50 protein-coding genes and 1 other RNA gene (1 of these 51 cut by a window edge) are annotated in these 56,167 nt (G+C 63.6%); 20 read left to right on the top strand and 31 right to left on the bottom strand.

The genetic code is table 11. The features are described 5' to 3' along the window. The 8 genes in view from murD to ACE3PP_RS15940 are tightly spaced (at most 29 nt apart) and all read right to left on the bottom strand, a layout consistent with a single transcriptional unit that may run on beyond the window. On the bottom strand, positions 1-1,292 hold the 5' portion of the coding sequence (gene murD, locus ACE3PP_RS15975; RefSeq protein WP_374384065.1) for a UDP-N-acetylmuramoyl-L-alanine--D-glutamate ligase. The gene continues 106 nt to the left of window position 1, outside the view; only the first 1,292 of its 1,398 coding nucleotides appear in the window; the start codon lies at positions 1,290-1,292; its stop codon lies beyond the left edge, outside the window. A gap of 7 nt (positions 1,293-1,299) precedes the next feature. Continuing rightward, positions 1,300-2,388: a phospho-N-acetylmuramoyl-pentapeptide-transferase gene (mraY, locus tag ACE3PP_RS15970; protein ID WP_374384063.1), complete on the bottom strand. Its 1,089-nt coding sequence runs from the start codon at positions 2,386-2,388 to the stop codon at positions 1,300-1,302. A gap of 29 nt (positions 2,389-2,417) precedes the next feature. After that, positions 2,418-3,851, bottom strand: coding sequence for a UDP-N-acetylmuramoylalanyl-D-glutamyl-2,6-diaminopimelate--D-alanyl-D-alanine ligase (locus tag ACE3PP_RS15965; RefSeq protein ID WP_374384059.1), 1,434 nt, complete (start codon positions 3,849-3,851; stop codon positions 2,418-2,420). Next, complete coding sequence (locus tag ACE3PP_RS15960) at positions 3,848-5,335, bottom strand: UDP-N-acetylmuramoyl-L-alanyl-D-glutamate--2,6-diaminopimelate ligase (protein ID WP_374384057.1); 1,488 nt, start codon at positions 5,333-5,335, stop codon at positions 3,848-3,850. The genes ACE3PP_RS15965 and ACE3PP_RS15960 overlap by 4 nt, the downstream gene beginning before the upstream one ends. Beyond that, on the bottom strand, positions 5,322-7,274 hold the full coding sequence (locus ACE3PP_RS15955; RefSeq protein WP_374384055.1) for a peptidoglycan D,D-transpeptidase FtsI family protein: 1,953 nt from the start codon (positions 7,272-7,274) through the stop codon (positions 5,322-5,324). The genes ACE3PP_RS15960 and ACE3PP_RS15955 overlap by 14 nt, the downstream gene beginning before the upstream one ends. Beyond that, positions 7,271-7,846 carry a hypothetical protein gene (locus ACE3PP_RS15950; protein ID WP_374384053.1) on the bottom strand — a complete coding sequence of 192 codons (576 nt, stop codon included), beginning with the start codon at positions 7,844-7,846 and terminating at the stop codon, positions 7,271-7,273. Before ACE3PP_RS15950 ends, ACE3PP_RS15955 begins: the two co-directional genes overlap by 4 nt. Beyond that, positions 7,843-8,790: a 16S rRNA (cytosine(1402)-N(4))-methyltransferase RsmH gene (gene rsmH / locus ACE3PP_RS15945; protein WP_374384051.1), complete on the bottom strand. Its 948-nt coding sequence runs from the start codon at positions 8,788-8,790 to the stop codon at positions 7,843-7,845. The genes ACE3PP_RS15950 and rsmH overlap by 4 nt, the downstream gene beginning before the upstream one ends. Further along, positions 8,787-9,245 (bottom strand): division/cell wall cluster transcriptional repressor MraZ, encoded by a 459-nt coding sequence (locus tag ACE3PP_RS15940; RefSeq protein ID WP_374384049.1) that lies wholly within the window; start codon positions 9,243-9,245, stop codon positions 8,787-8,789. The genes rsmH and ACE3PP_RS15940 overlap by 4 nt, the downstream gene beginning before the upstream one ends. Positions 9,246-9,831: 586 nt before the next feature. Here ACE3PP_RS15940 and ACE3PP_RS15935 point away from each other — a divergent pair. From ACE3PP_RS15935 to ACE3PP_RS15925, 3 genes are all read left to right on the top strand, one after another. Next, positions 9,832-10,803, top strand: a complete 972-nt coding sequence (locus tag ACE3PP_RS15935; RefSeq protein WP_374384046.1) for a tetratricopeptide repeat protein — start codon at positions 9,832-9,834, stop codon at positions 10,801-10,803. A gap of 444 nt (positions 10,804-11,247) precedes the next feature. After that, on the top strand, positions 11,248-11,619 hold the full coding sequence (locus tag ACE3PP_RS15930; protein ID WP_374384044.1) for a DUF3302 domain-containing protein: 372 nt from the start codon (positions 11,248-11,250) through the stop codon (positions 11,617-11,619). Next, the gene (locus tag ACE3PP_RS15925; protein WP_374384042.1) at positions 11,619-12,920 is read left to right on the top strand and encodes an HlyD family secretion protein; all 1,302 of its coding nucleotides are present in this window, start codon (positions 11,619-11,621) and stop codon (positions 12,918-12,920) included. Before ACE3PP_RS15930 ends, ACE3PP_RS15925 begins: the two co-directional genes overlap by 1 nt. A gap of 36 nt (positions 12,921-12,956) precedes the next feature. On the opposite strand, the gene ACE3PP_RS15920 is transcribed toward ACE3PP_RS15925, so the two are convergent. The 9 genes from ACE3PP_RS15920 to ACE3PP_RS15880 form a co-directional block, all read right to left on the bottom strand. Then, the gene (locus ACE3PP_RS15920; RefSeq protein WP_374384040.1) at positions 12,957-13,766 is read right to left on the bottom strand and encodes a hypothetical protein; all 810 of its coding nucleotides are present in this window, start codon (positions 13,764-13,766) and stop codon (positions 12,957-12,959) included. A 54-nt stretch (positions 13,767-13,820) separates the two neighbouring features. Beyond that, positions 13,821-14,255, bottom strand: an RNA gene (gene rnpB / locus ACE3PP_RS15915) — RNase P RNA component class A. Between the two features lie 34 nt (positions 14,256-14,289). Next, complete coding sequence (locus tag ACE3PP_RS15910; RefSeq protein ID WP_374384038.1) at positions 14,290-15,264, bottom strand: phosphoribosylaminoimidazolesuccinocarboxamide synthase; 975 nt, start codon at positions 15,262-15,264, stop codon at positions 14,290-14,292. A gap of 87 nt (positions 15,265-15,351) precedes the next feature. Next, the gene (locus ACE3PP_RS15905) at positions 15,352-16,218 is read right to left on the bottom strand and encodes a hypothetical protein (protein WP_374384036.1); all 867 of its coding nucleotides are present in this window, start codon (positions 16,216-16,218) and stop codon (positions 15,352-15,354) included. A gap of 90 nt (positions 16,219-16,308) precedes the next feature. After that, positions 16,309-17,418 carry a DSD1 family PLP-dependent enzyme gene (locus tag ACE3PP_RS15900; protein WP_374384034.1) on the bottom strand — a complete coding sequence of 370 codons (1,110 nt, stop codon included), beginning with the start codon at positions 17,416-17,418 and terminating at the stop codon, positions 16,309-16,311. Between the two features lie 4 nt (positions 17,419-17,422). Then, complete coding sequence (locus ACE3PP_RS15895; RefSeq protein WP_374384032.1) at positions 17,423-18,085, bottom strand: N-acetylmuramoyl-L-alanine amidase; 663 nt, start codon at positions 18,083-18,085, stop codon at positions 17,423-17,425. 6 nt (positions 18,086-18,091) lie between these two features. Next, a complete protein-coding gene (locus tag ACE3PP_RS15890) occupies positions 18,092-18,973 on the bottom strand; it encodes a DMT family transporter (RefSeq protein WP_374384030.1) in 882 nt (293 codons plus the stop codon). Between the two features lie 42 nt (positions 18,974-19,015). Continuing rightward, positions 19,016-19,900 (bottom strand): DMT family transporter, encoded by an 885-nt coding sequence (locus tag ACE3PP_RS15885; protein WP_374384028.1) that lies wholly within the window; start codon positions 19,898-19,900, stop codon positions 19,016-19,018. 409 nt (positions 19,901-20,309) lie between these two features. Continuing rightward, the gene (locus ACE3PP_RS15880; protein ID WP_374384096.1) at positions 20,310-21,599 is read right to left on the bottom strand and encodes an ammonium transporter; all 1,290 of its coding nucleotides are present in this window, start codon (positions 21,597-21,599) and stop codon (positions 20,310-20,312) included. Positions 21,600-21,750: 151 nt separating this feature from the next. Here ACE3PP_RS15880 and ACE3PP_RS15875 point away from each other — a divergent pair, with 151 nt between their 5' ends. Then, on the top strand, positions 21,751-22,275 hold the full coding sequence (locus ACE3PP_RS15875; RefSeq protein ID WP_374384026.1) for a hypothetical protein: 525 nt from the start codon (positions 21,751-21,753) through the stop codon (positions 22,273-22,275). Here ACE3PP_RS15875 and ACE3PP_RS15870 read toward each other — a convergent pair. Next, positions 22,267-23,088 carry an alpha/beta fold hydrolase gene (locus ACE3PP_RS15870; RefSeq protein WP_374384024.1) on the bottom strand — a complete coding sequence of 274 codons (822 nt, stop codon included), beginning with the start codon at positions 23,086-23,088 and terminating at the stop codon, positions 22,267-22,269. The two genes, ACE3PP_RS15875 and ACE3PP_RS15870, sit on opposite strands and share 9 nt — an antisense overlap. Before the next feature lie 162 nt (positions 23,089-23,250). On the opposite strand from ACE3PP_RS15870, the gene ACE3PP_RS15865 reads away from it, so the two are divergent. After that, the gene (locus ACE3PP_RS15865; protein WP_374384022.1) at positions 23,251-23,796 is read left to right on the top strand and encodes a GNAT family N-acetyltransferase; all 546 of its coding nucleotides are present in this window, start codon (positions 23,251-23,253) and stop codon (positions 23,794-23,796) included. Here ACE3PP_RS15865 and ACE3PP_RS15860 read toward each other — a convergent pair. From ACE3PP_RS15860 to ACE3PP_RS15830, 7 genes are all read right to left on the bottom strand, one after another. Next, complete coding sequence (locus ACE3PP_RS15860) at positions 23,793-24,191, bottom strand: rhodanese-like domain-containing protein (RefSeq protein ID WP_374384020.1); 399 nt, start codon at positions 24,189-24,191, stop codon at positions 23,793-23,795. The genes ACE3PP_RS15865 and ACE3PP_RS15860 overlap by 4 nt on opposite strands. Before the next feature lie 78 nt (positions 24,192-24,269). After that, a complete protein-coding gene (locus ACE3PP_RS15855; RefSeq protein ID WP_374384018.1) occupies positions 24,270-24,635 on the bottom strand; it encodes a VOC family protein in 366 nt (121 codons plus the stop codon). A 34-nt stretch (positions 24,636-24,669) separates the two neighbouring features. Beyond that, positions 24,670-25,518 (bottom strand): helix-turn-helix domain-containing protein, encoded by an 849-nt coding sequence (locus tag ACE3PP_RS15850; RefSeq protein WP_374384016.1) that lies wholly within the window; start codon positions 25,516-25,518, stop codon positions 24,670-24,672. Between the two features lie 74 nt (positions 25,519-25,592). Then, entirely contained in the window at positions 25,593-26,141 is a 549-nt protein-coding gene (locus ACE3PP_RS15845) for an MOSC domain-containing protein (RefSeq protein WP_374384014.1), read from the bottom strand. Next, a protein-coding gene (prfB, locus tag ACE3PP_RS15840; protein WP_374384011.1) for a peptide chain release factor 2 occupies positions 26,138-27,257 on the bottom strand; the annotation gives its coding sequence in 2 pieces (ribosomal slippage) (positions 26,138-27,187 and positions 27,189-27,257; 1,119 coding nt in all). Before prfB ends, ACE3PP_RS15845 begins: the two co-directional genes overlap by 4 nt. 92 nt (positions 27,258-27,349) lie before the next feature. Further along, positions 27,350-30,226 (bottom strand): PBP1A family penicillin-binding protein, encoded by a 2,877-nt coding sequence (locus tag ACE3PP_RS15835; RefSeq protein WP_374384009.1) that lies wholly within the window; start codon positions 30,224-30,226, stop codon positions 27,350-27,352. A gap of 300 nt (positions 30,227-30,526) precedes the next feature. Next, on the bottom strand, positions 30,527-31,978 hold the full coding sequence (locus ACE3PP_RS15830) for an N-acetylmuramoyl-L-alanine amidase (RefSeq protein WP_374384008.1): 1,452 nt from the start codon (positions 31,976-31,978) through the stop codon (positions 30,527-30,529). Positions 31,979-32,482: 504 nt separating this feature from the next. On the opposite strand from ACE3PP_RS15830, the gene ACE3PP_RS15825 reads away from it, so the two are divergent. After that, entirely contained in the window at positions 32,483-35,638 is a 3,156-nt protein-coding gene (locus tag ACE3PP_RS15825; protein WP_374384005.1) for an Rne/Rng family ribonuclease, read from the top strand. Positions 35,639-35,687: 49 nt separating this feature from the next. Here the strand turns inward: ACE3PP_RS15825 and ACE3PP_RS15820 are convergent, their stop codons facing one another. After that, the gene (locus ACE3PP_RS15820) at positions 35,688-36,953 is read right to left on the bottom strand and encodes a hypothetical protein (RefSeq protein WP_374384003.1); all 1,266 of its coding nucleotides are present in this window, start codon (positions 36,951-36,953) and stop codon (positions 35,688-35,690) included. A 142-nt stretch (positions 36,954-37,095) separates the two neighbouring features. Next, positions 37,096-37,665, bottom strand: coding sequence for a transglutaminase-like cysteine peptidase (locus ACE3PP_RS15815; protein WP_374384001.1), 570 nt, complete (start codon positions 37,663-37,665; stop codon positions 37,096-37,098). Positions 37,666-37,977: 312 nt separating this feature from the next. Between ACE3PP_RS15815 and ACE3PP_RS15810 the strand changes: the two genes are divergently transcribed. Then, positions 37,978-40,095, top strand: coding sequence for an HD domain-containing phosphohydrolase (locus ACE3PP_RS15810; RefSeq protein ID WP_374383999.1), 2,118 nt, complete (start codon positions 37,978-37,980; stop codon positions 40,093-40,095). A 69-nt stretch (positions 40,096-40,164) separates the two neighbouring features. Here ACE3PP_RS15810 and ACE3PP_RS15805 read toward each other — a convergent pair whose 3' ends face one another. After that, positions 40,165-41,658: an alpha/beta hydrolase gene (locus tag ACE3PP_RS15805; RefSeq protein ID WP_374383997.1), complete on the bottom strand. Its 1,494-nt coding sequence runs from the start codon at positions 41,656-41,658 to the stop codon at positions 40,165-40,167. A 1-nt stretch (position 41,659) separates the two neighbouring features. Next, positions 41,660-41,953 carry a hypothetical protein gene (locus ACE3PP_RS15800; RefSeq protein WP_374383996.1) on the bottom strand — a complete coding sequence of 98 codons (294 nt, stop codon included), beginning with the start codon at positions 41,951-41,953 and terminating at the stop codon, positions 41,660-41,662. 47 nt (positions 41,954-42,000) lie between these two features. On the opposite strand from ACE3PP_RS15800, the gene ACE3PP_RS15795 reads away from it, so the two are divergent. From ACE3PP_RS15795 to ACE3PP_RS15755, 9 genes are read left to right on the top strand one after another with little or no spacing between them, the layout of a single operon-like run. Further along, positions 42,001-44,565 (top strand): YdbH domain-containing protein, encoded by a 2,565-nt coding sequence (locus tag ACE3PP_RS15795; protein ID WP_374383994.1) that lies wholly within the window; start codon positions 42,001-42,003, stop codon positions 44,563-44,565. Positions 44,566-44,584: 19 nt separating this feature from the next. After that, positions 44,585-44,812: a YnbE family lipoprotein gene (locus ACE3PP_RS15790; RefSeq protein WP_374383992.1), complete on the top strand. Its 228-nt coding sequence runs from the start codon at positions 44,585-44,587 to the stop codon at positions 44,810-44,812. Between the two features lie 18 nt (positions 44,813-44,830). Next, positions 44,831-45,196: a YdbL family protein gene (locus tag ACE3PP_RS15785; protein WP_374383990.1), complete on the top strand. Its 366-nt coding sequence runs from the start codon at positions 44,831-44,833 to the stop codon at positions 45,194-45,196. Between the two features lie 31 nt (positions 45,197-45,227). Next, positions 45,228-46,172, top strand: a complete 945-nt coding sequence (locus ACE3PP_RS15780; protein WP_374383989.1) for an AAA family ATPase — start codon at positions 45,228-45,230, stop codon at positions 46,170-46,172. A gap of 5 nt (positions 46,173-46,177) precedes the next feature. Next, a complete protein-coding gene (locus ACE3PP_RS15775) occupies positions 46,178-47,386 on the top strand; it encodes a VWA domain-containing protein (RefSeq protein ID WP_374383987.1) in 1,209 nt (402 codons plus the stop codon). Beyond that, a complete protein-coding gene (locus ACE3PP_RS15770; RefSeq protein WP_374383985.1) occupies positions 47,386-47,706 on the top strand; it encodes an XdhC family protein in 321 nt (106 codons plus the stop codon). Before ACE3PP_RS15775 ends, ACE3PP_RS15770 begins: the two co-directional genes overlap by 1 nt. Then, the gene (locus ACE3PP_RS15765) at positions 47,703-48,377 is read left to right on the top strand and encodes an XdhC family protein (RefSeq protein WP_374383983.1); all 675 of its coding nucleotides are present in this window, start codon (positions 47,703-47,705) and stop codon (positions 48,375-48,377) included. Before ACE3PP_RS15770 ends, ACE3PP_RS15765 begins: the two co-directional genes overlap by 4 nt. After that, positions 48,374-49,999 (top strand): NTP transferase domain-containing protein, encoded by a 1,626-nt coding sequence (locus ACE3PP_RS15760; protein ID WP_374383981.1) that lies wholly within the window; start codon positions 48,374-48,376, stop codon positions 49,997-49,999. The genes ACE3PP_RS15765 and ACE3PP_RS15760 overlap by 4 nt, the downstream gene beginning before the upstream one ends. Then, entirely contained in the window at positions 49,996-50,424 is a 429-nt protein-coding gene (locus ACE3PP_RS15755) for an iron-sulfur cluster assembly scaffold protein (protein WP_374383979.1), read from the top strand. The genes ACE3PP_RS15760 and ACE3PP_RS15755 overlap by 4 nt, the downstream gene beginning before the upstream one ends. On the opposite strand, the gene ACE3PP_RS15750 is transcribed toward ACE3PP_RS15755, so the two are convergent. Next, entirely contained in the window at positions 50,421-51,377 is a 957-nt protein-coding gene (locus ACE3PP_RS15750) for a hypothetical protein (protein WP_374383977.1), read from the bottom strand. The two genes, ACE3PP_RS15755 and ACE3PP_RS15750, sit on opposite strands and share 4 nt — an antisense overlap. Positions 51,378-51,714: 337 nt before the next feature. Between ACE3PP_RS15750 and ACE3PP_RS15745 the strand changes: the two genes are divergently transcribed. Then, positions 51,715-52,524, top strand: coding sequence for a class III extradiol ring-cleavage dioxygenase (locus tag ACE3PP_RS15745; RefSeq protein WP_374383975.1), 810 nt, complete (start codon positions 51,715-51,717; stop codon positions 52,522-52,524). A gap of 5 nt (positions 52,525-52,529) precedes the next feature. Here ACE3PP_RS15745 and ACE3PP_RS15740 read toward each other — a convergent pair whose 3' ends face one another. Next, the gene (locus tag ACE3PP_RS15740) at positions 52,530-53,099 is read right to left on the bottom strand and encodes a hypothetical protein (RefSeq protein WP_374383973.1); all 570 of its coding nucleotides are present in this window, start codon (positions 53,097-53,099) and stop codon (positions 52,530-52,532) included. Between the two features lie 272 nt (positions 53,100-53,371). Here ACE3PP_RS15740 and ACE3PP_RS15735 point away from each other — a divergent pair, with 272 nt between their 5' ends. The 3 genes from ACE3PP_RS15735 to ACE3PP_RS15725 form a co-directional block, all read left to right on the top strand. After that, positions 53,372-53,641, top strand: coding sequence for a hypothetical protein (locus ACE3PP_RS15735; RefSeq protein WP_374383971.1), 270 nt, complete (start codon positions 53,372-53,374; stop codon positions 53,639-53,641). A gap of 67 nt (positions 53,642-53,708) precedes the next feature. Then, complete coding sequence (locus tag ACE3PP_RS15730; protein ID WP_374383969.1) at positions 53,709-55,136, top strand: winged helix-turn-helix domain-containing tetratricopeptide repeat protein; 1,428 nt, start codon at positions 53,709-53,711, stop codon at positions 55,134-55,136. Between the two features lie 14 nt (positions 55,137-55,150). Beyond that, positions 55,151-56,167 (top strand): MFS transporter (locus ACE3PP_RS15725; protein WP_374383967.1); only part of this gene is annotated, 1,017 nt, incomplete at its 3' end.

Below are 56,167 nucleotides of genomic sequence, written 5' to 3'. Positions count from 1 at the left end.
AGCAGCACCACCGCCCCCGGCTTCTTCTCGCGCTGTGCCAGCGCGTGGGCGTCGGCGACGGCCTTGTCGAGCGTGCCACTCATCGAGACCGGGAAGGCGCGGTTGATCTGCTTGGCGAAGGCGGCGGCCGCTTCGCCGATCAGGAAACCGTGGCGGATGCGGCCGTAATAGGATTCGAGCCCGGCCAGGCCGCCCTCTTTCGGCTTGCCGCCGATGATCCAATAGATGTTGTCATAGCAGGCAAGCGCCTTTTCGGCGGCATCGGCATTGGTCGCCTTGCTGTCATTCACATAGCGCACGCCACCCAGCGTCGCGACCAGTTCCTGCCGGTGCGCAAGGCCCGGATAGCTCTCGAACCCAGCGACGATCTCGGCCGCCGAAAGGCCCAGTGCCTTTGCCGTCACATAGGCTGCGACCGCATTCTGCCAATTATGTTTGCCCGGCAGGCGCGCAATCGACTTCAGATCGATGATCTTCTCGGGCGCGCCACGGATCGCGTCGAAAAGGATACCGTTCTTGTCGACATAGGCGCCGCCCTGAGCTGCCGTCTCAACCGAAATCGGGATGAGGCGCCGGTCGCCGCCCTTGAGCTTCGCGAAAAGCTGGCGGCAAGGCGCGTCATCGACGCCGACGATGCCGAGGCTCGTCTTGCCCTTGGCGCGCAGGATCAGTTCCTTGGCGGCGATATAGCCCTCCATCCCACCATGACGGTCGAGATGGTCGGGCGTGATGTTGAGGAGCAGCGCCACATCGGCGATCGGCGTCGGCGTGATATCGAGCTGATAAGAGGACAGCTCCAGCACATAGATGCCGTCCGGTCCCACGGGCAACAGCGAGAGCGCCGCCTGCCCCAGATTGCCGCCCACTTCGACGCGCTTCCCTGCCTGCTTCAGCACATGGGCAATGAGGGTCGTCGTCGTGGATTTGCCGTTGGTGCCGGTGATCGCCACATAGCGTGCGCCGGGCTGCGACATGGCAAGAAGCTCGATGTCGCTGATGATGGGCTTGCCCGCCGCCTTCGCCGCAGCAGCCACCGGATGCGGGGTCGGATGGGTCAGTGGAATACCGGGGCTCATCACCAGGGCGGCGATATTGTCCCAATCGGCGTTCTTGAGATCGAACAGGATGTCGGCCGGAACAGCCGCGCGCGCCGTCTCGGAATCGTCCCAGGCAAGAACGCGGGCGCCTGAGCGAATGAGCGTCTCCGCCGTCGCCGCACCGGAACGGCCGAGACCCAGCACCGCGAAGGTGCCGCCGGCAATTCCAGGGATATGGAGGCTGAGCTCGCTCATCTTCCCGTCAGCGCAGTTTCAAGGTGGCAAGACCGATGAGCGCCAGCACGGCGGCCACGATCCAGAAGCGGATAACAATGGTGGGCTCGGCAAGGCCCTTCTTTTCGTAATGGTGATGGAGCGGCGCCATGCGGAAGACGCGCTTGCCGGTCAGCTTGAAGCTCATCACCTGCACGATGACCGAGACGGTCTCCAGCACGAACAAGCCACCGATGATGGCCAGCACCAGCTCATGCTTGGTGATGACGCTGATGGCGCCAAGCGCACCACCCATCGAGAGCGAGCCGGTGTCGCCCATGAACACCATGGCGGGCGGCGCGTTGAACCACAGGAACCCAAGCCCCGCTCCGCACAAAGCCCCGCAGAAGACGGCCAGTTCGCCGGCACCGGGGACGAAATGCACCTGCAGATATTCGGCAAAGATCTGGTTGCCGACCAGATAGGCGATGAAGGCGAAGCAGGCGGCGGCGATCATCACCGGCACCGTCGCCAACCCGTCGAGTCCGTCGGTCAAATTGACCGCGTTCGAGGCACCCATCATGACGAGCGCGCCGAAGACGATGAAGCCGAAGCCGAGCGGCACCAGCACGTCCTTGAAGAAGGGGAGTGCGACGCTGCTCGAGAGGGCCGCCGGCTGATGCGCCATCACCACCACCGTGGCGATGCCGCCGATGAGCGCCTGGCCGACCAGCTTGAAACGGCCATTGAGACCCTTCGTGTTGCGCTTGGTGAGCTTCAGGAAATCGTCGGCGAAACCGATCGAGCCATAGCCGATGGTGACGAACAGGACGACCCAGACATAGATGTTGGAAAGATCCGCCCACAGCAGCGTGGTGATGCTGGCCGACAGCAGGAACATCAGGCCGCCCATGGTGGGCGTGCCCTTTTTGGTGAGGAGATGGCTTTCCGGCCCGTCGCTGCGGATCGGCTGGCCGTCGCGCTGCAATTTCTTCAGCCAGCGGATCATGCCCGGGCCGATGACGAGGGTCAGGAAGAAGGCGAACAGGATCGCGCCGCCGCTCCGGAACGTCAGATACCGGAACAGGTTGAAGACGCTGAGGTCCTCGGCCAACGGTGCGAGCAGATTGTAAAGCATGCCTCCCCTTCACTCCCCCTTGCGATATGTCAGTGCCCGTTCGCGGCTTTCGGGCGCGCGGCGGTGTTCAAATCGAGATCGCGGATCGCCTCGACGATCGGCGCCATGCGCGTTCCCAGCGATCCTTTGACCAGTACGATGTCGCCTGCCCGGATGGCGCGTGGCGCCACGGCGGCCATGGCGGCCGAATCCAGTGTGTGCGCGCCGCGGATCTTCTCCGGCAGCAAGGCGAAAAGCTCACCCATCAGCGGTCCGACCAGATAGGCCACGTCGATTCCGGCGGCGACGAGATCGTCACGCAGGCCCTCGTGGAGCGCCGGTCCTTCGCGACCCAGTTCGCGCATGTCGCCGAGAATGGCGATGCGGCGGCCACCCTTCTCGATCGGCAGACCCGCCATCACCGAGAAGGCGGCGCGCATAGCGGCCGGGCTCGCATTGTAGGATTCGTCGATCAGCGTGAAGCTGCCGCCGGCAATCCGGATTTCCTCGCGATAGCCGCGTCCTTTGAGCGCCTTCGCCTCACCCAGGGCCGCGGCTGCCTTCGCGACATTGCAGCCCAGCGCCTGCACGGCGGCGAGGACCGAGAGCGCGTTGATCGCCTGGTGGCGGCCGGCCAGCCCGGTATGGAAGCTGATGCGGGCGCCGAAAAGATCGGCCTCGACCGCATTGCCGGCCGGCGAGGTCGCGCAGGTGATGAGGCGCACGTCGCTCTCGGGAGCGGCGCCAAAGCCCACGACATGTTTGACGCCAAGCGCCACCGCGCGCGCCGCCATGCGGGCGAAATACTCGTTGTCGCGCGGCAGGATCGCGGTCCCGCCGGGCTCGAGCCCTTCCAGGATCTCGGCCTTCGCGTCGGCAATGCCGGCGACGGATTCGAAGAATTCGATATGCACCGCCTCGACCGTGGTGATGATGGCGGCGTGCGGGCGCACCATCTTCGCCAAGGGCCGGATCTCGTCGGCGTGGTTCATGCCGAGCTCGAAGATGCCGATCTCGGTGTCGCGCGGCATGCGGGCGAGCGACAGCGGCGCACCCCAATGATTGTTGAGATTGCCTTCCGAGGCGAAGACCTTGCCTTGCGCGCCGAGCGCCACTTTGAGCGCTTCCTTGGTCGAGGTCTTGCCGACCGAGCCTGTCACCGCGACGAACTTCGCACCCGACCGGTTGCGCGCGGCGCGACCCAGATCTTGCAGGCCCGTGAGCGTGTCGGCGACAAGCACGATCGGCGCGTTTGCCGCCATGCCATCGGGCAGGCGATGCGCCAGCACGCCCGCGGCACCCGCCGCCAAGGCCGCCGCGATATAATCATGGCCGTCGAAATTGGGCCCCTGCAGCGCCACGAAGAGATCGCCCTTGGCGATCTTGCGCGTGTCGATGGAAACGCCGGTCGCGCTGAAGGCACCCAGCGCCTTGCCGTTGACGGCCGCCGCCACTTCCTGCGCTGTCCAGAGCACGGCGCTCATGCCACACCCCGCGCCAGTTCGGCGGCGCATTGCCGCGCCACTTCGCTGTCGTCGAAATCGAACTTCTTGTCGCCGACGATCTGGTAGGTCTCATGCCCCTTGCCGGCAATCACCAGCACGTCGCCGCTTTTCAATTCCTGCATGGCTGCGCGGATCGCGGCGGCGCGATCACCGATCTCGATCGCACCGGGTGCCGCCGCCAGGATCTCGGCGCGGATCTGCGCCGGGTCTTCCGAGCGCGGATTGTCGTCGGTCACATAGGTCCGGTCGGCAAGCCGCACGGCGAGCGCACCCATTTCAGGGCGCTTGCCCTTGTCGCGGTCGCCGCCGCAGCCGAACACGGTAACGAGGCGGCCTGTGGTGTGCGGGCGCAAGGTGCCGAGCACGGCTTCGAGACCCGCCGGCTTGTGGGCGTAATCGACATAGACGGCGGCACCCGATGGCGTCGTCGCCACGCGCTCGATGCGGCCATGAACGCCGGTCAGCCGGTCGATCATGCGCAGCGCCATGCGCGGCTCCTCGCCCTCGCCGATGACGAGGCCCAGGGCCGCCAGCAGATTCTCCGCCTGGAAGATGCCGGCCACGGAGAAGGTCACGTCATAGCGCTCGCCGAAGACGGAGAGCGACAATTGCTGGCCCGTGGCGAGCGGCTGCTGCTTCAGGATGCGGAGGTCGCCCGACTGGCGGCCGAAGGTGATGATGCGCTGATGCCGCGCCTTGGCGACGGCGAGGATCTTGGCGCTCTCGGGGATATCGGCATTGATGATGGCGGCACCACCCGCCGGCAGCAATTCGCCGAAGAGGCGCAGCTTCGCCGCGAGATAGGCTTCCATCGTCAGATGATAATCGAGATGGTCGCGCGTCAGGTTGGTGAAGGCCGCCGCCGTCACCTCGACACCGTCCAGCCGGAACTGGTCGAGCCCGTGGCTGGAGGCTTCCATGGCGAGATGGTCGATATTCTTGTCGGCCAAATCCGCCAGCAGCTGATGAAGGTGCAGCGGATCCGGCGTCGTCAGCGATTCATCGATATGGATATCGGGCCCGATGAGGCCGATGGTCCCGAGGCTCGCCGCGCGATGCCCCAGCAGCGACCAGAGCTGGCGCGCAAAGACCGTGGTCGAGGTCTTGCCGCTGGTGCCGGTGACGGCGGCGATGATCTTGGGCTGGCGGGCATAGAAGCGCGCCGCGATCTTGGCGAGCGCCAGGCGCGGCTGGTCGGCTTCGACGATGGCGACATGGGCGGGGACATTGGGCTTCTGCCCGGTCTCCACCAGCACGGCGACCGCACCAGCGGCGACAGCGGCGGGGACGAAGCTCGCCCCGTCGACCTTGGCACCGGCAAGGGCCGCAAAAAGAGAACCCGGCTTCACGGCGCGCGAATCCAGCGCCAATCCGCTGATGCGGAGACCCGCGTCGCTTCCACTGGCGTCGCTTCCAGCCGAAACCAGGCGGGCAAAGCCGCCGATGAGATCATTCAACAGCAAGGGGCATTCCTCCGGACTGCAGCGGCGCCTCCGGCGCTGCGGGAGTCGTCGCATCGTTGCTCTTGGCCGAAACGGGGGTGGCGCCGAAGGGCTTTGCCTGGAAGACCAGGGGCGCATCGTCATCATCCGATTCGGGCGACGGCGCTTTCGCGGCCGGCGCGGCAGCTTGAATGACCTTTGAATTCGCCTTTTTTGAGGCGGCGGAATCATAATCGGCGACCATCGCCACCAGCGGATTCTGGGCCAGCGGTGAATCGTCCGGAATAGGCGGAATGCCCATCAAAGGCGCCATGCGTTGCACCAGAGCGCCGACGACCGGCGCCGCCACCCAGCCAGCTGTCGCATAGCCATAGGAATGGGCGTTGGGCTTCGGCTCGTCGATCATCACCACCACCGCATAGCGCGGCGCGCTCATGGGAAAAGCGGCGACGAAGGCGGCCATGCGGGCATTCTCGTTATAGCCCTTGCCTTCCTGCTTGTCGGCGGTCCCGGTCTTGCCGCCCACCAGATAGCCCGGTGCGTTGGCCTTCTTGCCGGTGCCGACCTGAACGACCAGACGCATCAGCTGGCGCATCTGGGCCGAGGTCTGCTCGGAAAGGACGCGCTTGCCGGTATCCACTTCGCCCGAAGCGCGCTTGAGCAAGGTGGGCGCGCGCAGGATGCCGCCATTGGCGACGGCGGCCACGGCGGGCAGGACCTGGATCGGCGCCACCGACACGCCGTGACCATAGGAAATGGTCATGGTGTTGATGCGCTTCCAGTTCTTCGGATATTGCGGTTCGCCCACTTCGGCGAGCTCGATCGGCGATTTCGCAAGAAGGCCCAGGCGCTGCAGATAGGTCTTCTGCACCTCGGCGCCGAACGCGTCGGCAAGCTTCGCCGAACCGATGTTGGAGGAATAGGTGAAGATCTCGGGGATGCTCAGCCAGCGATGCTTGCCGTGATAGTCGTCGATCGAGAAACGGCCGATCTTGATCGCATGCGTCGCATCGAAGCCGCCGGCCAAGGTCGTGGTGCCGGAATCGAGCCCGATCGCCGTGTTGAACAGCTTGAAGGTCGAGCCCATCTCGTAGGTACCGAGTGTGGCACGGTTGAAGCGCGCATCGGCGGTGGCCTCGCCGGGACGGGCCGGGTCGAAATCGGGCAGCGACACCAGCGCCAGCACCTCGCCGGTCTGGATATCCATCACCATGCCGGCACCGCCGATGGCGGTGAAGTCGGCCATGGCGCGGTTGATCTCTTCATGCAGGATGTGCTGGATGCGCACATCGATCGAAAGCTGCAGCGGTCGCTGACCACCGGCCAGCACGTCGTCGAACGAACGCTCGACGCCGGCAAGACCGCGAGAATCGACATCCGAGAACCCGACCACATGGGCGGTGAGATTGCCCTGCGGATAGACGCGCTTGGTCTCGTACTGGAAATAGAGGCCGGGAATGCCCAGGCGGTTGACCGCCTGCTGCTGCTTCGGCGTCAGATTCCGCTTCAGCCAGATGAAGCTCTTGTCGGAGGCAAGCTTCGCCGCCGTCGAGGCCAGCGGCATGTCCGGCAGAATATCGACCAGCTGCGCCGCGATCCCGTCGGCATCGCGGATCTGATGGGGATTGGCATAGAGCGAGGCGGTGGTGAGCGAGGTCGCGAGCACCACACCGTTGCGGTCGAGGATGTCGGCACGGTCGGCACTCTGGGCCACGGCGACGCGCATCGTGTCATGCTCGCCCGGCATCAAGGTTACCATGGCGAGGCGCGCCGCGATGACGACGAAGGCGACGGTGAAAAGACCGAGGCCCAGCATCAGCCGGTTGTGGCTGACTTCCAGCGCCCGGCGCTGCACGCCATCGGGCTCCGGCTGCAAGGCGATCGGGTTGATCACCGGCTGCGCGCGCTGCGCCTTGAAGCTCGGCTGCGATGGGTTGCTGTTGCGCAGGCGCCGGATCATTCGGCACCCGTTTCGTTGGCGGGCTCGGTCTTGCCGGTGCCCGGCTGCACGTCGGCGCCGCCTTGCGAGGATTGCATGTCCTGCAAAATGGCGCGGATCTCGGCATCGTCTTCTTCGGCCGCCGCGGGCTTGGCAGCCGGCGCGGACGAGGTGGTGAAGACGGGATCGTTGGCCGGCGCCGCCGGCTTCTTGGCCGTTTCGATCTTGGCCGCCACGTGCGTCGCGACGATCGCCTCTTCACCCTGCGGTGCCGACGCCAGCGGCGGCAAAGCCGGCACGGCATCCGGCTCAGCGGCCGGGCGCGGCGGCAGGGCGTCGAAAGTGGCGATCTGGCTCGCCATGACCGGCGTCAGGTCGGTGTGGCGGCGCGTGAGGTCGGCCAGACGCACCGGATCGTTGAGGTAGGACCATTCCGCTTCAAGGACGCGCATCGCCTCGCGGTCGGCCGCGATCTGGCGGTTGACCTTCTTGAGTTCGCGCTCTTTGGCCTGCACGGCATATTTGACCTGGAACAGGCCGACGCCGAGCAAAGCCAGAACGACAAACCAGACGATGGTGCCGATGCGGATCATGCGGCCACCTTTTCGGCAACACGCAGCCGCGCCGAACGCGCGCGCGGATTGACGGTGGTCTCAGCGTCGCTCGGCGCAATGCCCTGCGGCGAGACGAGATGCAAGGTCGCCTGCGTCTCGGCAATGTCAGGGAGATGGCGCGAGCCCTTCGGGTTACGCCCGGCGCGCTCGCGCATGAAATGCTTCACGCGGCGATCTTCCAGCGAATGGAACGAGACGATCGCCATGCGCCCGCCCGGCGCCAGCATGGCTTCGGCGGCAGCGAGGCCACGGTCGATCTCACCCATTTCGTCATTGACGGCGATGCGCAGCGCCTGAAAGGTCCGCGTCGCCGGATCGATCCGGTCGGGGCCGCTCGGCCCCACGGCACGGCGCACGATTTCGGCGAGCTGCGCCGTCGTGGTGATGGGCGCCAGCGCCCGCGCGGTGACGATGGCCTTGGCCACCCGGCGCGCCTTCTTCTCTTCGCCGAAGGTGAAGATGAGATCGGCGAGCGGCCGCTCAGCCATCGAATTGACGATGTCGGCGGCACTTTCGCCCGCCTGCTCCATGCGCATGTCCAAGGGACCGTCGAAGCGGAACGAGAATCCGCGCTCGGCCTCGTCGAGCTGCATCGAGGAAACGCCGAGATCGAGCGTCACGCCATTGACCGCCGTGATACCGCGCGCCTTGAGGAGCTCGACCATATCGCCGAAGCGGCCCTGGATCACATGGAGGCGCCCGGCGAATTCCTTGACCAGCTCGGCCGACCCGGCAATCGCATTGGGATCGCGGTCGATCGCAAAGACGGTGCAATTGGCGGCCTCAAGGATTGCGCGCGAATAACCGCCGGCGCCGAACGTGCCATCGACATAGATGGCGCCGTCCTGCGGACCCAAATTGTCAGCACCAAGCGCTGCGACCACTTCGGCCAGCAGCACCGGCTTGTGGCGCGGGCCCGTCATTGCGCACCGCCGCCATTCTTCAGTGTCATGCCCTTCTCGAGCGCGCGGCGCCTAGCCTCGGCCCGATGCGCTTCGAGCGCCGCCGGCTGCCAGATCTCGAAAATCTCGCCACGGCCGACAAAGGCCGCTTCCTCGGTCAGCTTGGCATGGACTATGAGGCTTTCGGGCAGCACGATGCGCCCCTCGCCGTCAAAGCCCAATTGCTTGGCTTCCGAGAACAGGGTGATGGAAAGATCGTCATGGGCGTCGGAGAAAAGATCGACGCTGCCCATCTTCTCCACGAGCTTCTGCATCCAGTCGATGCCCGCGCATTGCAGCGCGTCGTAGCGGAAGCCCGGCAAGGCAACGATGCCGTTGAAATTCTGGCCAGTGAGGGCAGCACGGAACGTCGCCGGGACGGATACCCGCCCCTTCTTGTCGATCCGGTTGACGAATGTGTCGATGAACAACGCCATCGGACGCCCTGAACCCCTTTAGGCCAATTTCGCGCGTGCGGCCGGCCAACCGCCCGACCCACTGCCGCCCGAGCCACTGCCGCCCGATCCCCCACCCGACGCACGGCTTTGCCGCACGGAGATGGGAAATCTCCTAGTGCTAATGGGATATCATGGGATGGTATGGGCGTCAATGGGAACGAGCTGTAAAGCTATGGAAAATATTGGATTTTTCCGATTTTCCCCAGTTTCTTAAAATCCTGATCTGAATATTAACAATGACTTGGCGGACACCCCTGATAAGCAAAGTTAACGAGTCTTATCAGGGACTTCACCTCGAAACTCTTTTTGTTTGTTAAATGTTCCCATTTGTTCTGTAATGTTGGGGAGGCGACAGGGTGATAAGTGCGTGAAAAGATTCAGGCAAGCGCCATCGCACCGGGATCCAGGTTCACCGCCCCCACGCGTCGGATTTTTGGCTGAATTGCTCGTAATAGTAATATTGACTGCCATATGATATACGCAAAGAATGCAGCGCCGCATGATCGACCGGGTCGATCAAAATCGCGAAGCTCCGGCAGGAAAATCGATCGAAAGGATGCCCTAAATGGACCGCTGGCGCGATGGGTTGAAGCGGCAGGACGCCACGCGGCGCGCTGAGGCCCGCAAGAACGCATTGGTCGCCACCTGGGGCAAGTTGGCCCTCGCCCTCCTCATCCTCGTTGGCATCTGGTTCGTGTGGGTGGACCGGCCGCAGGATCTCGCGGGCGAAGAGGCGGAACCGGCGCCGTTGCCCACTGCCGGCGCATCTCCCGATAGCGACGAGGCCCTGCGCCTCTACGATGCGGGCAAATTCGCCGACGCCTTGCCGCTGCTCCTCTCCCGCGCTGACCAGGGCGACACCGAGGCGCAATGCAAGGCGGGCAAGATCCTGGCCGAGGGACGCGGCGGCGTTGCCCCCGACCTTATCGAAGGATCGAAATGGCTCGACCTCTGCGGCCGCGATCCCCGGCAGGACCCCAACCTCCGGGACGATGAGGCCGCCGACATTCTCGACCGGCTCATCCATGAGGTTGGCTGGGATGTGGTCGGCGAAGGCAAGTATCGCGGCTTTCAATGGCAGCAGGCCTATCTCAACACGCAGAATGGCGAGCCCGGCAGTGCGGCCGAGCAGGTCTTGCGCGACCTGCCCAATCTCTCACCGACCGAGGCCTTCGAACTCGGCGCCGATCTCAATGCAGGCCGCTCCTACCCCGTCGACTTTGCCAAGGCGCTCGAGGCTTTCCGCCACGCGGCCGATGGCGGCCTGACTGAGGCGATCTTCAATGTCGGCCTCTCTTATTATGCCGGCAAGGGCGTGAAGCCAGATCCGGTCGAAGCAAGGCGCTGGCTCAACCGAGCCGCGGATGCCGGTTACGCAGAAGCTGCCTTCATGCTGGGTGTCATGGCCGTGCGCGGTCATGGAATGGAAGCGAATGTCGACGCGGCACTCGCCTATCTCGACCGCGCCGACTCCCTCGGCCACCCGCAGGCCCGTCTCCTGCGCGAAGCTGTCTCCGCCGGTGTTGTGCCGAAATGAATCCGGCTGAAACTATCGCAGTGCGAAGCAGCTGCGCTCGGATGCCTTCGCCCGCCTCGCGTCCATGCAGCGATGTTCTTCAGGCCAAACGCACAAGGAATATTGTCACCAGCGCTCGAACTGATCGCGGCTTCACTGTTTCCGAAAATCGCGTTCGACAAGCCCAAACGCCCTGATACACTTGCCATGCGCAAGGGCAGCTTTCAGGGGATGGCTGGCAGTGGCGTATCAAAGCAATTGGCCGCAAGCCAATCCACTGCCATCAGCCGATGGCAGCGGCCGAGCATTCTCTGCAGCTCGTAACAACCTCATCGCATCCTTGCCGAAACCGGTTGCGCGCGGACCCGGCGATGTTTCTCTGCGTGCTGCCGCCACGACGCAGCTGAGAGTATTGGCACCGGCGCTCCGCTGCAGCCGGTGGCATCAGACGAAGGAATTTCGTGCATGACATTGGAATATGTGGCCCTGGCCATCGGCCTTATTGGCCTGACGCTGATCTTCTACACCTTCATCTATATCCACGACATTCCCTACCAGATCGCCAAGAAGCGCCATCATCCGCAGACGGATGCCATTCATGTGGCGTGCTGGCTCAGCGTCTTCACTGTCCACGCCCTGTGGCCGCTGGTCTTTCTGTGGGCCGTGATGAAGCCGAAGCCCGTGGCGGTCAGCATCGGCATCGATGAGGAACGGGAACAGAAGCTGCAGGAGCAGATCGACGTTCTGCAGGCCGAGCTTGCCGCCGCCCGCTTGATGATGGCGGAACTGGCCGCGCTCGCCGCGCTGGGCGCCGACGCGAAGACGGAGCTTGAATAATGATCGAGCTCATCGTCGGCACCTATGGCTTCCTCTGCTGGCTGGTGTTCAAGAAATTCCGCCTCATTCCGGTGAACAGCTACACGGTCTCCACCGCGATCATGATCGGCGTGGCCTTCCTGGCGTTCCTGGGATTGATGATGTTCAAATATCACCCGGCGAGTGCCGATGGTCGGCTCTACACCGTGACGACACCCATTGTCCCGTCGGTGGCCGGGCGTGTCATCGACGTGCCGGTGCGCCCCAACGTTCTCTTGCGTGAAGGCGACGTTCTCTTCCAAATCGATCCCGAACCCTATCAATATGAAGTGGCACGCCTGGAAGCAAAGCTCGCTGCCGCCAATGCCGATCTCGGCCAGTTGGAACAGCGGCTGGCGGCGGCCGAAGCGGCCAGCGCTCAAGCCCGGTCCGAGATTCTCGCATCCGAATCCGAATTCGACCGGCAGGCCCGGCGGCAATTGGAACAGGCGCAAGCGGCGGCGGGACAGGTGGCGGCGCAATTGTCGTTCGCGCGCAAGGATTTCGATCGCTACAAGGAACTGGTCGCCAAGGGAACGGTGCCGCGGCAAAAATTCGATCAGGCGACGGAGCAGGTCGAACGTCTTGAGGCGGAGCAGCGCCAGGCCGCTGCCGCCATCGCCCAGGCGGAAGAAGCGATCAAGGGCGGCGGCGACAAGCTGCAATCCGCCCGTGAAAAGCTGCGCCAGGCCGAAGCGCAGGAAAAGGAAATCCGCATCGCCTTGCAGGCGGAAAGCAATGGCAGCAATCCGGATATCCAGCAGGTGGTGGCGGAACTCAACCTCAAGCGTTGGGAACTGAGTGAGACGACGGCCCGGGCGCCGGGCGATGGCTATGTGACGCAACTCACCTTGCGCCCCGGCCAGATGGCCTCGACCCTGCCCATCGCACCGGTGATGGTCTTCATTCACGATGCCAAGCCGCAACTCGTGGCGAGCTTTCCGCAGAATGTCATCGCTGAGTTCAAACCGGGGCTGGAGGCGGAGCTGGCTTTCAAGGCCTATCCCGGCAAGATCTTCAAGGCCACGGTGCGCAACGTGCTGCCCGTGATCGCCGATGGGCAAGCATCGGCGAGCGGTGCGCTGCGCACCACCACGCCGGCCGCGGCACCGGGCCGGATTCCCGTGCTGTTCGATTATGGACCCGATGTCGAAGCCCTTGGCTTGCCCGGCGGTGCCCAGGCCCTGGTTGCCGTCTATACCGACAACCTTCATGCCGTCGGCTTTGCACGCAAGATCATCCTGCGCATCAAGAGCTGGGAGAACTACATCTTCCTGCCATAAGCCCGGCCCCCATCGATTGATGGGGACCGGCCCTCTTCACAGGGATTGCTGGCTGCGGACGATCTCGATCAGCGTCTGAGCCGTCGCGTCATCGAGGCCGCGCGGTACATAGGTGACCTTGCCGACATCCTGATGCGACAGGAAGGCATAGACCGTCAGTGCTGCGAGATAGCTGCCGGCAAGACTTGGATGATTGCCGTCCTTGTAAAGCTGCAGCTGCGGATCGCGGCGCAGCGCCGCCTCCCAGGCCAAGCAGGTGTTGACGAGCTTGGCGCCCGTGGATTCCGACAGGCGCCGGTGATCCAGCTGGACACTGGTCAGATAGAGCCCGCGCAACTGAGATGGATCGTAACTGGTTCCACCGAGGCCGGCGAAGAAATCCGTGCTGTAGGCCCAGTTGACGATCAGGGCGGCCGGCGAATGCTGCGCATTGGCCGCCGCCAACAGTTTGGCGCCGCCGACCTGGAATTGGTGCCGCGACGTGTCATCAAGATGGGCGCGACTTTCGCCCTGCAAGAAGACATGGTCCCAATGCCGCGTCAGCGCTTGCTGTACATCGGCGTTCGCGGCCAGGGCATCGAGCGACGCGCCGCCCCAGGCCGCGATGCTCATCTCGTAGCGGACGGGGGCGCCGGCGGAATCCGCCATCTTGCGCACCAGATAGGGCAAGTCGTTGGAGTAGGTCCGGCTATTGCCCAGGAAGAACACCGTCTCGACCGGCCGGCCGTCGAAGAGATCGAGCAGCCGATCCGTGTTCTTGCTGAAAAGATGATTGGTCTGAGGGATGAAATAGAGGGCAACGGCCAGAACGGCGGCGCCGATGAGCGCCCGAGAAAACACCCACATCAAAAATATACCTGGTTGCAGCGACTGCTACCGATGATAGCAGAAGCTGGAAATAGCGCCAGACGGCCTGTAAGCCGGGTTCTGTCCGGGGCCCGCAGCCGCGCACGATATGGTGTTGCCACCATCACTCACGCGCGTTCGGCCCCCTGGATGGCCATTCATCTGGGACGCCCGTCACCGGACGCCTCACGCGACCTACCCGAGGATCGGTGCGGAAAAGCACCTGCCCGAGTTGCCTCGGACGCGTCCTCCTATCTGGTCTTGCTCCCGGTGGGGTTTGCCGTGCCGCTTCCGTTGCCGGTCGCGCGGTGCGCTCTTACCGCACCGTTTCACCCTTGCCGCCCGCAATGCGGATGGCGGTTTGCTTTCTGTGGCACTGTCCCTAGGCTTGACACCCGCCGGACGTTATCCGGCACCGTTTTTCCGTGGAGCCCGGACTTTCCTCCCCCATTCCATTGCTGGAACAAGAGCGGCCATCCGGCCATCTGGCTGGGGCTGGACGTAGGCCTTTAACGCCCTCGCGTCAAGCCTTGCCGAAGTAGGGCTGCAGATTCCGCCGCACGCGGTCGAGCACATTCTCATGCGCCTTCGGCCGTTCGAACGTGCGCCCGGTGATCATCTCATAGGCGCGGATATAGACAGCCGACGTTTCCAGGATGAGTTCCGCCGGGATTTCCGGGATGTCATCCTTATAGGGATCGCAGCGCGCCGCGACCCAGTTGCGCACGAAATCCTTGTCGAAGCTCTCCGGCTTCTCGCCCTTCTCGAAGCGCGCGGGATAGCTCGCCGCCACCCAATAGCGGCTGCTGTCGGGCGTGTGGATTTCGTCGGCGAGGATGATCTTGCCCGCGCCGTCGACACCGAATTCGTATTTCGTATCGACCAGGATGAGGCCGTTCTTCGCCGCCATCTCCTGCCCCCGCGCGAAGAGGGCGAGGGCGTATTTCGAAAGCGTCGCCCATTGTTCGGCCGAGAGCAGCTTCTTCGCGACGATCTCGTCCGGTGTCAGCGGCTCGTCATGGGCGCCGATTTCGGCCTTCGACGTCGGCGTGATGATGGGGTGGGGCAGCTTCTCATTATCCCGCATGCCATCGGGGAAAGTGACGCCGTACATGGTGCGGACACCCTTCTTGTACTGCGTCAGAATCGATGTCCCCGTGGTCCCGGCGAGATAGCCGCGCACCACGATCTCGACCGGCAGAATGGTCACGCGCCGGCCGATCACCACATTGGGGTCCGGGTATTCCAGCACATGATTGGGGCAGATATCGCTTGTCGCTTCGAACCAATAGCGCGCGGTCTGCGTCAGCACCTGCCCCTTCATCGGAATGCTGGCGAGGATGCGGTCGAAGGCCGAGAGGCGGTCGCTGGCGATGATGATGCGGCGCCCGTCGGGCAAATCGTAATTGTCCCGGACCTTGCCGCGATAATGGTTGGGGAGTTCGGGAATGGTCGCGTCGGCGAGGATCTGCGCCGGGTCGATTGGCAATGCTGTCATCTTGTCCGCGGGGGTCCGGTGGGGCTTGTTCAACCCACTTGTGCAGGCCCCCGCGGCAAAATGCAATGATGCTGTTTGCGACGTTTTTTATTCAGAAAACGACACCGAAATGCTACCGGAATCGCCCTGAATCGGCCCCGTTTTGCCCCCTAAAATGCCCTTCAAGGGCCCCAGCTCCTGGGGCAGCGCCGTACTGGCGAGGAGACCGATCTTGCGGCTGCCCGGACCGTCCTTCGAACTCACGGTGGCGAAGGTCGCCGAGACCGGTGCCGCGATCCGGTAGCTGGTGGTCCCGCCGACCGAGTCCGTCTGCGCCGACAGGTGGAGAAGCTGCGGGTCGATCGGCTGCTCGCCCTGCGCCGTCGTCGTGTCCTGATAGGCGCCATAGCCGCCCTCGCCGCCCGGATCGCTGGTGAAGTAGCTGTCATTGACGGCAAGCGATCCGCTGCAGCTCTGCGAGGTCCACATCTGATAGCGCGCGGGCCCGAGGTTGGGGGTGAGGCCGGCCGCATCGGCCTTGGCCTGCTGCTGCTTGGCGGCCATCGCCTGAATTTCGGGCGTCTGCGACAGCTTCATGGCGGCAGCCGTCATGCAGGCCTCGTCATCGCCGCACTGATCCATGATCGCCTGCATGTTGGCCATCATCTGGTCGGAGGGCGCGTAATTCTGCTGGAAGGCCTGGGCATTGGCCTGGGCCTGGGCGGTGGACGCCTCCTGCTCGGCGGTCATGCCGCTCCAGCTCACCTGCACGGCGGGTCCAGCCACCATCTGGCATTGCGCCTTGAGCACGCGCGCGATGGCGGTGCTCGCCCATTGCGACTTGGTCTGCTCCTTCACCGTGATGGTGAAATTGAGCGCCTTCACAGTTCCTTCGGGCACCGGATCGGCATGAGCGAGGCCGGCACCGAACGGCAGGCTGATCGCCGCCAAGGTCGTGGCAAGGAAATGACGCATGGATGTCCCCTGTGCGTATGAAGATGAGAGTCGAATGAGCACACTGTGCCAAAGCACGGAAAAAGGTTCAGTGACAACAGTCACAAAACGTCACGTCAGCGCCCCGCGCGCATCGATGGCCCAGACATCGGCAACCTTGTCCCCGCGCACGGCGACGATCCAGTCATAGAGATTGACCGTGGGATCGCAATGACCGGGGATGAGACGCAAGGTCTCGCCCAATTGCGGCAGCGCGGCGCCCTTGATGATGCCATGCTCGTCCGAGGGTTCGGAGAAAGTGAGGTCCGGCCGGTCGGCCACGATGGGAAAACCGGAATCGATCGAATGCGCCTTCAAGCCCGCGTCGATGACGGCGAATGCGTCCCGCCGGCTCATGACCGAGGTCAGCACGAAGAGGCTGTGGTGAAAACGGGGGGCCGCCGGATCGGCCACATTGTCGGCATAGTCGCGGTCCATGAAGACATAGGAGCCGGGCTGGATCTCGTTATAGACGCCGCTCGAGGCTTCGTTGGTGAAGGTGCCCGTGCCGGCACCGGTCACCACCGGCACCTCGATCCCGTCGCGCGCCAGCCCGGCCGCGAATTCCGCCGCACGTGCCGCCGCTTCGTCGATCGCCGCCTTGCGCTCGTCCGCCGTGCGCAGATGCTGGGCCGAACCGCGATAGGCGTGGATGCCGCCGAAGCGCAAACGGTTGCTGTCGGCGATGCGCCGCGCGAGTGCGAGCCCGTCGGCGATATCGGTGACGCCGCAACGATGGCCGCCCACTTCCAATTCGACATAGACATCAACGGGGGCCACCGCCTCGGCCGCCGCCGCGATGAGCCGGTCGAGGCCGAGGTCGCTGTCGACGCAGATGCCGATCCGCGCGCGGCCGGTGAGTGACATGAGGCACGCAAGCTTGCCCGGATGAATGACTTCGTTGCTGACCAGCACGTCGGTGACACCGCCAGCGACCAACGCCGCCGCCTCGCCCACCTTCTGGCAGCAGACACCAACGGCACCGAGCGCCATCTGGCGCTTGGCGATCTCGGCACATTTATGCGTCTTGGCATGCGGCCTGAGGCGCATGCCGGCCTTTGCTGCATAGTCCGCCATCGTCCTGAGATTGGCCTCGAACGCGTCGAGATCGACGATGAGGGCCGGCGTCTCGATCCGTGATACCGGATCGCCGGGATTGAGATCGGGACGCGGCACCGGCATGGATCTAGACCCTTTCCAGCAAACCGTTCAGCAGCGCCGCCATCTCGGCATCCGGCGCATCGGCGAGCGATGCCTGCCGGAAATGACGGCAGAAGGCGCGGGCCGCGGCGGCGCGGTCGGCAATGTCATAGCCATAGCGGGCGAGTGCGGCGAAGAAGGTCTCACTGTCCCAATCGACGGGCTTTGCCACTGGCCACACGCCGATGCCGGCGGCGGCCAAGCCCTGCCAGTCGAAGAATTCGCCGGGATCTTCCTTGCGCTTCGGCGCCACGTCGCTGTGGCCGATGACGCGCGCCGGGTGAATGGCGTGGCGGGCGATGATCCCCAGCGAGAGGTCGCGGACCGCCTGCATCTGCGCTGCCGGAAAGGGGCGATAGCCGAATTCGTGGCCGGGATTGACGATCTCGATCCCGATCGAGCGCTGGTTGATGTTGGTCTCACTTTTCCAGGACGAGACACCCGCATGCCAGGCGCGCCGATCCTCCGGCACCAGACGAAAGACGCGCCCGTCTTCCTCGACCACATAATGCGCGCTGACCTTGGCGTCCGTGTCGCGCAGGCGCGCGATGGCGGCCTCGCCCGTCTGCATCCCGGTATAGTGCATGAGCAGGATATCGACGGGCTGGCCGTCGCGGCTGTCATGGTTGGGGGATGGTGCGTCGATCATGGAGCGTCAGATACCCGTCTTGGTCGATGGCGCCACCACGGCCGGGCGGCGGATGACGACGATAGCGACGCCGGCCAAAGTGGCAAGCCCGCCCAGCAGCATCTGCCAGGTGATCGGTTCATCAAGGAAGACATGGCCCGAGAGCACGCCGATCATGGGCAGGAGCAGCGTGAAGGGCATCACCTGATTGACCGGATAGCGCCGCATCATGTTGTACCAGATGAGGTAGGAGAAGATGGCGACGATGACCGACTGAAACAGAAGGGCGGCCCAACCGCGCCAATCGACCGCCAAAACCTGCGGCCATTGATTGCCATCGATCAGATAGGAGACGAGCAGCAACTGCGGTGCCGCGAGGATGGCGATATAGCCGTTGAGCTGCAGCGCGTCGAACTCGTCGCCGAGCGCCTTCACCTGCACATTGGCGGTAGCCCAGACCAGGGCCGCGCCGATGACCGACATGAGCGGCCAGATATTGTCGGTAAAGCGCGGCTCGCCCGCGATGAGCACGACGCCGGCAAAGGCCACGATCATGCCGACGAGGCGCCGCCAACCCACCGTCTCCTTGAAGAAGATCGCGGCCAGGATCGCCGCGAACGGCACCTGCAGCTGAACGGCGATGGATGTGGTGGCTGCATCGAGATAGCGCATACCGGTGAAGATGAGGCTGAAATGCATGACGCCCATCGTCATCGACAGGGGGATGAGATGCAGGAGTTTCCGCCTCGGCAAGCCGACGAAGGGCAGCAGCAGGATGGCCACGAGGCTGAAACGCAGCGCCACGAAGAAGAGCGGCTGGAAATGCATGAGGCCGATCTTGGCAGCGACGAAATTGACGCCCCAGATCAACTGGCACAGCAGCATGAGGGCGAGGTGTTGCGGTTTCATACCCTTGCTTTCTTCATGTGCTCATTCCTTAGGCCCCACTCCTCAAGCGCCGGGCCCGACCGGTTGCATCACCACCTGCGGCCGGCGCACGATGATGATGGCCAGGCCCGACATGGTAAGGGCGGCGCCCAGGACCAGGCGCCAATCCCAGCTTTCGCCCAGCAGCAGGACCGCCGTCGCCGTGCCGAAGATCGGTTCCAGCAAGGTGAAAGGCATGACGAGGCTGACCGGGTAACGGCTCATCATCGCATACCAGATGCCATAGCACAGCGCCGTGACGATGAGGATCTGATAGGCCATCGCCCCCCAGCCGGGGAGCCCGGCATGGGCGATCGCCGCGACCTGCCCGGTTTCGGTCAAGGCGGATAGGACCAGCATCATCGGCCCCGCCATCAGCGCCACCCAGGCGTTGATGCGCCAGCCATCCATGTTTTCCGCCAGCCGCTTGATGAGGATGTTGGAGGCGACCCAGGAAATGGAGGCCATCAGCATGAAGCCGGTGCCGAGCCAACCGCCGTTGAAGGCGGGGCGGCCTACCAGCACCAGGATGCCGATGAAGGCCAGGGCCATGCCGCACCAGCGCCGCCAGCCGATCTTGTCACCGAAGAGAAAGGCGGCGGTGAGGGCCGAGAGCGGCACCTGCAGCTGGATGAGGATCGAACTGGTCGCCGCATCGACCCGGGCGATGCCGTGGAAGATCGAGGCGAAATGGATGACGCCGAGGACGAAGCCAAGGGCGAGGAGCGGCTTCAAATCCTGCTTCTTCGGCAGGCCGACGAAGGGGCAGATGAGGGCGGCAACGCCGATCATGCGCAAGGCGGCGAAGAAAAGCGGCGGCCAATCGGCCAAGCCCCATTTCACGACGGCGAAATTGGCGCCCCAGAGGATCTGGGAAAAAGCGAGGAGCGCGATATGGCGGGCGAGCATGGGGACCGGGTGCGGCGTTGCGGGGCGAAGGCACCTTCTCTAACCGATGCCGCCTGCCCTGAATACCCGCGCGGGGCGCATAGGGGGCATGGGATAGGCTGCGAAGGCCATCGCTAGACCCGTCGCTTCCGGCCTACTCGGCTTGCGCCGACACCCCCACCCCAGTCGGCGCAGGCCGACTTTCGTCGGCGGGCCCTCCCCCTGAAGGGAGAGGGGATTTCACCGAGTTCGCGTCGACGTCACAGCTAGCTGGGTCGGATTCCCTCTCCCTTCAGGGGGAGGGTTAGGGTGGGGGTGCGCGCCAGCGAGTGGGTGGGGGTGCGCGAAGCGAACCACCGCCCCAGAAAAAATTCGCCGCCGGGACGTCCCCACCCCGGCGGCGTAGGCTTTCGTTCTGGGAAAACGAAACTTACTGGACGGCCTCGCCGTGGAGGGCAAGGTCGAGACCGTCACGCTCGGCATCTTCCGCGACACGGCAGCCGATGATGAGGTCGACGATCTTGTAGATGATGGCCGAACCGATGCCCGCGACCAGGAAGGTCACGACAACGGCCTGGATCTGGATCCAGAGCTGGCCGACATTGCCGTCGATGACGCCGACCGGGGCCTCGCCGCCCTTGATGGCGACGGTGGCGAAGACGCCGGTCAGGATCGCACCCAGGGTACCGCCGACACCGTGGATGCCGAAGGCATCGAGCGCGTCGTCATAGCCGAGCTTGTTCTTGATCGTGGTCGAGGCGAAGAAGCAGACCACGCCCGCGGCAAGGCCGATGACAAGGGCGCCCGCCGGCGTCACGAAGCCCGCCGCCGGGGTGATGCCGACGAGGCCCGCGACGATGCCCGAGATGATGCCGAGCACCGACGCCTTCTTGTGCATCAGCCACTCAACCGCGACCCACGAGCAGCCCGCAGCGGCCGCCGCGATCTGGGTGGTGACCGCCGTCATGCCGGCCATCGAACCGGCCGAGAGGGCCGAACCGGCGTTGAAGCCGAACCAGCCGCCCCAGAGGAGACCGGCACCGATCACCGAGTAGACGAGGTTGTGCGGGGTGAACGGCACCTTGCCGTGGCCGCGGCGCTTGCCGATCATGAGGGCGACGACGAGGCCCGAAGCGCCCGAGGCGATGTGGACCACGGTGCCGCCGGCGAAGTCGAGGGCGCCGAGGTTGAAGAAATAGCCGGTCCCCGCCCAGACCATGTGGCAGATCGGCGCGTACACGACGAGCGACCACAGGATGTAGAAGAGGATCAGCGCCGAGAATTTCATGCGGTCGGCGAAGGCGCCGGTGATGAGGGCCGGCGTGATGATGGCGAAGGTCATCTGGAAGAAGAAGAAGACCGTCTCGGGGATGGTGCCCGACAGAGCCTCGGGCCCGACGCCCGAGAGAAGGGCCTTGGAAAGGTCGCCGATGAAGGCATTGCCTTCGCCGAAGGCGAGGCTGTAGCCGGCGACGAACCAGACCAGGGTGATGACGCAGCAGGCCGCGAGGGACTGCGCCAGCACGGTCAGCACGTTGTTCTTGCGCACCAGGCCGCCATAGAAGAGGGCGAGACCCGGCACCGTCATCATGAGGACGAGGACCGAGGAGGTCAGCATCCAGGCCGTGTCGCCCTTGTCGGCGACGGGCGCTGCATCCTGGGCGAAGGCAAGTGCCGGCGTCAGCAACGCGGCCAAGGTGGCGGCCCCGAACTTCAACATGCGGGCGGCGCCGAACGCCCCACCCACGTTATGAGCCTGCAAATCCCCGTTTGCTTCGGCCCCGATTGCCCCATTCCTGCGCATGCGCCCTCTCCTGATTGAACCAATATTTTGCTGCAAAGCAGCACCAGGAGAGCAACCCGCGTGCCAATTGTCTGATTTATTGATTCAAAACAAGAATCTAGTCGCGTCCGGCGAGGTGATGCCTAAATTGCCATCACTGACCGGCGGAATGCCTATTTTTTGGGCGAATCGAGCGTTGCGGGTATATTTCTCTCGTGAACTTGGGTTCGAAGGCTTGAACGCTGCCGCAGCCTACCCAATTGACCAAAACAATTTTCGGAGCTTCCGCATGTGGCACTTTTTGATGTCGGTCCTTGATTGGGCGACAACCGGGGTAGTTGCTTGGCTCCTCGAAAAGTGCCGTCGTGTTGCTTGGTTCATTGTCAGAACGGCTTACTTTTTCTATCGCGCTTCGCAGCGGCAGAGACTTTATGTCTCTATGCAATGCTATGCAGCCATACAGGATACCGTCCTGCATCTCATCGAAGCAGGAGTGCTGCGCGGAAAGATTTTACGATGGGTACAACGCCAAGACCTAAGAGCCACACGGAAAATTCACGGGTGGGCAGATAGAGTGATCGACCGCCATAGTCGAATTATCGATTCAGCTTGAAACCACCCGCTCAATCAGCGCGTTGATCTCATCATGCTTGTGGCCGTACCAGGAGCCGTGGCCCATGCCAGGGAGAAGATGGAGCTTGGCGCCGGGGATCAACGCGGCCAGTTCTTCACCGTCCTGGGGCGGGGCTTCGACATCTTCTTCGAAGGCGAAGACATGGGCGGGGACGCGGACGGTCTTGAGTGCCTCGCGCTGGTCGAAGCGTAGGCTCGCGTCCCATTGCGGGACGAGGGAGGTTTCGTTGCTGTCATCCTCCATCCATTCCAGCATGAGCGCCTTGAGCTTGGGCCAGAGTTCGCGGTCGCCGAGGGCCCGCGCCGGATAGAGCATCGCCGCGTAATGGGTGACGCTCATCAGACCGTCGAGGCGGCCGCCGCCTTTGCGGAAGTCGATCTCGGCCTCCTGATAGTCCCAGCCCCAGCCTGTCGACCAGGCGCCTGAGCCCATCAGCACGGCGACGCGGACAAGATCGGGGAAGTCGATCATCACCTGCTGGATGATGGCGGAACCGAGCGACGAGCCGACCAGGGCCACCTTGCGGCCGCCGCAGGCGTGGCCGATGAGGGCCGCCACGTCGCGCGCGAAATCCTCGATTGTCCAGGGCATGGGGGCGGAAGACGTAGTGGCGCCGATGCCGCGATTGTCGAACACGGTCGAGCGGAAGCGGGGATCGAAATGCGGCGTCTGGAAACGGTGCCAGTCGCGCCCCTTGGTGCCGCCGCCGCCCACCCAGACGATGTCCGGCGCCCCTTCGGGTCCCGTCTGTTCGTAATAAAGGCGCGCCTCGGGCGTTTCCAGGAACGGCATGGTCTTATCTCCCCCTTCAATTCCAAAGCTGTATACAGCTTATGTCCACTTATCTAGGATGGATCATTGTGCGCCGTCAATCGCCGGGGCTGGAGCGGGGCTGGCCTTCCGCGCTAAGGATGGCGGGCCCCATCAGCCCCCGAGTCGACCGGAGCCCCCAAAATGTCTGCCGCCATTCCCATTATCGAGACGCCGCGCCTGATCCTGCGCGGGCATGAGCTCAGCGATTTCGACATGGCAGCCGATATGTGGGGCGACCCGCGCATCACGCGCTATATCGCGCGGCCCTTCACGCGGGAGGAATGCTGGGCGCGGCTCATGCGTTACGTGGGTCACTGGGCGCTGCTCGGCTATGGCTTCTGGGCCATCACCGAGAAAGCGAGCGGCGCCTTCATCGGCGAGGGCGGCTTTGCCGATTTCAAGCGCGACATGGAATGGCCGGCGGGTGTCACCGCCGCGGAGAGCGCCCATGAGACCGGCTGGGTGCTGGCCGGCCCCTATCATGGGCACGGCTATGCCAGCGAGGCGATGCTGGCGGCGACAAACTGGGCCGATGCGCATTTCGATTGCCGCACGCTCTGCATCATCGATCCCGAAAATGCGCCGTCGCTGAGTGTCGCAAAACGCTGCGGCTTCGCCCCCATCGGCACGGCGCATTACAAGGACAGTGAGATCACGGTCTTTGCGCGGCCGCGCGGCGGCGCTTAAGAGTCCTCCCGCGTCTCGACCGGGCCCGACATCGCCTTCCAGGCGCTGAAGCCGCCCTTGAGATGCGCAACGGGGGCCAGCCCCATCTCCTGCACCGTCTTGGCGGAAAGCGCCGAGCGCCAGCCGCTGGCGCAATAGAAGAGGAAGCTCTTCGCCTCGCCGAAGATGGGCTTGAAATAGGGGCTTTCCGGATCGACCCAGAATTCGAGCATGCCGCGCGGGCAATGGAAGGCGCCGGGGATCTTGCCGTCGCGCGCCAGCTCGCGCGGGTCGCGCAGATCGACGAAGACGGTCCCCGCATCGCCGAGGCGCTTGATGGCGTCGGCGGGATCGACCGCCGTCACGACATCGTTCGCTTCCTCGAGCAGCTGCTTGATACCCTTGGTGATCGGCATGGAAAAAAACTCCGGCAGGTGGGACTGCTGGTCATCCTGCCGGAGTGCGGTTTCCCGTCAATGCCTTTGGTGCGGAATTCAACCGCCCATATAGACGGCCTCGACATTGTTGCCGTCGGGATCGATGAGGAAAGCCGCGAAGTAGGTCGGGCTGTAATCGGCGCGCAAGCCCGCCCCGCCATTGTCCTTGCCGCCGGCCTTCAAGCCCGCGGCGTGGAACTTTTCCACCGCCTTGCGGTCGGGGGCGGTGAAGGCGATGTGGCAACCCGGCCCTTTGGCCCCTTTGTGCGCATAGAGCCACAGGATCGCATTGCCGTCGGGGCCGAGCCCGGCGCCGTTTTCATCCTGCGAGCAGACCTTGGCCCCCAAGGGCGCCAGCACCGCCTTGTAGAAGGCGACGCTCGCAGCGACGTCTTTCACGTGGATACCGAGATGATCGAACATGGTGTGCCTCCGGTTGAACATGAGGAGGCAAGATTTAGGCGGCGCGGGCGATCCGATCTTGGAGGATCTTGCGCGTCTCGGCGTCGGCGCGGGCGGCGCGGCGGAAATCGCGAGGGGATAGGCCCGCCGCCCGGCCGAACGTGCGCACGAAATTGGAGAGATCGCCGAAACCGATATCGAAGGCGATATCGGTGATGGGCTGCTCTGTTTCGGCCAGGAGCCGTGCCGCACGGGCAAGGCGTGCGCGGATGAGATATTGGTGCGGCGTTACGCCGATCACCTTGGCGAAGAGACGCAGGAAATGGAAGGTGCTGAAGCCGCTCTGCCGGCTCGCCTGGGCAAGATCGATGGGTTCCTGCGCGTGCTCGGCGATCCAATGCGCCGCCGCGACGATGCGCCGACGTTCACGGGCGCTGATTTTCGTCGTGTCGTGCCGGCCGCTGCCGGCGCGTTTTTCGAGCTTCCCGGCAATCGCCACACCCACCTCGTCGAGGGCCACGGTCCCGGCACCGGAAACGGCCGCATCGGCAAGCGCCCCCAGCACCATGAATTCGGCCATCGGCGCCACCGCACCCAGCGCCAGCGCTTCCGTGCCGATCTCGTCAACCAGCTGCGGCGCCAGGCGGAAGCAAAGACATTCGTCGCCCTGCTCGTGATGATCATGGGTGCAGGTGAAATCGTCGCCTGGCCGGCCGATCAGCAGCGACCCCGGCACCAGGTCGAAGCGGCGGCCGCGATTGATGTAGCCGAAGCTGCCCGCGCGCACGAAGGCGATGCTCCAGGAATCATGCTGTTCGTCGAACGGCCGGTCCCCCGGCCCCGCCTGACAGCGGTAGAGGGTCGCGGAAATGTCCTTGGTTTCAGTGAGCTTGGTCGCCTGCATGATCCTTCGAGCCTAGCGGGACCCGGGACAATGAGGCAAATCACGATCGCCGACTTGGCAAAAATTGCGCTTTCTCAGACCGGCTTCAGAGGCTGATGGCGGCCGGCCGGCAGTTCGACGGCAATGGCGTCATCGGTCCGTACGTCGCCGCCGGCGATCACCACCGCCATGATTCCGGCCTTACGGATGAGGTTGCCGTCCGTGTCGCGGTCGAGCACGGCCTGCATGAGACCGGGCTGGAAACGGTCGATCTGGACGCACGGGTTGCGGAGGCCCGTGATCTCGACGATCGCCTCGGCCCCGATCCGGAGGCGCGTCGCTTCAGGGAGATGCAGGAGATCGACGCCCCGCGTTGTGATATTCTCGCCCATGTCGCCGGGCCGCACCGTGAACCCGCGCGCCGCAAGTTCGTCGAAGAGTTCGGCCTGGATGAGATGGACCTGGCGCAGGTTTGGCTGGGTCGGGTCCTTGGCGACGCGGGAACGGTGCTGAACCGTTTCGCCCATATGCGCATCGCCCGCCACGCCGAGGCCGGCAAGGAGGCGGATTTCGAACGCCGCCGTCTTCGAGAAATGATGCCCGCGCGCCAGCGATACGCCGACGACGCGCGGGGTGTCGCTCACGCCTTTTCCCCTTCCCCGCCATGAACCTTGGCGGCCAATGACGCGGAGAGGAAAATGTCGATATCGCCGTCGAGGACGCCCTGGCTGTCGCTGGTCTCGGCCCCGGTACGGAGGTCCTTGATCATCTGGTAGGGCTGCAGGACGTAGGAGCGGATCTGGTGCCCCCAGCCGATATCGGTCTTCGAGGCTTCGATCGCCTGCGCCTTTTCCTCGCGGATGCGCAGTTCGCGCTCATAGAGGCGGGCCTTCAGCATGTCCATCGCCATCGCGCGGTTGCGATGCTGCGACCGGTCGGCCTGGCACGAGACGACGATGCCCGTGGGCTCGTGCGTGATGCGGATGGCGCTGTCGGTCTTGTTGATATGCTGGCCGCCGGCGCCCGAGGCGCGGAACGTGTCGACGCGCAGATCCTTGTCGAGGATCTCGATCTCGATATTGTCGTCGATCACCGGATAGACCCAGATCGAGCTGAACGAGGTGTGGCGCCGGGCATTGGAATCGAAGGGCGAGATGCGCACCAAACGGTGCACGCCGCTTTCCGATTTCAGCCAGCCATAAGCGTTGGGGCCCTTGATCTCGATGGTGGCGGACTTCAATCCCGCTTCTTCACCGGGGCTTTCTTCCAGCCACTCGACCTTGTAGCCATGCTGTTCGGCCCAGCGCGTATACATGCGCAGAAGGATCTGCGCCCAATCCTGCGCCTCGGTTCCGCCGGCACCGGCATGGACTTCGAGATAGCAATCGTTCTGGTCGGCTTCGCCCGAGAGCAGGCTTTCAAGTTCGCGCTGCGCGGCCTTGGCCTTCAAATCCTTGATCTGCTTTTCGGCTTCGTCGACGCTGGCATTGTCGCCTTCCATCTCGCCGAGTTCGGCCAATGTCAGCGCATCGTCGAGTTCGCGCTCGAGGGCCTTGAAACCGTCGATCGAGCCTTGCAGGTGCGTGCGCTCGCGCATCACCTTCTGTGCCTTTTCAGGCTTGTCCCAGAGGGTCGGGTCTTCCGAGAGGGCGTTCAGTTCGTCGAGACGACGCAGGGCGTTGTCCCAGTCAAAGATGCCTCCTCAGCAGGGCCAAGGAAGATCGGATCTCCCCCGCCGCCGCCTCGATTTCAGCGCGCATGCCATTACCTCTAGATCGCTCGAATACCAGATCGGGGGCGGAACATGCCGATTGCGGCCCGATCCGTCAATCCTGCCCATCCATAACGGCCATCAATAAAGCCCGGAATCCCCGCCCCCCGTGGCCGGCGGCGGAATGAGAACCGGTGCCTGCTGCTGGGCTGGATATTGCGGCTGCGGCACCCCCTGCTGGATGGGCTGCGTCCCCGGCGGCGGAATGAGGACCGGCGCCTGCTGCTGGGCTGGGTATTGTTGCTGGGCGGGATATTGTTGTTGGGCTGGGTACTGCTGCTGGACTGGGTATTGGCCTTGCGGGATCTGCTGGGCTGGATACTGGCCCTGCGGATAGACAGGCTGCTGGCCATAGACCTGGGGCTGCTGCCCATAGGCAGGCTGCTGCGGCTGCCCGCCCTGGTAGACACCGGTCGAATCGATGATGGTCGTGCCGCTGTCGTTATAGGCACCCGAGCCGCCATAGGGATTGCCGAACGGACCCGTCGGGATGACGGAGCCATAGCCGGCATCCTGGCCGTAATTGGCATAGCCTTCGATGATCTGCTGCTGACCGGTCGGCTCGGTGCCGGGCTTGAACGCCTCCCAGATGGCGAGCCCTTCGTCGCCAGCCACCCAGCGCTCGCCGGTCTTTTCATTGACCTTCACCAAGCGGACACCCGGCGGAACGCGGAAGGGTGTCGCGGGTTCGTCCTTGAGGGCGTCGATCATGAAGTCGCGGAAGATCGGCGCCGACAGGCGGCCGCCGGTCGCCTTGGCACCGAGCGATCGCGGTTGGTCAAAACCGAGATAGACGCCAGCCACGAGGTCGGGCGAGAAGCCGACGAACCAGACATCGCGTCCGTCATTGGTGGTGCCGGTCTTGCCGGCGAGCGGCTTGCCGACGGCCTTCACCGCGCTGGCCGTGCCACGCTGCACGACACCTTCCAGCATCGAGACCATCTGATAGGCATTGGCCGGATCGAGCACCTGCGAGCGTTCGTCAGGCAGTTCCGGCGGCGGCGAACCGTCATAGCTCGCGATCTGGCAACGTTCGCACTTGCGCTCGTCGTGGCGATAGATCGTCCAGCCCTGCGCGTCCTGCACGCGGTCGATGAAGGTGGGCGTTACTTTCTTGCCGCCGTTGACGATCTCGGCATAGGCGCCAACCATGCGCAAGGCCGTCGTCTCCTGGGCGCCCAGCGACATGGCGAGCGTCTGCTGCAGCTTGTCGACGACACCGAGACGCTCGGCAACCTCGGCGACCTTGGCCATGCCGATGGTCTGGGCCATGCGGATCGTCATCAGGTTGCGCGAATGCTGCAGGCCCTGGCGCATGGTGGCCGGCCCGAGGAAGTTCTTTTCGAAATTCTCCGGCTGCCACAGCGGCAGGCCCGGTCCCTGATCGATGGCGATCGGCGCGTCGAGAATGATGGTGGAGGGCGTATAGCCCGCCTCGAGGGCCGCCAGATAAACGACCGGCTTGAAGGAGGAGCCGGGCTGGCGCATCGCCTGGGTGGCGCGGTTGAATTCGCTTTGCTTATAGGACCAGCCGCCGGTCATGGCGAGGACGCGGCCGGTATGCGGGTCCATGGCGATGAGGGCGCCGGAAATTTCCGGCACCTGGCGCAACAGGTAGACCGGCAGACCGTCTTCCTTCTGCTGCCTGCCCTTGTCGGTCGAGGTATCGAGATCCTCGACATCGTCAGCCTTGTCCTTGTCCGAGACCTTGGCTTCGACAGCGATGACATCGCCGGGCTTGAAGACATCGGCCGTGCTCTTCACAGCCGGACCGACCTTGCCCTCGGCCGAACGGCGGCGCGCCCAAGCAAGATCGGAGAGCTCGATGAGGCCCTGGCTACCGTCCATGAAGCCGACCTTGGCTTCACCCTTGGTGACCTCGAGCACGATGGCCGCCTGCCAGTCATAGAGCCAGGGAATGTTGCCGAGCTTGGCAAGCGTCTGTTGCCATCCTTCCAGACTGTCGGAATGGGCGAGCGGCCCCCGGTAGCCTTGAGTGCGGTCGTAGGAGACGAGATGCTTGCGCAAGGTGCGGTCGGCAATCTCCTGCAGGCGGGGATCGACGGTCGCCTTGACGGTGAGGCCCTTCTTGTAGAGCCCATCTTCACCGAAGCGCGTCACCAGTTCGCGCCGGACTTCTTCGGCGAAATAGTCGGCTTCGAAACGCTCTGCGGTGCTGCGGGCACGCGATTGCAGCGGCGTCGCCGTGGCTTCCTGTGCCTCGACGTCGGTGATATGGCCGTCTTCCAGCATGCGCGAAATGACCCAGTCACGACGCGCCTTGGCGGCATCCGGAAACTTGGTCATCGAGTAATTGTTCGGTGCCTTGGGCAAGGCGGCGAGATAGGCCGCTTCGGCCACGCTGAGCTCGTCGAGCGACTTGTTGAAATAGTTGAGGGCCGCGGCGGCGACGCCGTAATTGCCTTGGCCCAGATAGATCTGGTTGAGATAGAGCTCGAGAATACGATCCTTCGAGAAGGCCTTCTCGATACGCAGCGCCAGGATCGCTTCCTTGATCTTGCGGTCGATCGAACGCTCATTGGTGAGGAGGAAGTTCTTCGTCACCTGTTGGGTGATGGTCGAAGCACCGACCGGGCGCTTGTCCGAACCATAATTCTTGAGGTTGACGATGATGGCGTTGATAAGGCCGGGAATGTCGATACCGGCATGGCTGTAGAACGACTTGTCCTCGGCCGCGAGGAAGGCGTTGATGACGCGCTTCGGGATCACCTTGATCGGGACGAAGACGCGGTTCTCGACCGCATATTCGGCGAGCAAGCGACCGTCGCCGGCATAGACGCGGGTGGTGACCGGCGGATCGTAGGCCGCGAGCTGGTAATAGTCCGGCAGGCCTTGCGAGTAATGTTCGTAGACCAACCAGGCACCGATGGCACCCACAGTCGCCAGCACCATGAAGATGCCAACCAGGAAAGAGAGGATACGCGTCAAACGGGTCATCGAGACAGTCTATCTGGTTATGCGGCGATCTGGCTTTGCCTGCGGAGTACGGGCGGCTGAACAAGATCCTGCCGGCCGTGCGTCCTGCAACCGACGACAGCACGGTTGCCGCCGCTTCGGGTAAGGCACGCATGACCCAAGATCAAGGCAATTTTGCGGCCCTCGGCAAGGAGATAGGCCGACCTTGGTGGATTTTGGCAGAAAATGTGCCTCGCCTTGGCAAAATGACGCCATTTCAGGGAATTAGGGAGCCTGGACGAGAGGCGGCCGCGGACCTGGAGATCGGCGTTGCGGCGCCGATCAGATCCGCTTGATGCTGTTCTGCCAGTCGAAGAAATTCTGGATCGACGTCGCGATCGCCTTGGCGAGGCTCTTCTGATGGGATTTGTTGGTCAGAAGCCGCTGATCCTCGTCCGACGAGATATAGCCCATTTCCAGCAGGACGGAGGGCACGTCGGGGGCCTTCAGCACGGCAAAACCGGCAAAGCGGTGGCTTTGCTCCAGCATCAAGGTCTCGCGCTTCAGCGACTTCACCAGCATCTTGGCAAAACGCGCCGACAGATTGGTCGTCTCGCGCTGGGCGAGATCGATCAGGATGCCGGTCACCACCTTGCTTTCGTTGGTGAGATCGACGCCGGCGATGACGTCGGACTTGTTCTCCTTGGCGGCCAGAGCTTCCGCCTCGGAATCGGAGGCCGTTTCGGACAGCGTATAAACCGAGGCGCCGCGCGTCTTGGAATTGGCATGACTGTCGGCATGGAGCGAAATAAAGAGGTCGGCCGCATCGTCCCGCGCCACCTTGAAGCGGTCGCGCAAGGGGATATAGACGTCCTTGTCCCGCGTCAGTTCGACGCGGAACCGGCCGGTTGCCAGCAATTCCTTCTTCAGCGCCTTGGCCACCGCCAGGGTAATGGTCTTTTCCATCGTGCCATTGCCGATGGCACCCGGATCAATGCCACCATGCCCCGGATCGATGACGATCAGCGGCTTGCGCTTGACGTTCTTCTTCAATCCCTGTTCGCCGGGCTTCAGCGTGGGCACCAGGATCGCCGCATCGGCAATCTCAGCCTCGGGTACGTTGAGATCGCCCTTGCTCTTGGCGGCCACGGTCTGGGCCAGGGGGTCGGGGTCTGAACTGGGGGTTCCGGCATCGCCGACCGGGCCTTCCTGGGCCAGGGCCGGTTCCTTGGGCGCCGAAGCCGCCGCCGCGGTCTGGGTCGCCGGCGACGGATTGGTGGCCGAACCATCGCCGGCAAAAAGGGTGCGTTTCACCTGGGCGTTGAATGCCGCCTCGTCGACCGGCGTCAAATCGATCAGCAGGCGACGCGGGTCGCTGCCGCTCTTGTCGAGGAGGGTTACCTGGGTCACGGCGGCCGGCGCCGCGAGGTCGAGCACGATTCGGGAGGTGCCGACCTTGAACAGGCCATAGCGCATGGCGGCAACCAGGCCGCGGCCCTGGAGCTTGCGGCCGGCCGGGATCTGCCAGTCGACTTCATCAAGATCGATGACGACGCGCTGCGGATCGGCCAGGGCAAACACCTTGAAGCCGGTCGCCGCCGTCAGGTCGAGTACGACTCGGGTCCGGTCCGGCTCGACCCCGAGCTTGGCGTCCGTGACGGCCGGTTTTGCATAGGCAACCCCAATAGAAAGGCCGCCCCCGATCGCCAGCCCGGTCAGGGCCGCGAGGAGCACCAGGAACTGGCGCAGCCCTGCGAATCGAAGGGGCGCAAGAAAATTGAGGCTCTTCCGCATGTTGCCGGATCGTTACGTGAATCTCTTGTAATATAGTCTCGTAACTAACTGAAAAGCAACACGATATCGCGTTCCCACCCAATCCCTCTCATCACCGGGGGAATTGACGATTTTAACCACTCCATCAGCCTGCCCCTGACCACCCACCGGCCAATTGCAGTTGTGTTGCCGGATCATGGCCAGTATGGTGACGGTCCGCGACCGCCTGTGCCGGTCCCCGACCGAGCGCTCAAGCCGGCTGGGACGGAGCCGGTGGTCGGTCGCGAACCTGGGAAGTCTTGGTATCGAGCTCCGAAGTGAAATTCGACGGAGCGTGCCGGCAACCAGGGAAAAGCTTGCGCGGAACAAGGTCGCTCCCGACCTGAGACGGACCGGAGCCGAGGCTTGTTTCGCAGCCCAAACAACAGGTTGACATGACGCCACCCTGCCATTCACCAACCCTTTTCGCGCCGCCGATTGCTGTGCAAGCGATCGATGCTGGGCGCGTCACGGAGCTTTGCATCTATGACCAAAATTATGCTGATCGACGCCACCCACCCGGAAGAAACCCGCGTTGCGGTGGTGGACGGACGCCGGCTTGAAGAATTCGACGTCGAAGTCGCCAGCAAGCACCCGCTCAAAGGCAATATCTATCTCGCCAAGGTAACGAGGGTCGAACCCTCGCTGCAGGCTGCCTTTGTGGAATATGGCGGCAACCGCCACGGCTTCCTGGCTTTCAGCGAAATCCACCCCGATTACTACCGTATCCCGGTCGCCGACCGCGAAGCGCTGATGCGCGAGGATATCGAGGAAGAGGTCGAGGAAGAGCAGCGCCAGCGGCGCGGCCGCGGCCGCCGGCGTGGTCGCCGCCCGGAGAACGCCGAGGGCGCCGCCGGGGCGGAGGCTACGGAATCCGGAGATATTGGGGCCGAAGGGCTTGATGCCGGAATCGAGGCCGGCCAGGACCAGCATGATGATCATGACCACGATCATCATGATGACCATGACCATGACGATCATGATCATCACGAAATTGATCATGCCGAAGACGAGCTGGCGCATGACGCCCCGGAACATGATGACCGGGACCATGACGACCGGGAACATGACGACCACGGTGACATCGCCGAAACCATCGAGCCAGTGGCCGCGACGCAGATCATGCCGCTCTCGGCAGGTCATGACAGCCTGCGCAGCGAGCCGGTCGATGCGCCTGCGGAAAATGCGCCTGTGGAAGATGCGCCTGTGGAAGATGCCACGGCCTCGCCGGTCGAGATAGTCGATTTCCCCGGCACCACCCATGCCGCTTACGACATGATCGGCGACCCGATCGATGCCGAGGTTCCAGCCGCAACGCATGGCGACATCGTCGAGGTGACGCAGCCCCCGGAAGTCATCGATACCGTCGGCGGCGAGGAAGCAAGCCAAGCCGACGATGCGGACGAGGAGGAAGAGGAAGACGATTCCGACCGCCGCCGCCGGCAGCGCCACCTGCGCCGCTACAAGATCCAAGAAGTAATCAAGCGCCGCCAGATCCTCCTCGTCCAGGTGACGAAGGAAGAGCGCGGCAACAAGGGTGCAGCCCTTACCACCTATCTGTCGCTGGCCGGCCGCTATTGCGTGCTGATGCCCAACACCGATCGCGGTGGCGGCATCTCGCGCCGCATCACGTCGGTTTCGGACCGCAAGCGCCTGAAGTCGATCGTCGACGAGCTGGATCCGCCGGAAGGCATGGCCGTGATCGTGCGCACCGCCGGCATGGAACGCCAGCGCAGCGAGATCAAGCGCGACTTCGAATATCTGCTGCGCCTGTGGGACGAAATCCGCGAGAACACGCTGCGTTCGTCGGCGCCGGCCCTCATTTACGAGGAAGCGAGCCTCATCAAGCGCTCGATCCGCGATCTCTATACCCGCGACATCGGCGACATCGTCGTTGCCGGGGGCGAGGCCTTCAAATCGGCCCGCACCTTCATGCGCATGCTGGCCCCCGGCCATGCCAAGCGCGTGCAATTCTACCGCGATCCGTCGCTGCCGCTGTTCCAGCGTTACCAGATCGAAAGCCAGATCGCGGCGATCCACCACCCGGTCGTCAATCTGCGCTCGGGCGGCTATATCGTCATCAACCAGACCGAGGCGCTGGTCGCGGTCGACGTCAATTCCGGCCGCTCGACCCGCGAGCGCAACATCGAAGAGACGGCGCTGCGCACCAACCTGGAGGCCGCCGAAGAAGTGGCGCGCCAGTTGCGTCTGCGCGATCTTGCCGGCCTCATCGTCATCGACTTCATCGACATGGATGAAGGGCGCAACAATGCGGCAGTCGAACGCCGCATGAAGGATGCGCTCCGCAACGACCGCGCCCGTATCCAGATCGGCCGTATTTCGTCCTTCGGCCTCCTGGAAATGTCGCGCCAGCGCCTGCATGCGAGCTTGCAGGAAGCCTCGACCGAACTCTGCCCGCATTGCCACGGCACCGGGCGCATGCGGTCGGTTGATTCCACCGCCTTGCACGTGCTGCGCATGGTCGAGGAAGAGATCACCCGCAACGCGGCGGCCGGCGTCACGGTCTTCGTGCCGTCCGCGGTCGCCCTTTATATCCTCAACCAGAAGCGCCATGCCCTGGCGCAGTTGGAGTTGCGGCGCGGCGTGCGCATCTACCTCAGCGCCGATGACGAACTGACGCCGCCGGACTATCGTCTGGAACGGATCAAGATGCTGGCCCCGGGCGAGGAATTGCCGCCGGCACCCGAGCCGCAGCTCATCGAAATCGATTTCGACGAAAGCGAAGACGAGAATTACGTCGAGGAAACCGACGAGGCCGAGACCGCCGAAAGCGATGCCGAGGCGACCGATGCCGCCGGCGAGGAAAATGCCGCGGCGGGCGACGAGAATGGCGAGCGCCAGGGCCGCCGCCGGCGCCGCCGGCGCCGGGGCCGGGGTGGCCGCTTCCAGGCCGACGAGTTCACCGAACAGTCCGAAGGGGCCCCCAGCGAAGGCGAATCTGCTGTCGGCGACGAGGCCGATGCAGCGCGTACCCTGCCCGCGGATGATGCCGCGGGCGATGACGGGGACGATAGCGAGGAAAACGACGAGGGTGCCGACGGCGATGACGGTGCCGAGGCCGATGGCGGCCAGGGTGGCGACGATCAGCGCCGCCGCCGCCGCCGTGGCCGCCGGGGCGGTCGCCGCCGCTCGCGCCGCAATCAGGACGGCTCAAATCAGGACGGCCCAAATCAGGATGGTCAAGCTCAAGAAGGCCAGTTCCTGGCCGATGACGGAACTGCGGCTGCTGAAGCTGACTTCGTTCCGGGTCTTGGCGAACAACCGGATGTGCCGAGCGAGGCAGCGGCCCTGCCGCCGGCTTGGCGCAGCGAAAATCCCAGCACCGAAGCACCTGCGGCCGGTGAGGTCGAGGAGGAGCGCGCCGAACGGCCCCGCCGTCAGCGTCGTCCGCGCCGCGATCGCGACGTCGAAACCGGGACGAACGCCCATTCGGAAATGGAACAGACCGCGGCTGTTGCCGTTAGCGCACCGGCGGCACCGGCAGCACCCGCGACCGAAGTCGCGGCGATAGAACGGCCGGTCACGGTCATCGAGGTCAAGGACAGCGGCGAGGCCGTGGCGAGCGTTGAAAGCGAGGACCAGCCCAAGAAGCGTGGCTGGTGGCGCCGCCTGATCGAATAGCGGCCGCTGTGGAACGTAGCTGAATGCGCAAGGCCTGATCCCTTCCGGATCAGGCCTTGTTCGCTTCTGCAAGCTGAGTCGATGCCGGCGATTTACCCTGTGCCATCGCATCCAGCAGGCGCCCCTGGAACAGCGAGATGCCCAGCTTGCCGCCGATCTCAAGCCCCTGCTCGGAATCCACGCGGCATAGAATGATGCGTTCGCGGCCAAAGCGATCGATGGCGCTCTGCAAGCGCTCCTCGTGCAATGTCGCGCAATCGTCATAGAGCGCCGGCGACCAGACGATCTTGATGAGATCGACATTGAGCTGGTCACGGTCGAGCAATGGCAGCAACTGATGCTTCACCTGGTCGAGGATGATCTTGTAGCCGCGCTCCTTCAGGAAATCGCGGGCGAAGGCGAAATCCTCCGGCTCGCTGAAGAAGTCGATCGCCGGCAGTTCAACCGCGAGAGGTCCGCGATCCTTGTTGTTGGTGGCGCGATCGAAATCGAGAAACTCCTGCGTCAGCAGGGTGGCGAGCGACAGATTGAGGCTCGCATTCTTCAGCATCGGCTGATAGTCCTGGCGCGGCATCAGTGCCAGCATGCGCGCGTCCAGCACCCGCGCCAGATGCTGGAACAGCCATTTGTCGGCTGTCATGTTGTAGCCCGGCGCCACAGTCTGGGCGAGATAGGGCATCGAGAAGAAAAGCTCGGTCAGGATCGGCGCCGGCTTGGCGCCCGGAATGATCGCAAAGACCTGCTGGCGCCGCAGCACATTGGCAAGATCGGCATTGATGATGGCCTTTTCGAGTTTCTCAAGAATGGCCGGGCTGATCAGCTGGCCCCTGCCCTCCTCAAGCGGGGCGGCCTTCGCCGCAGCGACGGCCTGCGCGCTGGCCTTGCGCCGTTCTTCGAGGAGCCCGCGCGCGACGGTGACGAACTGCTCCCACTCAACTTCGATGTCGAACCAGGTGGCAAAGGCAGGCGGCCGCCGCGACGGGCTCGGCGGCAGCGCAAACAGCGGGTCATCCTTGAACATCTGCTTAACATGACGGACGAAGAAGTCGATTTCCTCCTCGCTCGCTCCCTTGGTCAGGGCGATGACATCATTGTTCCACAGCTGATAAATGCCGGCATCGAAGCGCTTGACCAGCGGCTCCAGCACCTGCTTGACGATGCGGATGTGGTGCTGCCGCTGATGATAGGTTCGCAATTGCGACAGATGAATCTGCACAGCGCGACGCCCGGCACGATGCCGCTCCAGCCGCTCGGCAAAATCGACGAGCAGTTCCTCGTCCGTGGTGGTGCGTCCGTCTTTGGCGCGTTCGTTCATACCCCAGCCCCCAAGTCCCTCTACAAGCCCTTACCGGGCACACAGAGGGTAATCATCCCCACTGCTACGCCGGACCATTTCCCCCTGTGAGGAGCGATCCGTTCCTTATCCACCCTTATACGCCAGAATTAGGTGGCGCGCCCTACCTCCTGTGCAACCACCAGCCGTTTTCGTTGATCGAGTAGACGGGCTGGTAGTGCTTGATGGTGTTAGCTGGGACAACAGTCTTGATCTGATTGTCGAGCAGCAGCGCATCCGATCCATTATAAACGATGAGCACCGCATGGCCGATGCCGAGGTTGAGATCCTGCAGCGCCACGACGCGCATATCCTCGATCGGTATCCCCAATGCCTTCAGCGCCATCATCTTGGCAATCGCATAGTCTTCGCAATCGCCATTCTTCTTCAAGAACTGGAACGGCGTCGCCCAGTAATCCTCAGCGCCCCAGTTGCGGATATCGAGGATATATTTCTTGGAATTGAGGAGCTTGTTGACTTCCTTGATCTGGGTCAGACGGTCCTTGCCCTTGAGGTCTTCAACCAAACCCTTCCAGCCTTTTGTCGTACAGGTATCGGATTCGCAGGGCGCCCCGCCCTTCCAGCGGCCCAGCATATCGAGCCATTTCGGGAATTTTTTGAGATTCTTCGACGGCAGTTCGATGGAGCCGAAGATCTTCGGATAAGTTCTGGCCGCAGCCGGCTCAGCCGTCATAAACAAAAGGAGGCTAGCGCAAAGCATGCCGATCCCAACGGCACGGCGGCTTGCGCACCGTACCCTGGGTCCTTTCCGCCCGGGCTTGCCCCCAGGTATCATGCCAGCTCCCACCCCTCGTTCCGGCTCCAAACTAGCCTGTAGCGTGTGACGGATCGAACGCCGCCCACCACCCCGCGCCCCCGGCCCTGTTGCGATACTTTGGCCATCCCCAAAGGCTCGATTGGCGGCGCAAAATTACCGTGCTAATGTAGCAAATTGAATCTTTCTGCCAACCCATTGATTCAGCGACCATGAACGGGGAGATCTGACGTGGCCGAGCCAGTTCCGGGGACGACCCCGACCACGACCTTTCACGAGGAATCCACCAGCAAATTCGACCTCAAGGTGATCTTTCCCGCGATCATCCTGGCGCTGATCGCAATCATCGGCGTGGTGGCCGTGAGCTATTTCGTCGACCAGGAGCGTGAACGCGAAGAGACGCAGTGGCAGCTGCGCATGGGCATTGTCGCGGACAGCCGCTTCACCGACATCGACCGTTGGCTCAATCGCCAGCTGGATGAATTGACGGGTTTGGCCAAGAACGAGTCCCTGCAGATCTATACCGACCAGATCGCCGAAATGGCAGGTGATGCCACACAGAGCGACCAAGTCGAGGCCCTGCGGGATTACCTGCGCAACCTTCTGACCGTCACCGCCGACCGAACCGGCTTTTCGATGCCGGCCGCTGGCAGCAGCGACGTCCCGGCCAATGTGGCCGAGGCCGGCTATGCCGGCCTGATGATCGTCGACGACAAGGGCAAGGTCGTCGCGGCTTCGCCCGGTGCTCCACCCTTTAGCGGCGATTTGCAGACTTTCGTCTCGTCGCAGGCGCAAGGGCAACGCGCCATCAGCGATATGTCGCTCAACGGCCGGGGCAATCCCAGCATGGCCTTCGTCGTCCCGATCCTTGCTGCCCAAAGCGAGGGCGCCCAGGCGAGCCAGATCGGCATCGTCCTTGGCGTTAAGGAAGTCGGCGCCGAAATCTTCCCGCTGCTGCGCCAGCCGGGCGAAACCAGCAGCACGGCCCGGTCGACGCTGGTCCGACTCAAGGACGGCAAGATCACCTATTTGTCGCCGGATGTGGGTGGCAAGCCGCTCAAGGTTGAACTCGATGCCGGTACGCCTGACCTCGATACCGCCTTTGCCGCCCAGAAGCCCGGCGCCTTCGCGACCGACAAGCGCAACGCTTCGGGCGACCGAGTCCTGGTCACGGGCCGCAGCTTCACCCAGGTGCCCTGGACCCTCTCCTATGCCATCGGATACGACGAGGCGCTGGGAGCTGCCGAGGCGCGCTTCCGCAACCTGACCATCTACCTGTTGCTGGCGGTGGCCCTGGTTGGTGTCATCATCATCGCCGTCTGGCGGCATGGTTCGTCGCGCCGCGCCAGCCTTGCCGCCCAGCAGGCACAGCAGATGGCGACCAAATTCGAAAGCCAAAAAAACCTGCTGCAATTGGTGACCGACAGCCAGCCGACGCAAATCTTCATCCTGGATGAAAAGGACCAGTACCAGTTCGCCAACAGCCAGGCATCGAAGGCGGCCGGCATTCCGACCACCGAGATGATCGGTAAGCCTATCGCCAACGTGCTGGGGCCGGCGGCGGCCAAGCGCTATATCACCCTCAGCCACGAGGCAGTCGAACTGCGGCATGAGGTTTCCAACGTCACCCGCTTGGAAGAGAGCGGCAAGGTGAAGGTCGTCCAGTCCGAGCATATCCCCCTTAAAGATGCCGGAGGGACGCCGCGATCGGTCCTCACCGTCGAGCGCGATATCACCGATGTCGTGACCGAACGCGAGCGGCGTGCCCGCACGCTCAATCAGCTGGTGAAGACACTGGTCGACGTGGTCGACAAGCGCGACCCGTTTGCCGCCCAGCATTCGTCGCGCGTTGCCCAGGTGGCGCGCGCTGTAGCGAAAGAGATGGGACTGACCGAGGTCGAAGTCGAAACCGCCGATATCGCCGGCAACTTGCTCAACCTCGGCAAGATCCTGATCCCGCAGGAGGTCCTGTCCAAGACCGGCCAGCTGACCGATGCCGAGCGCGACATGATCAAGAATTCGATCCAGACCAGCGCCGATCTGCTGCAGGGGATCGAGTTCGACGGTCCGGTCGTCCTCACGCTGCGCCAAGCCCAGGCGCATTGGGATGGGTCCGGCCAGCCAACGGGCCTTGCCGGCGACAATATCGTCGTCACAGCCCGCGTCATCGCCGTCGCCAATGCTCTTATCGGCATGATCAGCAACCGCGCCTTCCGCTCGGCCCTTTCGGTCGATGACGCGATCGAGAATCTAATGAAGGGTGCCGGCAAGGCCTTCGACCGCCGCGTCGTCGCCGCCCTCGTCAATTATCTCGACAATCATGGTGGCCGCAGCGAGCTGGAAAAATAGCCGTTGCCAGCGTGACTGAAACGAAACCCCGCCCCCGTTTGGGCGGGGTTTCTCATTTGGTGAGGTTTCTCATTTGACAGGCAGGGCGAAATCCGGCGGGGCCGATTGACCGAGGCAGGTATCGCGCGGCGGTGTCGCCGGATCGTCGAGAAAGAGATCGGCGATCCGATTGGCGCATGCGTCATTGCCGAGAAGGTCGTGGCCGAGCCCATCAAATTCCAGATAGAAGCCATTGACCAGATGCGAGGCGGCCATCCGCCCATAGACCGGTGGCGTGACCGGATCAAAGAGACCGCTCAGAACCAGGGTGGGCAGATCGCTGACCACCGGCTGAGTATCGCTGGCGCGTAGGGGCTGAGCCGGCAAGGCGGCACGCCAACTGTCACATGTGGCAGCGAAACTCCCCGCCTCGCCACCGACGGCGAGGCCGGCCAGAAGCGGATAGCGGCGATAGGCTGCCATAGCTGCCGCCATATCGTTGAAGGGGACTTCTTCCTGGCAATGCACGGCCATGAACATGGCATCGCCAAAATCCTCGCGTCCGACATAATCGGCGATATAAGTGTCGAGATCGTGTCCGACTTCCGGTTCCAGCCAGCGATCGTAGATATCGATCAGCTGCGGCACGATCTCGATGTCGGCCCGGTTATAGAGAAGATTGAAAAGGCGGCTGATGAGCATGTTGCCGTCGATCATCACCTCGATCACACCATCACCTTCGGGAGAGGGTCGCGATACCTTGCGCGGCGACATGTTGAGCTTCTGCACCAGCTTAGTGAGGCGGCTTTCAAGATCGCCATAAGCATCATGGCACTTCGCTTGCCGCTCGCAGGCTCTGAACACCATGCGGAAGGCACGTTCGGTGGTTGCCGCATCGTCTTCCATGAACTGCGCCTCGGGTGGCAGGACGGAATCGAGCATGACGCTGCGGATGTCCTGCTGATAGTTGCGCATATATTCGAGCGCAAGCCGCGTCCCGTAGGAAAGGCCGTAGACGTTCCAAGCCGGGACTTTCAGGGCAGCAAAGAGGTCATGAAGGTCGGCCGCGCCATCGCGGCTGGTATAGGCGCCGGGATTGAACCCTTCGCCCACCAAGCGCTTCGCGCAGGCCGTCGCCGCTTTCTGCTGTATTTGCGTTGCCGCCACCTCGTCCGTCGTCGCCAGAAGGTCGAGCGCGATGTGTTCGACTTCGGGGCAATCGATGCGCGGTTCGACCAGCCCGGAACCACGCTGATCGAAGAGAATGAGGTCCCGCTTGTGCGCCCAATCCGTGGCAGCCACGAAATCCCACCACCAGCCGATGCGGTCGCGGTCAAGCCAGGCACCGTCGCCGGGCCCACCCGCAAGATAGATGACAGGGTCCGGGTGCCGCACTTCCTTGCCGGTATCCGAGCGGATGATGACGACCGGCAGACTGAGCACTTTGCCCGGACCGACGGCGCGGTCAAAGGACCGGGTTTCGGCCACGTCCAGACGATAGCAATCGACGGTCAGGTCCTTGGGCGCATCGAACCAGCAGGTCGTTTCCTGCAACCTGGGCGGCGCGGCCTCGGCCGTGGCCATTTCAATGAGTCCAGCACTGCCGATCACCAGCAAGCCAATGAACCGACAGGGGAACCAGCGATTGGGCGGCATTGTTACCTTCAGAAGAACCGAACGACACCGACCATGCCGGGCGGCCCGCAACATTGGCGGATTTGCCGGCATTGCCGCAAGCCTGATCCACCACGATTTGCACCCGGTCCGGTAGCAAAGCCGCGCATCGGAAGCTAGACTGGCCGAAAGGCACGAACCAGTCGTCAACGACCGGCCGAAATCGGCAGGTCCTTGGCGGGAAAAGTTGCAGGGATGGCGCCATCGGATTCACCTAACGAACTGCCCCCCGCGGCAGCCCGGCCAGCAGCGATGCGTCCGAAGCGGCGGCGCATCGTCCCAGCGATCCTGCGCCTTGTCCTCGTCCTGCTGGTTGCGGTGGGATTGGCGGTCTTTTTCCGCCTGGAACTCGTCAATCGCGCCGGCCCCTGGTTGCTGACCCGCGAGTTGGGAGTGCCCGTCGATCTCGGCGTCGCGCAAGTGGATTGGCGCGCGTCGCATATCGACCGGCTCATTCTGGGTGCGCAGCGGGATCTGGTGGTCGAAGACATCGGCCTTGCTTACGATCCCCTTAGCGGCCGGCTGGAATCGGTCGAGATCGGCCGCATCGCCCTCCTCGCCCGCTACGATCGGAGCCGCGAAACTGGCATCAGCCTTGGCGAACTTGACCCGCTTGTCGATCGCTTGCGGGCATTTGCGAGCGCCCCCGGCGATGCGGATGGCGAAGCCGCGCCCCTTCCCAACATCCTGATCAAGTCGATCGAGATCGGCCTTTCCTCACCGGCCGGCTTCATCACCGGCAGCGGCCAGGCGAACCTCAATGCACAAGCCGTCATTGCCCAGTTCACCTTGCGCGAACAGCAGGACTTCGCACAGCTCGACATCAGCCTCGCCGCGCCGCTGACACCAGGCGGCAAACCGCCGATCGGTGACCTGACGCTCAATCTGGACGCGCGTTCGGCGCTCTGGTCGTTGCTCGGTCAGGCGCAGCCGACTGCGGGCAATGTTAAAATCGAGGCGCATCTGCGCATGCCGGAAAAGCCGGCAGCGGGCGAAGCGGTGCCGCTGGCGCTGGCCGACTGGTCGCTGACGGCACAAGGCTTCGCCCATCCCGGTTTGGCCGCACCGCTCGATGGTGAACTCAGCGGCATGGCAAGTTATGGCGACGGTTGGCTGACGCTCGACAAAATCGCCGGCGATGTGAGAGGTGGTCTCGGCACCGAATTGGCAGCGAAGCTCAGCGGCGATCTGCGCCTCGCCCCTCTTTCCGGCGACCAAAGCGCTCAAGGTGACCTGGACCTGATGATCGAGGGCGGCAATATCGAATTGCCGGCGGTCAAATTAACGCGCGCCAAGGCCAGCCTGCCGCTTGTCATTGCCGCGCAGCGGGAAGCTGCGCGAACGGTGATCGACATCACGATCGGCAAAAACGCCTCCCTTGTGGCCGATCGGGTCGATCTTACCGCGGCAGCGATGTCCCTGACCAAGCCCGTTTTTTCGGTGCAAGGTGACGATGCCACAAAGCTGCATGCCGAACTCGACCAGGATGGATTCGCCACGGATTTCACGCTTGCGATGGGCAAATCGACATTCGGCGTCGAACCGATGGCCAGTGGTGAACGACTGCTCATCGCCATGCCAGAAGCCAAACTCAACGGGCACTATGCCACCGGATCATCGCTGACCTATGCGCTTGACGTCAAAGGCGCGCAGGTTGCGGCCCCCTTGCGCGGCCTGACGCTGGGCCAAGTGGCACTTGCCTTGACGCAGGACGACAAAGGCATTCTGGCCGCCAAGATGAAGACCGGTGCGCTTGCCGGCCTCGGCGCCTTCACGCCCGTTGCGGCCGAAGCAGATGCGACGCTGCAAGGCGACATGGCCAGCTTCAAGGCACATTTCAAGGGCGACGGCCAGCCGCTCGATCTGTCGGCCAACGGAAAGGTCGATCTGACCAAATTCTCGGGAACGGTCGACCTGAAACTGGCACCGATCGACTTCGTCGACGGCGGTTTGCAGCCTTACAACCTGTTCCCGGCAGCACGCGACTATCTCGACAATGTCAGCGGTCGTGTCGAGCTGGAAGGACCGGTTGCGTTCAACGGCGCCGCCCTCACCTCCGACCTCAAATTTGCCCTGAAGAATTTTTCCGGCAAGGTCGGCCCAGTCCAGCTCACCAATGTCAATTCGGTGCTGGAGATCGACCGCCCCTGGCCGCTTTCGACCAAGCCCGATCAAGCGGTTGCGGTCGAGCTGGCCGATATCGGACTACCGCTCACCAATGCCCTGTTCCGCTTCAAGGTCAGCGACGGCAAGCGTCTCGATCTTGCCGAATCGCGGCTCGACATGGCGGGCGGCAAGGTGACGCTGGACCCGGCAACCCTCAGTTTCGACGCGCCGGCGCAAAATCTCCTTCTCAAGGTCGACGGCATCTCCGTGGGCGAGCTTTTCGACACGCTGGGCATTGCCGGCCTCACCGGCGAAGGGGCTATTTCCGGTGCGGTCCCCGTCACCATCTTCCCAGGCGGCATTGCCATTCCGGACGCCAAGCTGGCCGCTACAGCTCCCGGCGTCCTGCGCTATGACCGTGCCCAGGCGCCGCTTGCCCTGCAGAGCGCCGGCGAATCCGTCGCCATGGCGCTGGAGGCTCTATCCGACTTCCATTACGAAAAATTGATCCTGGATCTGACCCGGAACCTGACGGGGGATGTCGTGCTGGGCTTGCACATCGCCGGGCGCAATCCCAGTTTCTATGACGGCTATCCTGTCGAATTCAACCTGTCGGTCGAAGGTCGGCTCGATCAGGCCCTGAAGGAGGGCTTGGCCGGATATAAGGTGCCGGATATGATCCAGCAGCAATTAGAGAAGATCTCGCCTTGAGGGGTTGAAGAAGGATCCAATGTCGACAGATCGTCCCATGCTTCCGGCAGCGCGCATCGCAGCGCCCCTGCTGGCCGTTTCGCTCCTCGGCGCCCCGCTTCTTGCCGGCTGCAATCCGACCGTGAAGGTCGAGGCGCCGGACAAGCCGATCGTCATCAACCTCAACGTCAAGATCGAGCAGGAGGTTCGCATCAAGGTCGACAAGGATGTCGACAACCTTGTTTCGTCGAACCCCAATCTGTTCTGAGACGATCGGAAGAACATCATGATGAGCTCGTTCATGCGCAAATCCCTTGGCCAATTCCTCGCCACCCTCATGGTGATAGCGGCTCTGGCCGTCACAAGCATGCCGGCCCGTGCCGACGCCCTTGACGATGCACGCGCTGCCGGCCTCGTCGGCGAACGTGCCGATGGCTATGTTGCCTTGGTCGATTCCAACGCCCCGGCCAACGTCAAAAATCTGGTCAAGGACATCAACGACAAGCGCCGCGTCGCCTATCAGAAGATCGCGGCCGAAAAGGGCGTCCCGGTCGAGCAGATCGGCGCCATCACCGCTGAAAAGATCATCCGCGAAATCCTGCAGCCCGGCATGTACTACATGGACGCCACCGGCGCCTGGAAGACCAAGTAACCCGCATCGGCTTGGAGGGGGACGCCCGGCCATGACAGAGCGCCCGCTACCGCGCGATATTGACGAAACCTTGGCTCTCCTCGGCGAGGGCCGCTATATCGCTGACCGCGCCCTGGCGACGGCCGTCTTCCTGGCATTGAAGCTGAAGCGCCCGCTGTTCCTGGAAGGCGAGGCCGGGGTCGGCAAGACCGAGATCGCCAAGGTGCTGAGTGAGACGCTGGGCCGCGATCTGGTGCGCCTGCAATGCTATGAAGGGCTCGACGTCGCCGCTGCCGTCTATGAATGGAACTATGCCCGGCAGATGCTGGAGATCCGCCTGGCCGAGGCGGCGCATGAAGACGACAAAGGCAAGATTGCGGCCGATATCTTCTCAGAGCGCTTCCTCATCAAACGGCCCCTTCTCCAAGCCCTGGAGCCAAACCCCAAAGGCCCGCCGGTCCTCCTCATCGACGAACTCGACCGGACCGATGAGCCGTTCGAGGCCTTCCTGCTGGAAATCCTGTCGGACTTCCAGGTGACCATTCCGGAAACCGGTGTGGTGAAGGCCGCCGAGCCGCCCCTGGTCGTCATCACGTCGAACCGTACGCGCGAGATTCATGACGCGATCAAGCGTCGCTGCTTTTACTACTGGGTCGACTATCCGACGGCCGCGCGGGAGCTTGAAATCCTGCGCACCAAGGTGCCGGCGGCCGAGCGCGATCTGGCCGAGGAAGTCGTCGCCTTCGTACAGAAGCTGCGCGGACGGGAACTGTTCAAGCTGCCGGGCGTTGCCGAGACGATCGACTGGGCCGATGCGCTGATCCAGCTCGACCAGACCTCGCTGGCGGCTGAGGTGATCGACAACAGCCTCGGCGCCTTGCTCAAGTATCAGGACGATATCATCAAGATCCGTGGCACCGAGGCCGCCAAGATCCTCGACGAGATCCGCCAGGAGATCAGCCAGGCGCGCATCCAGGCATCCGCCCACCGGCTGTGAGCGGCATGAGCACCGGCGCAGCATCCCGCGACAGCCGCCTTTTCGAGAACATTATGCATTTCGCGCGCGTGCTGCGCGGGGCCGGCCTGCCGATCGGCCCCGGCAAAGTGCTCGATGCCATAGCCGCCGTGAAGGCCGCCGGCATCGGCAATCGTAGCGATTTCTATTGGACGCTCCATGCGGTCTTCGTCAACCGGCGCGACCAGCGCGAGATCTTCGATCAGGCCTTCCACGTCTTCTGGCGCAACCCGCAGCTGCTCAACAAAGTGCTGGGTCTGCTGTTGCCCCGCTTCAAAGACGAGGCACCGCGCGAGGACGAGGCGGAGCTTTCGCCCCGGGTTGCCGATGCACTGGCCGGCGACCGGCCACAGCAGGCGCCGGAGCCGTCGGACGAGGAAGAGGTAACGATCGACGCCAGCCTTACCTATTCCGAACGCGAACTCCTGCAGGCCAAGGATTTCGAGCGCATGACAGCCACCGAGTTGCTGGAGGCCAAGAAGCTGATCAAGGCGTTTCGACTGCCGATCATGGAAGTGCCGACGCGCCGGTTCCGCGCCGATCCGAACGGCCGACGCGTCGACCTGCGCGCCACCTTGCGGGCAAGCTTGCGTAGTGCCGGCACCATTCCGCTGAAGCTCAAATCGCAGAAGCGTCGGCATCCGCCACTGGTCGTGCTGTGCGACATTTCCGGTTCCATGAGCCGCTATTCACGGCTCTTTCTGCATTTTCTCCATGCCGTCACCAGCGACCGCGACCGGGTTCATACCTTCCTGTTCGGGACGCGGCTCACCAACATCACGCGCGATCTCAAGGCCCGCGACATCGACATCTCGCTGGACCGGGTCTCGAAGCATGTGCAGGATTGGTCGGGCGGCACCCGGATCGGGCCATCTTTGGCCGACTTCAACCGCAAATGGGGCCGCCGGGTGCTGGGGCAAGGTGCCATCGTCCTGCTCATCACCGATGGGCTGGACCGCGACCAGATCGAAGTGTTGAATGCCGAGATGGAACGGCTGCACAAATCCTGCCGGCGCCTCATTTGGCTCAATCCGTTGCTGCGCTTTGATGCCTACCAGCCGATCAGCCAGGGCCCCCGCGTGATGATCCGCCATGTTGACGATTTCCGCGCCATCCATAATCTCGCATCCATGCAGGACTTGACGCGCGCACTGGGCCAATCCGCCTCGTCGCGCCTGGAAATGAGGGCCGCCTGATGCATAGGGAAGAAGATTTGCTGCTGGTCGCCGCCGACTGGAAACGTGCCGGCCGGCAGGTTGCCGTCGCCACCGTGACAGCCACCTGGGGTTCCAGCCCCCGCCAGGCTGGAAGCCAGATGATCGTCGATGGTGACGGCCGCATGCTGGGTTCGGTCTCGGGCGGCTGCGTCGAAGGCGCCGTGGTGCGCGAAGCCATGGAGATCATGGCGGAGGGGAAACCACGCCTCCTCGATTTCGGCATCACCAACGAACAGGCCTGGGAAGTGGGCCTTGCCTGCGGCGGCAAGCTGCAGATTTATGTCGAGCGCGTCGAATGAAGCTGTCACTGATCGATCAGCTCTCCGATCTCATCGCCGACCGGAAGCCTGCCGCCCTCGTCACCGATCTGGCGAGCGGAACGCAGCAAGTCGTGGCGCTTGCGGATGCCACAGGCGACTTGGCTACCGCCATCGCCGCCGACAAGAGCGGCGAGTTGACCATCGACGGTCGGCGCTGCTTTGCCCTCGTGCGCAACCCGCCGGCGCGGATCATCATCATCGGTGCCGTTCACATCACCCAGGCCCTCGCGCCGATGGCGACCCTTACCGGCTACGAAGTGGTGATCGTCGATCCGCGCGGCGCCTTTGCGACCGCCGAGCGTTTTCCAGGCACGATCCTGTCGCAGGATTGGCCGGATGAAGCACTGACGGCGTTGAAGCCCGACAGCCGCACAGCGGTCGTGACGCTCACCCACGATCCCAAGCTCGATGACCCGGCGCTGGTCGTCGCGCTGCGCAGCGATGCCTTCTATATTGGCGCGCTGGGCAGCAAGAAGACACATGCGACCCGGGTCGAACGGCTGCTCGGACACGGTTTCACCGATGCGGAGATCGCGCGCATCCACGGGCCCGCTGGCCTCGATATCGGCGCCAAATCCCCGGCCGAGATCGGTCTTTCCGTCCTCGCCCAGTTGACCGCGGCCCGCCACAACAGGCCGACCGCGCGATGATCTTCGCCGATTTGCCGCTCGGCGAATGCATGGGCGCCATCCTCGCCCACAGTCAGCGCGTCGGCGCTGAGATGTTCAAGAAGGGCCGTCTCCTCACCAGCGCCGATATCGATGCCTTGCGCGCAGCGGGCCATCAGCGCATTGCCGTGGCAAAGCTAGAAGCGGGCGATGTCGGCGAAGACGAAGCGGCCCGGCGCCTGGCCGAAGCCTTGGTCGGTGCCGATCCCAACCTGACCCTCGACACCGCCTTCGCCGGTCGCGTCAATATCCATGCCGCGCATGCCGGTGTGCTGGAGGTCGACCGAGACGCAATCGATGCCTTCAACAGTGTCGACGAAGCCGTGACGCTTGCCACCCTTGCGCCGATGAGTGCCGTCGAGGCGCGGCAGATGGCGGCAACCTTGAAGATCATTCCCTATTCGGTGCCGGAAAAGGTGCTGCAGGCGGCCTTGGTGCGGCTCGTCGGAGCATCGCCCCTGCTGCGCCTCCACCCCTACCGGCCGCACCGCATCGCCCTCATCCAGACCGAACTGCCGGGCATCAAGCCGAGTGTCCTTGAGAAGACCGAGCGCATCACCGCCGATCGCCTGGCGGGCTTCGGGCAAGGGGCTCCTTCTCAAGCCCGCACGGGGCACAATCAGGCCGATTTGCGCGCCGAAATCGACCGTGCGTTGACTGCCCGTGCCGAGATGATCCTGATCGTCGGCGCTTCGGCGATCAGCGATCGGCGCGACGTCATTCCGGCGGCGATTGCGGCTGCAGGCGGCAACATTCTCCATTTCGGCATGCCGGTCGATCCCGGCAATCTACTGCTCCTGGCCGAGATCGGCGGGGTGCCGGTGCTGGGCCTCCCCGGCTGTGCCCGATCGCCCCGGCCCAACGGGTGCGACTGGGTGATCGCGCGCCTTCTGGCCGGCCTTGCGCTCGGCAGCAACGATATCCGTGCGCTCGGCGTCGGCGGACTATTGGCGGATATCCCGACCCGGCCGCTGCCACGTGAAAGCCGGCCACAAGCTGCCCGATCGCGTGTCGCAGCCCTTGTCCTTGCGGCGGGCAAGTCGAGCCGCATGGGGCGCAACAAATTATTGCTCGATTGGAGCGGCAAGCCCATCGTCGCCCATGTCCTCGACAAGGTCGCCGAGATCGGCTTTTCGGAAACGGTCGTGGTCACCGGCCATCAGGCCGGGAAAGTGAAAGACGCGCTGGGGGCCCGCCCCGGTGTGAAGATGGTGGAAGCCAGGGACCATGCAACCGGCATGGCGGCATCGTTGAAGGCTGGCCTCCGCGCGCTTTCGGCGGAATGCGATGCGGCGCTTGTCATTCTCGGCGATATGCCGCAGGTCTCGGTCGACCTGCTGAAACGCCTGATCGCCGCCTATCAGCCGCTTGAAGGGCGCGCCATCGTGCTGCCCGTGGCAGACGGCAAGCGCGGCAACCCGGTCTTGTTCGACCGCCGCTTCTTCGCCGACATGCTGCAGCTGGAAGGCGACGTGGGGGCACGCCATATCATCGGCACCAATGCCGAACTGGTGGCAGAGATTCCGGCCGACCCACACGAAATCTTCATGGATGTCGATACGCCCGAAGCCTATCAGCAATTGCTGACCGGGGTCGCACCATGACCCACGCTCTCTATCACGAGGCCTTGGTGGCGAAGGCCAGGTCCGCCGTCGGCAAAGGCCGCCTGGCGTCACCCACGGCAAGCGCGCGGCTCGACAACCCGCTCTGCGGCGACCGGGTGACGATCGACCTCGACGTCGCCGATGGATCGATCGGGGCGGTGGGCCACGATGTGAAGGGGTGTCTGCTGTGCGAGGCGGCGGCGGCGGCAATCGCCGAATGGGCACCGCAGAAATCGCCTGAGGTCGTCAAGGAAATGGTCAACGCCATGCGCCGCATGATGAAGGAAGGAGCGCCGGCGCCGGAACCCGGCATGGCGATCTTCACGCCCGTGCAAAGCGCCAAATCGCGCCGTGACTGCGTTCTGTTGCCCTTTGAAGCCCTGGAAAAGGCGCTGGCCGGGCTTCCGGCCGGCGACGCATCCTAGGCGGCTGGTGCCGCCGCGACCAGCAAATGGTCCGCCTGGACGGCGCAGCGCCGATCGCCCATGCGACGGTCTGCAGCGCGCCGGTCCCCAGCGCGTCGATCGCCCATGCGCCGCTCGACGAAGCGTTGGTCCTGGCCGAGAATACCGTCTAGGCCAAAGTGATTTTCCTGCCGCCGATCGGACATACGGCGATCGCCTGCGCGACGGTCATTGCCGCGCCGATCACTGGCGCGCCGATCGGTCGCGCGACGATCTTCCTGCCGGCCTTCCGCACGCATCCCAGCGCGCAGGTCGGTGGCGCGATGATCGCTGGCACGGCGGCCCGGATTGGATAGTTCAACCAGCAGCGCATCGCTCGACAGCGTCTGCAGCATCTCGGCTTTCTGCATGACATGCTGGGGAATCTCAGCCTCGCAGGCCGTGAGGACCTCGTGATGTTCGCGCGGATGGATGGCGCCCGGCATCGGTTCCAGCGAGCCGAACACGCCAATGCAGGTGGAACCGCTGCATTCGATGGGGTGATCGCCGAAGCGGTCGACCTTGCCCCCACTCGCCTTTGCGACACGGTCCCAGAATTGCTCGAGGCCCACCACCGAATAGCCGATGAAGCGGCGATAGCCCTTCATGCGCGCCAGCTTGAAGCCAAAGGTCGCCAGCGCATAGGCGACACCCCGATCGCCATAGCGACCTTTGCGGAAAGCCGGCAGGACGGCCAAGCGTTCGGGAATCACGAAATCAGCGAAATAGCGCAGGCGCATCGTACCCGCCGGCTTGCCGCCGACCTTGGCGATGATCTGCGTCGCGCTGAAATCGTTGCCGTCGAATTCCTCGTCTTCGGTGCAGCCATACTCGCCCACGAAGACCACCGACCGAATATCCATGGCTTGCGTCAGATCGCTCAGATTCTTAATGACCGAGACCTCGATCTGCGAGCGCGGCTCTATAACCCCCATGGAACCCCCAAAAGCCGCCCCGAGCGACCGATCCACACAGATTAGGAAGAATATAGATAAAATTTTACACGAATAAGACTAAAGCAAATCCTAACAGAAATCGGGAAAAAGTCGCGGAAAATAGGAATGCCGATCTAGATTCACTCAAAAGTTGTAATATGAAATCCAAGTTGCATGCATTGCATCCTTTAGATGCACCGCCCTCCCCTGATGTGATTTACCGACAAGCCAAAGCGACGTTTCCAAATGGTGAATAGTCTGTTGCGCTGCACCCACTCGATAGCGCTCCGGCAAAGGCGTACCTTTCACTTACTTCACCTTCAGGATCGCGCACGTCATGACCCAGAGCCTTCCCACCTATTTCATCTCGCATGGCGGCGGCCCTTGGCCCTGGCTGGATGATTGGCGCCAAATGCTGCATGGGCTGGAATTGTCGCTTCAGGACATGCCCCGCCAAATCGGCACCAAGCCGAAGGCCGTGCTCATGATCTCCGGCCATTGGGAAGAAGATGCGTTCGCGGTCATGAGCAGCCCGCGCCCGCCGATGGTCTACGACTATTTCGGCTTCCCCGATTACACCTACGACATCGTCTATCCGGCGCCGGGCGACCCGGCACTGGCACAGCGGGTTGCAGACCTCATCGCCGCCGCCGGATTGCCGACGCGGCTCGACCCCAATCGCGGCTTCGATCACGGCACCTTTGCACCGCTGGCCGTCATGTATCCGCAGGCCGACGTTCCCGTGATCCAGGTGGCACTCAAGGGAAATCTAGATCCGGCCGAGCATCTGAAACTCGGCCGTGCCCTGGCGCCGTTGCGGCAGGAGGGAATCCTCATCGTCGGCAGTGGCTTCAGCTTCCACAATCTGCGCCTGATGGGACCGCAGGGCGCCGCCCCGTCTGCCGCCTTCGACAATTGGCTGCAGGAAACCATCGTCGGCGCGGCACCGGCGGCACGCGAGGCCGGCCTGCTCGCCTGGAGCAAGGCGCCGGCAGCGCGTTTGGCACATCCGCGGGAAGAACATCTCATTCCGCTGATGGTGGCGGTGGGGGCCGCCCATGACGACAAGGCGACCTGCGTCTATCACGAAAACACGGTCTTCGGCGCCATCACCGCTTCAAGTTTCCGCTTTGATGCAGCTGCTTGAAGCGCTTAGTCGGCGACGACGAAGCGCTTCAGCGTGATCCGCTCGGCCACGAACAGGTCGCGCCAGGTCTTTGCCAGCGTTGCCGCTTCCTTGTCGGTGAGTGCGGGAAAGACGATCTCTGAAACATCGCCATCCGCATTCTTGCTGAGCTTGGCATTGAAATCGCCCTTGGCAATCGCCTTTTCGAACGGCGCGGCTGCCGGCTTCCAGGCAAGCACGATCTTGTCCGGCGCGGCTTCGTCGACCACGAACAGCATCCACGGCCCATCGGCATCCGAGCGCACGTCCAGGAAAAGCTGGTCGCCGACGCGGCGCAGATGCATTTCCATCTGGGCGCCCACCGGATTGCCGTCGGCATCGGCCTCTTCGACCTGGAACACGCCCTGGGCAGGATTCACGTCGGTCACGTGAAAGAAACCTGGTTCCTCACCGTCCCGGTTCGGCTCCGCCACCCAGGCCCCACTCCAGGCGCCAGGGGCGGCCTTCTCGGCAACGCCGATCAGTTGCGGATGCTGCACGAAACAGGCTGCAAGGCCCAGGAGCATCGTGAGCGACAGAAATTTCAAGTAGCGCATGGTCGACAAGTCCTTTGATCGTCATCGACGAAATCCACTGTCGACAATCTAAACTGGCCGACGCCCCCCCGCTATGACGGCGCGCACAACCGCTTCCCGGCCCATTCTAAGCCTGCAACGCCATGTTGAGCCCACTTAATGATAGTGAGCGATCGTGCGGCTGCCGGGAGGGCGCCGCGGCGCTGGATTCAGCAAAAATTCAGGAGCCCCTCAGGACGGCATGGGCCTATTTCAGGCATCCTCGCCCAATCACGCCCCCAGGAGAACTCGCCATGATCGCCCAGCACGATGCGTTCGAGGTCTTGACCGCCAATCTCGGCAACCTGCCGGGGGCGACTGGGCCGGCCTGCTACCTCGACCAGCTTTCAATTCAGCCAGCCGGAGACGGGCCGGAAATACGTGCAACCGACTTTTCCGTTGCCAAACCGCTCCTTCACCATTTGACTGACCTGACCAGGGCGATGTGCAGGAAGGTCACCCGCTACCGTGGCGCCGAGGACACCGTTTTCCGATCCCCCGCCCTCGGCCGCCGGCCCGGATAGTATCCACCGGTTCGGCAGCTTCACCTTCGACCTTGCGCGCGGCGTCCTGATCGGGGCCGAAGAGCCTTTGCTGCTGAGACCAAAGGCGCACCTGCTGCTGGCCCATCTTGCCCAGCATCTGGACCGCGTCGTGCCCAAGGCCGAGTTGATGGACGCCGTCTGGCGCAACGTCCATGTCAGCGAGGATTCACTCACCCAATGTGTCCGCGAGTTGCGCAAGGCGCTGGGCGATACAGATGCCCAACTATTGCGCACCGTGCCAGGTCGCGGCTACCTGCTCCATGCCGGGAATACGGCAAGCGCTTCGACCCAGCCCAGCGCACAACCGAGTGTCGCAGTGCTGCGCCTGCGCAACGAAGGAGCCGAGGCTGATACCGCCTTTGTCGATGGGTTCGGCGAAGATATCATCAATGGGCTGGCTCGTTTCCGCACTGTATCCGTGCTGGCGCGCCATTCGACTTTTGCGGCCGCGGCCGGTGACTTTCCAGACTGGCAAGCCGTCGGCAGGCAGTTGAACGCCCAATATCTGGTCGATGGTCGCCTGCGCCGCGATACCGATGGCGTCGCCGTGACTGTGGGATTGATCGACGCCGCTTCGGCACGGCAGATGTGGCGTGACCAGTTCGCCGCCAAGGGCACCGACATCTTTGCCCTGCAGGACGAGATCGCCCATCAGATCGTCAACAGGGTCGTGGCCCGCATCGAGGACGCCGGCAGGAGCGCGGCAGCGCGCAAACCGCCGGCATCGCTGGCTGCCTACGACCTGTTCCTGCAAGGTGTTGCCCGCCTGCGCGGCTACACGATGGATGACAATCTGGCGGCGCGTATGCATTTCGCTGCCGCTCTTGAGAAAGATCCGGCCTATGCGCCGGCGCTGGCCTATGCCGCACTCGCCGAGATCATCATTCACGGCTATGCCTCGGCGCCGGCGGACATCTTGCACAAAGCCGAGGATGATGCCGCACGCGCCGTGACGCTGGACCCGGAAGAGCCGCGCTGTCATCGCATTCTGGCTCTCATCCAGATCTATCTGCGCAAATTCGATGGCGCCGAGCATGCCCAGAAGCGGTCGCTGGAACTCAACCCCTACGATGCCGACATGATGGCGCAAACCGGCTTTCTGCGCACCATTCGCGGGCGACCAATGGATGGCCTCGCTTGGATCGAGCGAGCCATGCGCATCAACCCGATGCATCCGCCCTGGTATCATTTCGACCGGGCGACGGCGCTCTATTCACTAGGCGAATACCGAGAGGCAGCGGCCTGCCTGGGACGATTGCCCACCCTTACACCTTGGACGCTCGCCAAGCTTGCCGCCTGCTGCGCCAAAGCCGGCGATCTAGAAACCGCGCGCGGTTGCATTGACCGGATGCGCCGCACTGAGCCAAACTTCGACCCGCTGCACTATGCGCTGGTGGGCATCAGCTATGAACATGATGCCGATGTCGCACACCTGCGCGAAGGTATCGCCTTGGCCATGACTGTGGCGAGTTGAGGAGCGTTTCGATCTTGCCCACCACTGACCGGCCCGATCCGCGCCGATCGCCCCGCTTCCTGATCCCGGTCCTCGGCGTGACCCAGATCCTTGCCTGGGGATCGTCTTACTATCTGCTGGCGGTTCTGGCGGCACCGGTCGCAGCAGACACCGGCTGGTCGCTGTCGTGGATCGTTGCTGGCCTGTCGCTGGGCCTTCTGGCCGCAGGTCTCGTCGCCCCGCGCATCGGACACATCATCAAGCAGCGCGGCGGCAGGCCCGTTCTCATTGCCGGCAGCCTGCTTTTCGCCCTGGGGCTTCTCGTCATGGGGTTGGCACCGAATATTGTCGTCTTCGTTGCCGCCTGGATCATCATGGGCTTGGGCATGGCGGCCGGTCTCTATGATCCGGCCTTCTCGACATTGGGACGGCTCTACGGTCATGGCGCGCGGAACCTCATCACCGCATTGACGCTTTTCGGCGGGTTCGCGAGCACCCTGGGCTGGCCGCTCGCTGCTTTCTTTGTCGAGCATCTGGGTTGGCGCGGCGCCTGTTTCGCTTTCACGGCCGTTCATCTCGGTATCACACTGCCGCTTTACCTGTTCGCCGTCCCGAAAGAAGGTGCGCAGCCGCCAACCGAACCGGCGCCGATTGCAGAAGCATCCGCGGCAACGGTGCCGTCGCGCGGGCTCTTCATTCTGCTGGGGCTCACGACCCTGCTGTCGGCGGCGCTATCGACTGTGATCTCGATTCACCTGCTCACCATTCTGCAGGCTGACGGCATTTCGCTTGCCGGTGCGGTTGCGCTTGGCGCCCTTGTGGGCCCGTCGCAGGTCGGCGCGCGTTTCATCGAAAGTCTCATCGGCAAGTATCATCATCCGATTTGGACAAAGCTTGCCTCGGTTTTCTGTGTGGTGCTGGGACTTGGGTCCCTATGGCTGGGATTTCCACTGGTCGCGGCGACGCTGGTCTTTTACGGCGCCGGCATCGGCCTTGAATCGATTGCCCGGGCGACACTGCCGCTGGCGCTGTTCGGTCCAGCCGACTACGCG

It is taken from the genome of Dongia sp. (assembly GCF_041910485.1).
Classification (GTDB): domain Bacteria; phylum Pseudomonadota; class Alphaproteobacteria; order Dongiales; family Dongiaceae; genus Dongia.
The sequence above is the reverse complement of the archived record's forward strand: the minus strand, read 5'-3'. Positions and strand labels throughout refer to the sequence as shown.

What these genes read in the sequence shown, in the direction of transcription:
- ACE3PP_RS15830 (WP_374384008.1), bottom strand. Translation starts at nt 31,978, where the DNA reads ATGCGGAAGAGCCTCAATTTTCTTGCGCCCCTTCGATTCGCAGGGCTG.
- ACE3PP_RS15950 (WP_374384053.1), bottom strand. Translation starts at nt 7,846, where the DNA reads ATGATCCGCATCGGCACCATCGTCTGGTTTGTCGTTCTGGCTTTGCTC.
- ACE3PP_RS15955 (WP_374384055.1), bottom strand. Translation starts at nt 7,274, where the DNA reads ATGATCCGGCGCCTGCGCAACAGCAACCCATCGCAGCCGAGCTTCAAG.
- mraY (WP_374384063.1), bottom strand. Translation starts at nt 2,388, where the DNA reads ATGCTTTACAATCTGCTCGCACCGTTGGCCGAGGACCTCAGCGTCTTC.
- ACE3PP_RS15735 (WP_374383971.1), top strand. Translation starts at nt 53,372, where the DNA reads ATGATCGCCCAGCACGATGCGTTCGAGGTCTTGACCGCCAATCTCGGC.
- ACE3PP_RS15795 (WP_374383994.1), top strand. Translation starts at nt 42,001, where the DNA reads ATGCGTCCGAAGCGGCGGCGCATCGTCCCAGCGATCCTGCGCCTTGTC.
- rsmH (WP_374384051.1), bottom strand. Translation starts at nt 8,790, where the DNA reads ATGACGGGCCCGCGCCACAAGCCGGTGCTGCTGGCCGAAGTGGTCGCA.
- ACE3PP_RS15755 (WP_374383979.1), top strand. Translation starts at nt 49,996, where the DNA reads ATGACCCACGCTCTCTATCACGAGGCCTTGGTGGCGAAGGCCAGGTCC.
- ACE3PP_RS15835 (WP_374384009.1), bottom strand. Translation starts at nt 30,226, where the DNA reads ATGACCCGTTTGACGCGTATCCTCTCTTTCCTGGTTGGCATCTTCATG.
- ACE3PP_RS15785 (WP_374383990.1), top strand. Translation starts at nt 44,831, where the DNA reads ATGATGAGCTCGTTCATGCGCAAATCCCTTGGCCAATTCCTCGCCACC.
- ACE3PP_RS15865 (WP_374384022.1), top strand. Translation starts at nt 23,251, where the DNA reads ATGTCTGCCGCCATTCCCATTATCGAGACGCCGCGCCTGATCCTGCGC.
- ACE3PP_RS15965 (WP_374384059.1), bottom strand. Translation starts at nt 3,851, where the DNA reads ATGAGCGCCGTGCTCTGGACAGCGCAGGAAGTGGCGGCGGCCGTCAAC.
- ACE3PP_RS15825 (WP_374384005.1), top strand. Translation starts at nt 32,483, where the DNA reads ATGACCAAAATTATGCTGATCGACGCCACCCACCCGGAAGAAACCCGC.
- ACE3PP_RS15895 (WP_374384032.1), bottom strand. Translation starts at nt 18,085, where the DNA reads ATGATCGACGCACCATCCCCCAACCATGACAGCCGCGACGGCCAGCCC.
- ACE3PP_RS15850 (WP_374384016.1), bottom strand. Translation starts at nt 25,518, where the DNA reads ATGCAGGCGACCAAGCTCACTGAAACCAAGGACATTTCCGCGACCCTC.
- ACE3PP_RS15760 (WP_374383981.1), top strand. Translation starts at nt 48,374, where the DNA reads ATGATCTTCGCCGATTTGCCGCTCGGCGAATGCATGGGCGCCATCCTC.
- ACE3PP_RS15910 (WP_374384038.1), bottom strand. Translation starts at nt 15,264, where the DNA reads ATGACAGCATTGCCAATCGACCCGGCGCAGATCCTCGCCGACGCGACC.
- ACE3PP_RS15900 (WP_374384034.1), bottom strand. Translation starts at nt 17,418, where the DNA reads ATGCCGGTGCCGCGTCCCGATCTCAATCCCGGCGATCCGGTATCACGG.
- ACE3PP_RS15885 (WP_374384028.1), bottom strand. Translation starts at nt 19,900, where the DNA reads ATGCTCGCCCGCCATATCGCGCTCCTCGCTTTTTCCCAGATCCTCTGG.
- ACE3PP_RS15805 (WP_374383997.1), bottom strand. Translation starts at nt 41,658, where the DNA reads ATGGCCACGGCCGAGGCCGCGCCGCCCAGGTTGCAGGAAACGACCTGC.
- ACE3PP_RS15925 (WP_374384042.1), top strand. Translation starts at nt 11,619, where the DNA reads ATGATCGAGCTCATCGTCGGCACCTATGGCTTCCTCTGCTGGCTGGTG.
- ACE3PP_RS15880 (WP_374384096.1), bottom strand. Translation starts at nt 21,599, where the DNA reads ATGTTGAAGTTCGGGGCCGCCACCTTGGCCGCGTTGCTGACGCCGGCA.
- ACE3PP_RS15890 (WP_374384030.1), bottom strand. Translation starts at nt 18,973, where the DNA reads ATGAAACCGCAACACCTCGCCCTCATGCTGCTGTGCCAGTTGATCTGG.
- ACE3PP_RS15800 (WP_374383996.1), bottom strand. Translation starts at nt 41,953, where the DNA reads ATGGCGCCATCCCTGCAACTTTTCCCGCCAAGGACCTGCCGATTTCGG.
- ACE3PP_RS15750 (WP_374383977.1), bottom strand. Translation starts at nt 51,377, where the DNA reads ATGGGGGTTATAGAGCCGCGCTCGCAGATCGAGGTCTCGGTCATTAAG.
- ACE3PP_RS15815 (WP_374384001.1), bottom strand. Translation starts at nt 37,665, where the DNA reads ATGACGGCTGAGCCGGCTGCGGCCAGAACTTATCCGAAGATCTTCGGC.
- ACE3PP_RS15870 (WP_374384024.1), bottom strand. Translation starts at nt 23,088, where the DNA reads ATGCCGTTCCTGGAAACGCCCGAGGCGCGCCTTTATTACGAACAGACG.
- ACE3PP_RS15790 (WP_374383992.1), top strand. Translation starts at nt 44,585, where the DNA reads ATGTCGACAGATCGTCCCATGCTTCCGGCAGCGCGCATCGCAGCGCCC.
- ACE3PP_RS15920 (WP_374384040.1), bottom strand. Translation starts at nt 13,766, where the DNA reads ATGTGGGTGTTTTCTCGGGCGCTCATCGGCGCCGCCGTTCTGGCCGTT.
- ACE3PP_RS15780 (WP_374383989.1), top strand. Translation starts at nt 45,228, where the DNA reads ATGACAGAGCGCCCGCTACCGCGCGATATTGACGAAACCTTGGCTCTC.
- ACE3PP_RS15770 (WP_374383985.1), top strand. Translation starts at nt 47,386, where the DNA reads ATGCATAGGGAAGAAGATTTGCTGCTGGTCGCCGCCGACTGGAAACGT.
- ACE3PP_RS15855 (WP_374384018.1), bottom strand. Translation starts at nt 24,635, where the DNA reads ATGTTCGATCATCTCGGTATCCACGTGAAAGACGTCGCTGCGAGCGTC.
- ACE3PP_RS15905 (WP_374384036.1), bottom strand. Translation starts at nt 16,218, where the DNA reads ATGCGTCATTTCCTTGCCACGACCTTGGCGGCGATCAGCCTGCCGTTC.
- ACE3PP_RS15935 (WP_374384046.1), top strand. Translation starts at nt 9,832, where the DNA reads ATGGACCGCTGGCGCGATGGGTTGAAGCGGCAGGACGCCACGCGGCGC.
- ACE3PP_RS15860 (WP_374384020.1), bottom strand. Translation starts at nt 24,191, where the DNA reads ATGCCGATCACCAAGGGTATCAAGCAGCTGCTCGAGGAAGCGAACGAT.
- ACE3PP_RS15740 (WP_374383973.1), bottom strand. Translation starts at nt 53,099, where the DNA reads ATGCGCTACTTGAAATTTCTGTCGCTCACGATGCTCCTGGGCCTTGCA.
- ACE3PP_RS15940 (WP_374384049.1), bottom strand. Translation starts at nt 9,245, where the DNA reads ATGGCGTTGTTCATCGACACATTCGTCAACCGGATCGACAAGAAGGGG.
- ACE3PP_RS15775 (WP_374383987.1), top strand. Translation starts at nt 46,178, where the DNA reads ATGAGCACCGGCGCAGCATCCCGCGACAGCCGCCTTTTCGAGAACATT.
- ACE3PP_RS15745 (WP_374383975.1), top strand. Translation starts at nt 51,715, where the DNA reads ATGACCCAGAGCCTTCCCACCTATTTCATCTCGCATGGCGGCGGCCCT.
- ACE3PP_RS15765 (WP_374383983.1), top strand. Translation starts at nt 47,703, where the DNA reads ATGAAGCTGTCACTGATCGATCAGCTCTCCGATCTCATCGCCGACCGG.
- ACE3PP_RS15930 (WP_374384044.1), top strand. Translation starts at nt 11,248, where the DNA reads ATGACATTGGAATATGTGGCCCTGGCCATCGGCCTTATTGGCCTGACG.
- ACE3PP_RS15820 (WP_374384003.1), bottom strand. Translation starts at nt 36,953, where the DNA reads ATGAACGAACGCGCCAAAGACGGACGCACCACCACGGACGAGGAACTG.